Origin of the sequence: Chitinophaga sancti (assembly GCF_034087045.1) — a bacterium.
GTDB lineage: Bacteria > Bacteroidota > Bacteroidia > Chitinophagales > Chitinophagaceae > Chitinophaga > Chitinophaga sancti_B.
In genome coordinates this window covers 7,891,013-7,948,683 of the sequence record NZ_CP139247.1, presented here as the reverse complement: position 1 = coordinate 7,948,683, position 57,671 = coordinate 7,891,013, and the positions used below count along the sequence as shown (strand labels likewise).

The window sequence follows — 57,671 nt, the reverse complement described above, 5'->3', positions numbered from 1 at the left end:
GTATATTTCATATTAGCAGGTTTTAACTGGAAGTTACAGAAATTATAAGTTTATATATGATGTTTCTCAACTTGAGAAGGATGTTACCATGCGCTATCCTTTTATACTTATTACCTGGATGTAAAAATGAATCTGGTTCACAGACGCTCACTGCAGATACTTCGCTGGCGGCGAGTCCTGGCGCAAAACAGGAGTTAATTTTACTCAATCAACATTATGGGGATGATTCATTACAGACGATCGACATTTACCTGCCTGCAGGCAGGTCGCCCAAGCGTACCCACCTGATGGTGTTTGTGCATGGGGGTGGATGGATAGGAGGGGATAAGAGTGATTTCTCTGCTGCCTGTGAGGGGTTGGTCAGGAATACAACATTCTCGCCGGCGTTTGCTTATGTGAATGTTAATTACCGGTTGGTAAAGGATGGGAAGAATAAATTTCCAACAGCGGAAGAAGACCTGGTAGCAGCCATGAATTATATGTATGCACATGCCGATTCATTTCTGGTATCACCATTGTCAGCGCTGATCGGGGCAAGTGCAGGTGGACAGCTGACTACACTGATTGCTTATAAACACAATGAGAAGAAGCATATAAAGTGTGTGGCGAGTAACTGGGGACCTTATGATTTAGCGCGGATGTATAAAGAGGGATCGTCTGGAGTACCTGAGTTGATGGCGGTTGTGCTGGGTGTCACACCTTCGGAGAACCCGGAAATGTATGCAGCGAGTAGTCCTGTTACATATGTATCTTCAGATAGTCCGCCTACTTTTCTGGCGCATGGTAAGCAGGATTCTTTAGTGAGGATTAACCAGGGGAATGAGTTGGATAGTGCGTTGTCGGAGAATAAAGTGCCGCATGAATTTTATACGTTTGACGGCTATCATGGCTATTCTTCAGACCAGGTGGCGAATGATGCGGCGGACAAGATGTTTAATTTCATCGCCAAGTATACAAAGTAATAAAGAGGGGATACCATAAATCGTATAAATGGGAACGTAGCTTTATCAGGAATCAGAATGGAAAGCGTGTATCTTATTTGGATACACGCTTTTGCTTTTATTGCATGATTATCCTGACAGGTTTCGTATGGATATTCATCGCGGTATCCATTGTCTGGTATTCGGCTTCCAGCGTATGGGAGTCTACCCATTTAATCTGGCCGGGGCCCCAGTGTTGAAGGTCTGTTTCTCCCAGTAGTTGCATATTACCATTCTCATAACTGTAGAGTTCAAATCCATTATTGTTGAATCCTGCTTCCAGATCGAAAGAAGGGCAGAGTACAAATTGCTTATCAGGGGAGAGGTAAGGAATGCCCCACAGGTGTGTTTGCTTACCATTAGCAGGATTTACGAGCAGGTAATCGCTGGATTCGTAATAGCTGCCAAAGGTAAGGTGTTGTTGCAGGTCTTCTTTGTAGCCGGCATAGTAGTATACGGCATAATCCTCATCGTTTTTCGGATTCCTGGAATTAGCGAGTACAGACGTTTTTCCGTTCTTCATTGTGAAGAGGAGGGAATCGCCTTGTCTATGTACTTTAGCGGCTTCCCGGGCCAGCTGAGGCCCTTCGGCGCTATCATAATCCAGATCGGTAGCAGGACTGAATGACGATTTTGCTAAACTGTACACCAGGAATTGTTTGTTTCCAATTCGGAATGAATCGATAGGTCGTTCATTGGTGGGTGCCGGAACAGCAACGGTCGTTTCGGCACTAGGCGTGCTGTTTGATGCAGCGCTCGGGTGGCAGGCAGTCCACAGGACTACGGCGGTTAATAAAGATAGGTACTGTTTCATATGATGAAACAAATATAAACGAAAATTGTGCCATAGATGGATGTGGTAATACATAAAAAATCCCGGGCTTTGCGGCCCGGGATCTTTTATATAAAGTATGTAAGACTTACTCAGCTACAACTTCGAATTCCAGTTCAGCTTCATTGCCTTTACCGAAGTCCAGTTTCGCTTTGTATGTACCTAATTCTTTTACATCATCCAGGATGTGGATGCGGCGACGGTCGATTTCGTAACCTTTCTGTTCTTTAATCGCACGAGCGATCTGAACACCGGTAACGCTACCGAAGATCTTACCGGATGTACCGGTTTTAGCACCAATTTTCACTGGACCAGCCTTCAGCACTTCAACCACCTTAGCGATTTCGGCGAGCATTTTCTCTTCTTTCGCTTTCTGCACTTTCAGGCGCTCCTGTAGTTGCTTCAGGTTAGATGGAGATGCTTCTACCGCAAATTTCTGTGGGATCAGGAAGTTTCTAGCGTAACCGTTTTTTACGGCAGCGACTTCATTCTTCTGACCCAGATTATCTACGTCTTGTATTAAGATTACTTGCATGTTAATTAGTTTTAAGGACCTTTTACTTACGATAAGTAATTTGTCGGTTTACTTTAAAAGGTCAGTAACGTAAGGTAACAACGCCATCTGACGAGCCTTTTTAATTGCCTGAGCTACCTTGCGCTGGAACTTCAGGGAGTTACCAGAGATACGACGAGGGAGCATTTTACCCTGGTCGTTCAGGAATTTCTTCAGGAATTCAGCGTCTTTGTAATCCACATACCGGATGCCTAATTTCTTGAAACGGCAATATTTCTTTTGACGTTTCTCGGTTTTTACGGCCGTTAAGTACTTAATTTCTTGTTTTACTGCCATAATTTTAAGCTTCAGCGGTTTTAGAATCAGCGTTTACGCCATGTCTCTTGCGATTGTTGTACTGAACAGCGTATTTGTCCAGTGCAGTAATCATGTGACGGAGCACATTTTCATCGCGGTTCAGCTGAATTTTCAGCTTCTCATTGAGGTCGGATGGCGCACTGTATTCCAGTACCAGGTACATGCCCGTGGTCTTCTTCTGGATAGGGTACGCCAGTGATTTTAATCCCCAGGGATTTTCGTGCGTTAATTCACCACCATTATCTTTGATAATGTCAGCGAATTTTTTCTGAGCAGCTTTGTAGTCTTCCTCAGACAGCACAGGGGTAAAAATCACCATCAATTCGTAATTCATAATTTCCCTGTTTTTAATTTGATTAGAAAAAAATTGGATCGCAAAGATAGGTGATATTTATGAAATAATGCAAAAAACCACTTCTGCCGTAGGCGGAAGTGGTTTTTTGCGGTGGTGGTAGCGGCAGGAAGGCCCGCCGCTACCACTTTTTATAAAGTTAATTATTTGGTAATCAATATTTTACTTGTTTTTACACCATCCAGGCTCTGTACCCTTAATATATATATACCATTAGGTAAAGCGTTCACATCAATGGTCTTGGTATTGCGGCCTTTGTTTACAAACTGTTGTGATTTGAAACGGCTGCGTCCCTGCATATCTATGAGTTCAAATTGAGCGGGTCCTGGTTTTTCCATATCCACCCATACCTGGAGGTTATGACCGATGATGCACCAGATGAGCTTTTTGATCAGGTCCAGCAAAGATACGTATACCCTGTCATTTTCGCTGTAGCGAACGCTGCCATCTTTGCTTACAATCTTCAGCCTGTACCAGGAGAATCCCAGCCATGGCTGATAGTCATAGATGCGGTAGCTGGTTGCGAAATCTTTGTTGCCCTGTGCTGCGAGGGTATCTACTGCTACGTAGTTACGCAGGTTGAGGGTTTTCTCTACTACATAATGGTCTGTGTTGATTTCGTAGGGGGTAGACCAGGTCACTTTTACATTGCCTGAATCTACTATGGCATTGAAGTTCTCAACAGTAGCAGGGTTACCCAGGATGTGCAGGTTGTAATTAGTCTGCACCGGATAGTGGTCGCTGGTTGTGCTGCTATAGCTACTGATGAGCTGAGCGACTTCCTTGTGCACTTTAGCAGAACCCGGGAGGTAAGCAATCGCCATTTCATCGGAAGCGATCACATTGTCTATAACAGTTGTATAAGCGGTGGTAGACTGATCGCCAGCCAGGCTCAATGGCAATGTGAGCGGTTTATAATGCGCGGTATCGTTCATGAAATCGATGTAAGAGGTCGTGGTATCCGGCGCAAGTTCTGTGGTGATGGTTTTATTCAATGCATCGTTGAAGTCACCGAGGATGATGAAGTTGCTGGTTGGATACTGTGCATCCAGGGAATCTTTTAGTTCCAGGTTACCATCTTTACGACGCTGCCATGACTGGATCTTTTCTGCAGTGGTGCCTGTATTCGCCTTGCTGTGAATGAGGACGAAGTTGATGAGGGCACTATCTCCATCCAGGTTTGCAGTGGCCTCCAGCAGGAATGGGAAACGACCGGAAGACCAGTTGTAATAGGCATTTGCGCTACCACCTTTTCTCAATACACCATAGTTGCGAATAGAGCGGATCACGCTTGTTTTATAGAGGAATGTGAGCTTCTGTGCAGAAGTATAATCCACATCGGTGATGCTGTCTGCATAAGAGCCAAAGTCAGAAATGATGTAGCTATAACCAGGCATCTGGTTCACGACAGCTCTGAAACGGGCAGTATCTACTACTTCTGCCAGTGCATAAATATCGGCATCCAGTTTTTTAAGTATTACAGTGGCATTTGCCTGTTGCAGACTATCATTTGCGGGGTTTTGTGCCGGACTACCAAACCATTCCATGTTCCAGTTCACCACTTTCAGGGAGCGTAAAGAGGTGCCGGAAAGTGCGATAGGCGTGGTGTTCAGACCTGCACTGGTGAATGTGAGAGCGCCTGTGTATGCCTGATCAGCCGCTGTAGGTAAGAATCTTACCCATACAGTTACGGTTCCAGACAGGGAGTCAACAGGGTAATTCAGGGAAGTGGTGTATGTGCCAGCACTATCTTTTGACAGCTGGAAACCTGCACTGGTAGCGAGTGTGAGTGCACCGGTAAAATCGCTGGCATTGAAAGTAAAGTATTGTGAAGATGATTGCTGACCTGATTTTACATAGTCGAAATCCATACTGGAGGTAGACTTGTCTACTGATGGTAATGGTGCCTGAGGGCTATTGTAGAGATGGAAATCATCCAATGTCCAGCGGGCTGCATTCAGGGTAGGAGAAGAGGTATATTTAAATGCGATATACACACTGGATTGTTTAAAACCAGCGAGGTTGATGCTATCAGAAGTTTTCCATGCATCTGACGAGATTGCAGGGAATCTTCCATTGACCACCGTCCATGTGGCAGTATTTGGATGGCTGCTGCCATCGTAGTTGGTAGAAATGAGCAGTTGTAAAGATGGACCTACAAAAGCAGTACGGCTGGCGAAGGAAAGGAGTGGATAATCAAAACCTGTAAGATCAAAAGCAGGAGAGATCAACCAGTCTTCATTTTCGACCGGGCCTCCGCTGTAGCCATTGATCTGTGCACCATTCAGGGTTTGACCAAAGGTGGTGCAATCCCAAACCTGTGCACCGGTTACGCTGTAGGCAGTGAAGCCACCTACTATACCTGTACCGGTTGTACAGTTGTTGAAATCAAAATCCAGTTGTTGTGCACCTGTGGAAAAAGCCCATACGGTGCTATCAGGAATACCAGTGAAAGCATTGCCACTATTATCTGTTACGGCGCCGCTATCGATGGTGATGTAATAAGATTTGTTGCCAGCAAGAGATGTGATCACACTGAGCAGCTGATTTCTGATTACAATAGCTGTGCTGGTGATGTCAAATACCTGCTGGGTACCGTTTGTAGCATTGTGTAAGGTGAGGTGACCGGTACCTGCAACGACATTTTCAGAGAAAATAATGCTGGGAGTAACGGTAGGCGGCACATTTGTTTCGTGGTTCAGTGGCGTTAAAGAGTCGATCACAGGAGGTGTGGTATCGGCACCACCACTACCGGCAATAATATTGTCGATGGCAAATGAGGGGCGGGAGCCACTGCCGCTGATCTGGCGGTTTACCCAGCGAAGCTGTACCAGTGGCTGGTTTTCGCAGGCAGCAGGGAGTACCAGTGTTTTTGTAGCGGGGTCTTGTGGCGTGGTGACACCGCTGGTGGTCTGAAGGGTCGTACCATTTTGGTATTCTGTACCAGTGATGTTGGTAAAGTTGCCGCTGCTACCAATTCTATATTGTAAGATGACTTCGTTAATACGGGTATTGCTGCTGCCATCGTAAGGATTGCGTAGCGTCATAACGTCGTATTGTAATGCGATGTTCACCTGGCCGGTGGTATTGAGGGCCAGGGCAAGGCAGTTGTCCACGCTGCCACTATTGAGGAAACCCAGTTTACCATTATAATTATATACACTGTTGGCAGTGCTGGAGGCGGTGCCGGTAGTCAGCGCTTTGTCTGATGCAGGAGTGGCGGTGTTAAAGCTGGAAGAAGGGGAGCCGGAGAGTGTCCAGCCCTGCCAACCAACAGGGTAAGTGGTGGATGTAGACGCCAATGCATCAAAGTTTTGCTGGTAAGGCAATGCCTGGGGGGAGGGTTGGGTTTGCGCAAATGAGTGCAAAACACCAAAGACAGTAAAGATCAGGAGTAGCGTTTTTTTCATGTAATAAATAGATGGTTGTTAGGGGTGGGTAAATATGTTAATGGAATACGCTTCAGGGTCGTGATATGCTACATGTTGAATGTACAACATTTGTGTTATATTTTACATGATTTAATTGTTAACCGGATGGCGCTGTGGCAGTAAGGAAGCGTTTTTTAAATTGCCTGACGGCAGGTGACGATTCTTTGGTTCCGGAGGGTAAAAAGGTTGCTTTTTCCTGACGGTATGGTTTATTATACTGCCCCGTTCCGTCACTTTGGCAGCATTTTCCCACTGGCATACGCTTTGAAAGATTCCAGAAAAACACAGATACCCATGCAGAAAGGAGCAATACGTGTTCAGACAGAGAACATCTTCCCCATTATCAAAAAATTCCTCTATTCAGATCATGAGATCTTTATCCGCGAACTCGTAAGTAACGCGGTTGATGCAACCCAAAAATTAAAAACGCTGGCAAGTGTAGGAGAGTTCAAAGGTGAACTGGGCGAGTTGGCCATTAGCGTGAAACTTGACAAAGAGAAAAAAACGTTGACCATCTCCGACAATGGGATCGGGATGACAGCTGAAGAAGTAGATAAATACATCAACCAGGTAGCATTTTCCGGTGCGGAAGAGTTCCTGAATAAATATAAAGGTCAGAATGAAGGTACCAACATCATTGGTCATTTTGGTCTGGGTTTCTATTCTTCTTTCATGGTGAGCAATGTGGTGGAAATCATCACCCAATCTCACAAAGATGCACCAGCTGTACGTTGGGAGTGCGATGGCAGTCCTGAATATACCCTGGAAGAAACCACCCGCGAAGCTGGCAGAGGTACAGATATCATCATGCACATCAATGAGGAAAGTGAAGAATTCCTGGATGAGCATCGTATCAAATCCATCCTCGAAAAGTTCTGTAAGTTCCTGCCTGTTCCGGTTAAATTTGAAGATAACCAGATCAACAATACGCATCCTGCGTGGACGAAGAAGCCAAGTGAGCTGACTACAGAAGATTATCAGAACTTTTACAAAGAGCTGTATCCTTTCTCTGAGCCGCCACTGTTCTGGATCCACCTGAATGTAGATTATCCATTCAACCTGACAGGTATTCTCTACTTCCCTAAGATCAATAAGAGTTACGAAATCCAGAAAGATAAGATCAGCCTGTACTCTAACCAGGTATTTGTAACGGACGAAGTAAAGGACATCGTGCCTGAGTTCCTGATGCTGCTGCATGGTGTGATCGATAGTCCGGATATTCCGCTGAACGTGAGCCGTAGCTACCTGCAGGGTGATCCGAATGTGAAAAAGATCAGCTCCTACATCACGAAGAAAGTAGGGGATAAGCTGGAAGAAATGTTTAAAAACGATCGTAAAGGGTTTGAAGAGAAATGGGAATCCATCGGTCTGTTTGCTAAATATGGTATGATGACGGACGATAAGTTCCTGGAAAAAGGTAACAAGTTCCTCATTCTCGAAGATGCAGATGGTAGTAAATTCTATACGCTGGATGAATACAAGCAGGAGACAGCAGCTATTCAAACCAACAAGGAAGAAAAGCAGGTGATCCTGTACGCTACCAACCCTGTACAGCAGGATAGTTATATCACTGCTGCGAAAGCAAAGGGATATAAGATCGTGAAACTGGATAGTCTGGTAGATGCTGCTTTCCTGAACCAGATGGAGACCCGCTGGGAAAAGGTACAGTTTACCCGTGTGGATGCAGACATTGCAGATAACCTGATTGACAAGGATGAAAATAATTCACATGTACTGACACAGGATCAGGAAACACGTTTGAAATCACTGTTTGAAAAGATCCCGCAGCAGCATGTAAAAGTGGAACTGAAAGGTCTGAGTACAGAAGCACAGCCAGTGATCGTAACACGCCCTGAGTTCATGCGTCGTATGAAAGATATGGCAGCAGTAGGTGGTAGCGGTATGTCCTGGTATGCAGGTATGCCTGACGAAATCAACATGACGGTAAATGCAAACCATCCGATTTACCAGCAGATCCTGAAAGAAGGCAATGACCAGTTGCAGGAAAAGCAAATCCGCAACCTGGCTGATCTGGCTTTACTGTCACAGAATCTGTTGACAGGTGCCGACCTGACAGCCTTTGTGACCAGAAGTGTAGAATTGATGGGTGAAAAAACAAATTAAGCGATATAATAAATCATTGGCGATGCCGTTTTGATAGCATTGCACAAGCCCTTATCCCGTCCCGCTTTACCGTGGGACGGGATTTTTAATGAAAGGGAAATATGTGAAAAGAAAAGTAATTATGGAATTAGGCCATGCACTATGGCGTCATTTCCCCATACTTAGCCTTCGTAAAGAGAAAACAGAAAGCCCTATCATAGGAGATCTTATCAAATCTCCGTCAGCAGGGGATCAAAGCGAATGTTTTGATCCCCTGCAATTTGTGGTGATCATTACTCGCTTTGAGTAGTAAAAGTCAGTGAGAGCGGATATCGATTACTTTCATTTGTAGGTTCATCTTGCCATTCCACTCGTTCTCATCAATAGTAAATACCATATCAAAGGGCTGGCGGCTGCTGACGATAGAGAATTTGTCAGACATATAGAACCCGATACCTGTCACAGCCATAGGGTGTCTCCCCTGTTTAACCGAAAATTTTATGTGCTCATCCTTTATCAGGCGGGAGTAGCCGCTGTCTACCACGTTTCGCACGAGGAAGATAGGGCGTTGATTGTCCGGACCCAGGGGTTCAAACTGTTTGAGAATATTGAAAAAAGCGGGAGTGATATCTTTCAGGCTGATTTCGGTATCGATGGTGATTTCCGGAATCAGCAGTTCAGGATTGATGGTAGTGGCGACCACCTCTTCAAATCTTTCCTGGAAAGCGGGCACGTTTTCAGGTTTGAGGGTCATGCCGGCGGCGTAGAAGTGTCCACCATAGTTTTCCAGCAGATCTTTACACTTGTGAATGGCTTCGTATACGTTGAACCCAATCACAGAGCGGGCAGAGCCGGCTACTTTATCATTACTGAGGGTAAGGATAATGGTCGGTCTGTAATAATATTTATCGATCAGCCGGGATGCCACAATACCTACCACACCTTTGTGCCAGTCAGGCTTATAGAGTACGGTGGACTTTTTATTATGTAGCGTAGTATCGTTCTGAATCAGTTCTACGGCTTCTTTGGTAATGTTGCCATCAATTTCCTTGCGGTCAAAGTTGTCAGCGTGCAACACTTTTGCAATTTCCATGGCCTTTTCCATATCATTCTCAATGAACAGGTTCACTGCTTTGCGGGCATCGTCCATTCTACCGGCGGCGTTTACGCGGGGAGCGATAACGAAGACGAGGTTGGAGATGGTGAGTTGTTCTTTGAGGCCACTGAGCTGGATAAGTGCCTGGATACCGGGTAGGGGAGATTCATTGACTTTTTTCAGTCCATGAAAGGCCAGCACACGGTTTTCGCCGGTCATGGGTACGATATCGGCGGCGATGCTGGTAGCCACGAGGTCCAGGTAGCGGTGTGCGGCAGATTCCGGCAAACCTATCTTTTGGGCGAAGGCGGTGATGAGTTTATAGCCAATACCACAGCCACTTAGTTCCTTGTAAGGGTAAGGGCAGTCATATTGTTTGGGGTTGAGGATAGCCACAGCCGGGGGCAGGATAGCATCTGGCAGGTGGTGATCACATATAATAAAGTCAATACCATGTTCAGCGGCCCAGGTAATTTGTTCGGTGGCCTTGATACCGCAGTCCAGCGTGATGACGAGGCTAAAATCGTTGTCCCTGGCGTATTCGATACCCTGGGTAGAGATGCCGTAGCCTTCGCGGTAGCGGTGCGGAATGTAAAATTCTATATTATTATATAAGGTGTGTAGAAAATCAAATACAGTTGCTACGGCGGTGGTACCATCCACGTCGTAATCTCCGAACACGAGAATTTTTTCATGTCTGAAGATGGCCTGTTCAATTCTGGATACAGCTTTATCCATATCCTTCATGATCCATGGATCATGAAGATCTGCCAGTGTAGGGCGGAAGAACAACCTTGATTCATCATAGGTATGCATGCCGCGCTGCACCAACAACCTGCATAACAGGGGATGTATGCGCAGGGAGGCCTGCAGCAAAGCTTCCTGTTTTGGTTGATACGATCGGACTGTCCAGCGTTTTTGCATCTATAATCTAAAGAAGGATGAGCGATTCTTGTTTGAACGGAAGATAGGGTATAAATTTCAAATAGTATGGCCTGTTCTCAATAAGAACAGACCAACAGGTAATTATATTGCCCCTATATTATATTATTAGAAGTTACGGTCGGTGGTATACCTGACCATTGATTCGAGTCCTTGTCTGATATTGCTATCAGGGAAGCTATGGAGGATCGCCATGGCTTCGTCGCGGTATTCGAACATCTTCTGTTGTGTATACTCGATACCACCGGAAGCTTTCACCAATGTAATGACTTCTTCCACGCGGGCTTTATCGGTATTATGATTTTTTACGATGTTGATGATTTGTCTTCTTACGTCTGGTGTAGCGTGTTCCAATGTATAGATAAGGGGGAGGGTCATTTTTTTCTCTCTTATATCTATGCCGGTTGGTTTACCGATTTTTTCGCTGCCATAGTCGAAGAGGTCATCTTTGATCTGAAAGGCGACGCCTACTTTTTCGCCGAAGAGGCGCATCTTCTCCGTAGTATCTTCATCATTAGAGGTGCTCCAGGCGCCGGCGGAACAGGCGGCGGCGAGGAGGGAGGCAGTTTTACGGCGGATGATTTCGAAGTAGATATCTTCTTTAATATTGAGTTTACGTGTTTTCTCGATCTGTAGCAGTTCGCCTTCGCTCATTTCCTTTACGGCCTGGGAGAGGATCTGGAGTGCTCTGAAGTCATTATTGTTCAAAGAGAGGAGGAGTCCTTTGGAAAGGAGGTAGTCTCCCACGAGCACAGCGATCTTATTTTTCCACAAAGCGTTGATGGAGAAGAATCCACGGCGTTCATTGGCATCATCCACAACATCATCATGTACGAGGGTCGCGGTGTGCAGCAATTCCACGAGTGCGGCAGCGCGGTATGTACTTTCCTGGATATCATTACTGAACAGGCGTGCCGAGAGCAAAACGAACATGGGGCGCATTTGCTTCCCTTTTCGTTTAACGATATAATGCATGATCCTGTCCAACAGTGCGACATTACTCTTTACTGCATCAGAAAATTTGCTCTCGAAATCCCTTAATTCCTTACTGATCAGGTTTTTAATCTCGTCCATGGTTGATTGAAAAAGATTGCTAATCTATGCTTAAAATATCAAATTTTAACAATTTGGCCCCTAATTTGTATATAAGGGAGTAACAAAACTTTAACATTACTTTGTTTAAGTTATAACAAATATGCTTATTCGTTATATACTCCAAACAAAGTATGGCACAACATTAGTTTGGCCTAAGTGTTAATAGTTAACCAGTTATCAATAGAAATAATATTGCAACAAAAATTTGAATATTCATTTGAGAATTTTACCTTTGCTGGGTAAAAAAACGGGTTATTAGTAAATTTTTAACAGTTTTTAAATAGAAAACAATTATGGCAAGCAAAAAGTACTTATTACTGGCTGGCGCTATGAGTCTCCTAGCGGCGTCTTCCAGTTATGCACAAGTTACCCCTGTTTTTGACGCCCTGGATTCAACCAAAGTTCCAGCATCAAGACAGGCACAACAAAACAATTTCGCGAATCACCAGTATGATTTCCCTGCGAAACCACGCGATATGTGGGAATTAGGTTTCCACGGTGGTCTGCACGTTATCAACGGTACCATTCCTGCTAAACCAGGTTTTGGTGGTGGTATCTCCCTGAGAAAATCTCTGGGTCATACATTCTCCATCAGAGGTGAGTATACTGGTTCCTTCGACAAAGGTCAGGATTACAGACTGCGTCCAGTAGCTGGTGCAGGTGGTGGCGCTGCTACTATCTGGTCTAAAACTGCTGCTTTAAACGGTGGTATGATCGTTCCTAACTATAAAACTGCAACTCACCAGCTGTCTTTTGATCTGATCGCTTCTCTGAGCAACATCCTGTTCTACAAGGCACAGCCAAAAATGAACTGGTATGTATTCGGTGGTTATTCACTGGGTCTGATCGACGTTGACGTTGATGCAGTAGATGCTAGCGGTAACGGTTATAACTATTCTGGTATCAACTTTAGCGGTAAACGTAAAGATATCAAGGATCAGCTGAACAACCTGTACGATGGTGATTATGAATCAAACGCTCCATCTCAGGGTAACAGAGGTAATATCGGTCGTAAAGACAACAACCAGCTGTGGCGTCATGGTGCCGATTTCGGTACTGGCATAGCCTGGAGAGTGTCTAAACGTTTCAATATCGGTCTGGAAGAGAAATACACTATGTATTTCGATGATTATCTGGACGGTTATTCTTCTCCATACTCTAACCATAAGGATGCATTCAGCTACACTAGCGTACGTCTGAACTTCAACCTGGGTAACAGCTCTAAGAGAGTTGAACCATTATGGTGGGTTAATCCGCTCAACTATGCTTACAATGAGCTGAGCGCACCTCGTCACATGAAACTGCCTACTCCAGTTCTGCCTGATGCAGATGGTGATGGCGTAACTGATCAGTTCGACCGCGAACCAAACACACCAGCTGGTGCTCCAGTTGATGTTCATGGTGTAGCAAAAGATACTGATGGTGATGGTGTTCCTGACTACAAAGACAAACAGCTGATCACTCCAACTTATTGCCAGCCAGTTGATGCTGATGGTGTTGGTAAGTGCCCAGATCCTGAGTGCTGCAAGACTCCTCCTCCAGCAGCTTGTGGTAGCCTGGTTCTGCCTAGCGTAGCATTCAAAGGTGCTTCTACTAAGGTAGGTTCTGACAACGAAGCTATCCTGGCTTCTGTTGCTAGCACACTGAAATCTAACCCAACTTGTAACATCCTGGTAACAGGTCACGCAGGTGCTAAGGGTAAGAAAGGTGGTGTTGACCTGAGCAGCCGTCGTGTTGATTCAGTGATCGACTACCTGGCTGACAAGCAAGGTATCGACCGTGGTCGCTTCATCAAACAAAACACTCCTGGTGAGTCTGGTACTGTAGATCTGTCTCCAGCTAACTAATTCTCACTGAGAAAAAATATAAAGGCCCTGTCTCAACAGAGACGGGGTTTTTTTATGCCCGCCGTAAAGGATGGGTCATGGAATAGCCTTTAACATTTCTCAGCACCATTTTTGGTTCAAAGAGTGCCACTGACAGGGTTCTTCAATAATCCCCAAATCCCCACCGGTTACCTTTGCTACCCCCGGAAGCAGCATTGTTAACTCTTACAAAAAATTTTCTATATTCCTGAATTCACACTAACTTTGATGGCTTTTTTGAGTAGCAGAACTGTTTGAGTGCACACTCCTAAAGGGAGGTAGTTACGACATCAAAAGAAATACTACTCTTATTCATTTAATTACTTATTTCGTGAGAAAAGACATTAACAGGGTTAGCCTGGCCGGTTTAGTAGTAGCATTAGGTATTATTTACGGTGACATTGGAACCTCTCCGTTATACGTTTTCAAGGCTATTATAGGTACGAACTATATTAGCGATCTCCTGGTCATTGGCGGTATTTCCTGTATTTTCTGGACCCTGACTTTACAAACAACCATTAAGTATGTGATTCTGACCCTTCGGGCAGACAACAAAGGAGAAGGCGGTATCTTCTCATTATACGCGCTCGTAAGGCGCCATGCAAAATGGGCCGTTATCTTTGGTATGATTGGCGGCGCCGCACTACTGGCAGACGGTATCATTACCCCACCTATTACTGTAACGACCGCGATTGAAGGTCTACGCACACTGGAAGTATTTAAAGATCTTAGTCAGTGGACAATTGTAAAGATTGTACTGACAATTATTACTTTACTCTTCGTAGTTCAGCAATTTGGTACAAACTCTATTGGTAAGCTGTTTGGCCCTATCATGGTGATTTGGTTCTCCATGCTGGGTATTCTGGGACTTTCACACCTGGCAGATGATTTCTCTGTACTGAAAGCTTTCAGCCCACACTATGCGATACAGTTATTAACTACCTATCCCCGTGGTTTCCTGATCCTGGGTGCAGTCTTCCTGTGTACGACAGGTGCTGAAGCCCTGTATTCTGACCTGGGGCACTGTGGTAAAGGCAATATCCGCGTATCCTGGACTTTTGTGAAAACCTGTCTGCTCCTGAACTATCTGGGACAGGGTGCATGGTTGCTCACACACAAAGGCACGATGCTGCCTAAGGATCAGAACCCGTTCTTTACGATTATGCCAGAGTGGTTTGTGATACCTGGTATCCTGATCGCAACAATGGCGTCAATTATCGCGAGCCAGGCATTGATCTCCGGTTCATTTACATTGATTTCAGAAGCGATGCGACTGAATCTTTGGCCGAAGCTAAAGATCAATTATCCTACTGAAATGCGTGGTCAGTTGTACATTCCAGGTATCAACACCATGATGTGGATAGGTTGTGTGGCTATCGTATTAATCTTCCAGGAATCGGGGGCGATGGAAGCGGCGTATGGTCTCTCTATTACGATTTGTATGTTGATGACTTCGTGTTTGTTCGCCTTCTATTTATACACGCGAAGGGTGCGTGTCAGTTTGATTCTACTTTACCTGATTATATATTTTACGATAGAGTTCTCTTTCCTGTTCGCCAACCTGGTGAAATTTATGCACGGTGGTTATGTGACCGTGATTGTGGCAGGGGTGTTGTTCCTGATTATGCTGGTGTGGTTTAAATCACGCAAGATCAAAAATCGTTACGTTGAATTTGTACGACTGGAAGATCATCTGGCTGTGATTCAGGAGCTGAGCAACGATACGACTATACCCAAGTATGCTACGCACCTGGTGTATATGAGTAGTGCTGATAATCCGAAGGAGATCGAACATAAGATCATCTATTCTATTCTGAATAAGAAACCAAAGCGTGCGGATATCTATTGGTTTGTGCATGTGGATGTAGTAGATGAACCCTATCTGAGTGAATACTCTGTACAGACGATTATCCCGAACGAGGTGATTCGTGTGGAATTCCGCCTAGGGTTTAAGGTGGAGCAACGTATTAACCTGATGTTCAGAATGGTGGTGGAAGATATGGTGAGGAATAAGGAGGTGAATATCACCAGCCGTTATGAATCACTGAGCAAGAATAATGTGGTGGGTGACTTCCAGTTTATAGTAATGGAGAAGTTCCTGTCACATGATAATGACCTGCCATTGTATGAGCGAATGATCATGCGTATGTATTTCTGGTTGAAACGCGTGAGCCTTTCTGAGGAGCGGGGTTTTGGACTGGATTCAAGTTATGTAACGATTGAGAAATACCCGCTGGTAGTAGCACCGGTGACGAATTTGCAATTGAAGCGAATTATACATTAAAAATAAGAGGGCCGCTCATGTGAGCGGCCCTTATTATTTAGTCTTTATGGGTATTTTTTTAGTCTATATAGAATCCAAATTTGCCCATTCTTTCATCGCGCATGGCTTCCATGATCTCCGTTTGTGTGTTCATCACATAGGGACCATGCCAGGCGACGGGTTCATTCAGTGGCAGGCCATCGCAATACAGGATAAGTGCGTCTTTGCCGGCACTGATTTCAATTTCATCTCCGTCATTATTGAAGAGCACCATACTTCTGTTGCCGGTTGTGCGACCATTGATGGTGACTTCTCCGTGGAGGACATAGAAAAGGATGTTTCTTTCCTTCGAAACGTTGATTTTAGTACTGCCACCTTCACTGATGTCAATCAGGAATGCGTTAATGTCTGTAATCGACTGTAAAGCCCCTTTATGACCATTCCACTGACCACCTGCGATTGCTACCTTCACTTTATCATTTGTGATGACCGGGATATCGTCTTTTTGTAAGCCCCTGTACTTAGCTGGGATCATTTTGTCTTTTGCAGGCAGGTTGATCCATAATTGTAACAACTCTAAATCTCCACCTGTTTCCTTGAAAGTATCTTCTACGTATTCGTTGTGAATGAGACCGCGGGCGGCGGTCATCCATTGTACGCCACCTTCGTCGATGCGGCTGTGGAAGCCGTGGGAGTCTTTGTGGACCACGTGGCCTTTTACGATCCAGGTAACGGTTTCAAAGCCGCGATGTGGGTGTGGTCCGAATGGCATGCCTGCATTGAAAGGAGGCAGGGTCATGGGTCCATGGTGATGGAGGAGGAGGAATGGATCGATGGTGTTGCCGTCGGGGAGCGGCAGGGGGCTGTAGAAATGATATGATGAGAGGGAACCACTGATGGGGTGGTTTGTGTTGATTTTGTTAATTGATCTTTGCATACGGCAAAGGTACGAAGGAGGGAGAGAGTGGGGGATGGACGGAATTCAGAATCTGTTGTATAAAAAATAGAGGTTTGTTGGAGTCAGTAAAGAGGAGTCGGTTAGAAAAAAATTGAGGTTGTGAAAGCCAATAAAAAAGTAGCCTGTTAGAAAAAATAGAAGTTGTTGTGCAAAAAATAGAATTCTATTTGTAATAAAAAAGTCCCCCGGAGAACCAGAGGACTTTCTTTAACACAACTAAAAAAACAATCAAACGTTCGAATGTAATCAATCGGGTTTTTTCCCATCTAAAAAAGTATTGATCGTATTGATTTCTGCCTGATTATTCTGACTATCAGAAATTGTATAGTTAGAATAGAAATTCTCGGCAGAACCAGCACCATTATCGAGATTAATATTTCGACGAATGTATGCAGGAACGTTTTCAATTTCTGAATTATTATCGATGCCTTTCACGTTAAAACTGAGGCTACGCAATTTTGCTACGCGCTCTGCCTGTTTACGCTTTTGCTCTTCTAATTGCTCTTCAAATGCATGCAGCTGTTGCATATCATTTGTCATCTCTGTGCCTGGCTCTTCTTCACGGAATACGATCTTCATCTCTGGCGTTTCTGCCGGAGGTGGAGTAGTAGTCGGCTCAATAAAAATGTGCCTGGCAGGATATCCGCCAGCCGCCTGATTATTGGGCTGTATTACGTTTACATTGTTGTAGCCTGGTGTAGGAGCTGTTGTTCCTACTGGCTCAATGTTGAGTGCAAAACTGCTTCTACTTTCTGCCGGAGGTTCTGGAGTTACAAACGTTGTAGCCGGCTGCGTCACCACAGGCTCTACCAACCGTGGCGCCATATGGTCGGTTGGTTCGATGAACATAGAGTTGTTGCTGGAGCTAACGGGAGTGTTCATCTTTTTTTCATCACCTTCACGACCCAGTTCCATTACGATTCTAGGTTGATTATGAGATGGATCCTGTGGGGCCTGTTTTACCTGCTGAATCGGTTTTTGTTCGAAACCTGTAGCGATAACAGTTACACCCAGTTTACGATCCAGATCCTGGTCGTAACCAACACCGAGGATCACATCGCAATCCTCACCTGCCTGGCTTTGTACATAAGCCTGGATAGTATCCATTTCATCCAGTGTGTGTTCAAATTCACCTTCTGCAGAAGAGATGTTGAGCAGGATCCATTTTGCACCACGGATGTCGTTATCATTCAGCAGCGGTGAAGTCAGTGCTTCTTCGATTGCTTTCTGCGCGCGGTTTTCACCTTCTGCAGTTGCAGCACCGAGTATAGCCACACCACCATTGCGCATTACGGTACAAACGTCCGCAAAGTCCACGTTGATCTGACCAGTGCTGTTGATCACATCAGTGATACATTTAGCAGCGGTAGCCAGTACGTTATCTGCTTTTTCGAAAGCAGCTTTGAACTTCAGGTCGCCGAACTTCTGGCGCAGTTTATCATTAGAAATTATCAGCAGTGTATCGACGTATTCTTTCAGACGGTTTACACCATCATCTGCCTGTTGCATCCTTTTCTTCCCTTCGTAAGAGAAGGGAGTAGTAACGATGCCCACAGTGAGGATACCCAGTTCTTTACAGATCTTTGCGATGATAGGAGCGCCACCTGTACCGGTACCACCACCCATACCCGCCGTGATGAATGCCATTTTGGTATTCACCTCTAAGATCTTTTTGATTTCTTCAAAGGATTCTTCAGTGGCCTGTTCACCGATGCGGGGGTTGGCACCAGCACCCAGACCCTGAGTCAGGTGCGGACCTAACTGAATTTTATTGGGAACAGGACTATTGGAGATAGCCTGTGCATCTGTATTACAGATGATAAAATTCACACCCTCAATGCGCTGGTTGAACATGTGGTTCACCGCGTTGCTTCCGCCACCACCAATGCCTATCACTTTGATGATGGAAGACTTTTCTTTGGGAAGATCAAAATGTATCATGACTCTATCTCTTTTATGGGTTAGTAAGTATAATTAATAATGCCCACAAATTCTTCTATAGTTAGTAATTATTGGTAGTGGTAGAACCCACTACCATTATCCGAATATTAATTATCTGATTTCAAATCGTTTATGGCTGCAACAATTACGCCATTCTCGGAAAATACCCTGTTAAAGTTTTGCATCCTCTTCTTCAGTGAACATATCGATGATCTTCGTTTTCATTCTGTCAAGGAATGTTTTCAGCGAGGCATTTCTTTCTCTCGCTTTTCTTGCCTGAATTTCATCAACTGACGGGGCATCATCTTCCCAGCTGCTATCCGGTTCTGTAGCGGCTTTTGAAGCCTGCTCCTTTGCGACATAACTGGTATTGATCTTAACGTAATTTTCTTCTATCGCTCTGCGGTCATTCTCGTAATCGTTGTAACCTTTGAGAATAAGACCTATGCATGTTGCATACATTGGTTTGGTCAGCTCGTCGATATGACCAGAGGCCAGGTGCTCGTTCGGATACCCGATTCGTGCACTTACACCGGTAGTATATTCTGTGAGCTGGATCAGATGTTTCAGCTGGGAGCCACCACCTGTGAGGATGATACCGCCATTGAGCATCTTGTTGTCCATACCAATCTGCTTGAGATGATAAATGACGAAGTCCATGATTTCACTCATACGTGCCTGTATGATGTGTGCCAGGTTCTTCACTGAAATCTCTTTCGGGCTTTGTCCGCGCAGTCCGGGGATGGTGATGTAAGCATTGCTTTTTGCTTCATCAGCCAGTGCGTAACCGAATTGCACTTTCATTTGTTCTGCCTGCGTTTTCAGTACACCGAGACCGTTCTTGATATCGTTGGTGATATTCTCACCACCGTAAGGAATTACGGCTGTGTGCTTCAGGATACCTTCGTAGAACACTGCCAGGTCTGTAGTACCACCACCGATATCAACGATGGCTACGCCTGCTTCGAAGTCCATATCACACATTACGGCAGCGGCAGAAGCCAGGGGCTGAAGCACGAGGTCGTGGATCTTCAATCCGGATTTCTCCACACTACGGTTGATATTGCGAATCGCATTCTTATCACCAGTGATAATATGGAAGTTCGCACCCACCTTCACACCGCTCATCCCGATCGGGTAAGTAATGTTCTGGAGGCTATCAACAATATATTGTTGTGGGATCACGTCAATGATCTGGTCACTGGCGGGGATCACCGTTTTATACTGGTCATTTATCAGTTGATCAATATCTTTCTGGGATATTTCCGCTTCGGTATCGCTACGCACGATATCGCCACGGGTCTGCAGGCTCTTGATGTGATGACCTGCAATGCCAACATACACTTCATTGATCTCCAGGTTTGGATTAGAAGCATAGCAGTTCTCCAGGGCCTGACGTATCGCCTTTATCGTCTGATCAATATTCAGCACCATTCCGTGCTGAACACCAAAAGACGGGGCTTTACCGAACCCCAGGATTTCCAGTTTCCCGAATTCGTTTTTTCGACCTGCAATGGCAGCAATCTTTGTAGTTCCAATATCAAGACCTACAATGATAGGAGCTTCCTGATTCATGGCGTTTCTATAGTTTTTTGTTGTGTTACTAATTTCTACCCGGCTTATACACTGCCTTTGGTTCCTTTTTTCCAGACGACTTGTCTTTTGAATTTCTTGGTTTTGACGCCGTCGTTCTGGCTGGTACCACTCTGATTGAAGCCTCAAGCTTTGTTGCTTCTGGTTGCACTGAATCATTTCCGTGCACCATTATCCTTGCCAGTGTATCGCCGGTGCTGGCTAATTTCGCGCTGTCTTCAGCGGCCAGCTTTTTCGATAATTCCTCCCCGCTTCTCCGTGTGCAAACTACTTCGTTTTCATATGCAACATTGATCTTTGCGTAATTGTTCCATCCTACTTTACTCAACCCCTCTTTATAGAACGCCAGCAGTTTGTTAAATTTTTTTGTTACATCGGTTCCGTCTCCAAACAGTATCACGTGATCGCCCAGTGTTGGTATGATTTCAAACTCACGCTGGGGAGTGATCACCACCTGTTCTACCTGTGCAGTCCAGAAAGGGTCGCTTTGTATGAAGTTGCCTATTTCCATGATGCCTGCGGTCAATGCGCTGTCTGCCTTTTGCACTTTTGCAGCGTCTGACGGATAATCTGTGAACACCGGTACTCTTGCTGTATAGCGGGCCGATACCGGTATTCTTTCTCCATCTTTGTCGAGGTAGTAAGTATTTCCTGCTAAGGTAAAAATCCTTGCTACGGGCTCTCGCTGAGCGACTTTGATGTTGAGCTTTCGTTGGTTGTCCACAAAGATGTTCGCAGTTTTTACCCAGGGATCACGGGATACTATCTTCTCCAATGCTGCGATGTTTATCTCTTTTATGGGCTTGCCTACAGGATTTAAATTCCTGTCGCCAGCTACCAACACTTTTATATCTTTCTCTTCTATAAAAAAGTTGTTCTCGTCACCCACCAGTTTTACAACGATCCCCCTGCATTTACCATCTTCCTTGTCCTGCACTGCCGCAACAAGCAGGATCACGAATCCAGTCAATACCGCTGTCCAGAGCAGTACACTACCTATTCGTTTTAATGCCCGGCGGGTCTTGGTTTGCATTTGGGTTTAAATTTTTTTTGTCTACTCTTTCACTTTCTCTCCGTTCAATATTTCTCTGATCGGATCTCTGAATTGGTCAATGTCTCCGGCACCAGCTGTGATGAGCAATGGTACACTATTCGATTTTACCCAGGCCATTACGTCTTCTTTCTGTATCACCTGAACTGGTACTGTAATCTTTTCCGCCAGGATCTCACTGTGCACCCCTTCGATGGGCAACTCTCTGGCCGGATAGATAGGTAGCAGCAGCACTTCATCTGCCAGGGACAGGCTCTCAGCAAATCCTTCGGCCAGGTCACGTGTACGGGTATACAAGTGTGGCTGGAAGATGACTGTACAGCGCTTGTCGGGGAATAAGCTGCGGGCACTGCTAATGAGGGCGCGCAATTCTTCCGGATGATGTGCGTAGTCGTCTATGTATACCTGGTAATCGTTCTTTACCAGATATTCAAAGCGACGTTTGATGCCTTTGAAATCAGCAATCGCTGCTTTGATCTTTGCGGCATCTATGCCTAACAGGTGCGCCACTGTAATGGCTGCCACTGAATTTTCAATATTGTGTGTGCCACCGATAGGCAATTGTACATCGTGAATGTGCCAGTCCTGCTCTACTACATCAAACAGGTAACCACCGTCAACTGTTCTGATATTGGTCGCATAAATATTTGCCTGTGTATCTTTCAGGTGATACCAACGTTTATTATCACCCTTTAGTTCAGTTGCACGAGGTAATCCCAGTTTTGCGATCAGCGTACCATTGGGCTTGATGTTCGCGGTATACTGTACGAATGCATCCTGCATGTCTGCTTCTGTACCATAGATATCCAGGTGATCTGCATCCATAGCGGTGAGGATCGCGATATCCGGGTGTAGTTTCAGGAATGAACGGTCATACTCATCTGCTTCGATCACGGCTACCTGTTTATCACTGCTCCAGAAGTTACGGTCGTAGTTGGCGCTGATACCACCGAGAAAGGCGTTGCAACCATAGCCACTATGACGCAGTATGTGAGCGGTAAGGGTAGAGATGGTTGTTTTGCCATGTGTACCACCTACGGTGATGGCGAACAACTCTTTGGTGATCTCCTGCAAAACGTCGCTCCTTTTTACTACTTCGTATTCGTTCTTACGATACCAGATCAATTCTGAATGTGAACCTGGGATAGCGGGAGTGTATACAACCAGCTGTGCATCTTTGTCCAGCAGGGTAACATCATCCGAGTAATGAATCTGCATACCTTCTTCAGCCAGCTGACGGGTCAGCGGTGTTTCGGTACGGTCGTAGCCACTCACATGCACACCTTTTTCATTAAAAAAGCGGGCAATGGCGCTCATACCGATGCCTCCGATTCCAATGAAGTAAACGCGTTGTATGTTGTTCAGATCCATTTTTACTTATCCTTTTATTTAATCAGTGCTAAAACCTGTTTAGCAATGACCATATCAGCATTTGAATTTCCCAGTTTTGCTATATTTTCTTCCAGTTGTCGCAATAACGCATTGTTTTGTAACAGACTGAATAAAGTATTTCCTAATTGAGCGGCTGCATCATCATTTTTAATGAGGATGGCGGCCTTTTTATCTACCAGGCTTTTTGCATTGAAGGTCTGATGGTCTTCGGCCGCAAACGGGTAGGGCACAAAGATGACAGGTTTCTTCACTACACAGAGTTCGGCGATGGCCAGTGCACCTGCACGTGATACCACTACATCCGCAGCCTTGTAGGCGAAGTCCATTACGTTGATAAACTCATACACCTTTACATGAGAGGCATATGGTGCTGCAACGGCTTTCGCTGTTTCAAAGTAAGGCTTACCTGTTTGCCAGATCAGTTGAATATCCTTTTCTACAAAAGTGGCGAGTATTGGCGCCAATGCCTCGTTGATGGCTTTTGCTCCCAGGCTACCACCCACAGCGAACACTGTTTGTTTACCTGTAAGGAGGCCAAAATGAGCGAGTGCATCTTCTTTTGATACGGCAGACTGTGTAATGTTGCCTCTGACAGGATTGCCAGTCATTACAATTTTATCCGCCGGGAAGAATTTCTCCATTCCTTCGTAAGCGACACAGATCTTAGCAGCTTTCTTACCCAGTATCATATTGGATTTTCCTGCAAAGGAATTTTGTTCCTGTATGAGGGTAGGAATACCTTTCTTCTGTGCTTTGCGCATGACAGGGAAGCTGGCGTAACCACCTACACCTACCACAGCATCTGGTTTAAAACTGTCAATGATCTTACGGGCCTTTGACAGGCTTTTCAGAATCTTGAACGGCAACAACAGGTTCTTGAGCATATTGCTACGGTTGAATCCTGCTATTTCCAATCCTTCGATGCGGTAGCCAGCCTGCGGCACTTTCTCCATCTCCATCTTTCCTTTGGCACCTACAAAGAGAATATCAGTTTCAGGTTCTATTTTTTTCAACGCATTGGCAATAGCGATCGCCGGGAAAATATGTCCTCCGGTACCACCACCTGCTATGATAATTCTGCGTTGCATGTTCATGTTAGTTTTTAAAATTCTTCTATTTCGGCTTGCTGGGCTACTACCTTTGCAATCCTTTCCTGTTCTATTCTTTTACCTTCCAGTTCTTCCACATTTCTTGACACACTCAGTATGATTCCTATAGCCAGACTTGTAAAGATCACAGAGGAGCCACCCATACTTACCAGCGGAAGTGTTACCCCTGTTACGGGAAAGAGCCCTACATTCACTGCCATATTTGTCAGTGCCTGTATGACTAATGTGATGCTGAGACCAACTGCCAGGAAAGCGCCGAATGCATAGGGACATTTTCTAAACAGGCTGATGCTTCTTAATAGTAGCAACATGTAGGCCATCAATATCAAAAAGGCGCCAAAGATACCATACTCCTCAATAATTGTAGCGTATATGTAGTCGCTATAAGCATGTGGGAGGAAGTTTCGCTGGGTACTGTTTCCAGGACCTTTGCCTAGCACACCACCACCTGCAATTGCAATGTTTGCCTGTTGTACCTGGTATGGTAAATCAGATTTATCATCATCACCTGAAGTGAAATGTTCAATTCTCTTTTTCCATGTTTCGGTACGCATCTTTTTTCCAGTCACTGCTGCCACTGCAAACATCAGTACAATCGCCACCAGACCTGCACCTACCATGGCAGCCAGATACCTGATAGGTACCCGGCCAATAAAGCAGAGGATCATACAGCTGGCGCCCAGCAACAATGCGGTCGACATGTTTGCAGGCATGATCAGTACACAGATGATACCCACCGGAATAATGATAGGCAGAAAGCCTCTCTTAAAATCGGTGATGTTACCCTGCCTTTTAGAAAGCTGTCTGCTCACATACATGAATATGGCCAGCTTAGCTACGTCAGAAGTCTGAAATGTCAGGTTAATAACGGGCAGTCTAATCCAGCGGCTGGCATCATTAATATGACTACCAAATGCCAGCGTATAGATCAGTAAAGGGATAGAGATCAGGAAACCTATCTGTGCCACACGGGAGTAAATAGTATAATTTACCCTGTGTGCAAAGTAGATGATCAGCAATCCCATTACTAATACACTCAGTTGTTTAAAGAGATAATACTCCGTATGACCGCCCTGAAGGCGATAGGCAAGCGAACCTGTGGCGCTGTAAACCGCCAGCAGACTCACTAGTGAGAGGAAGATCACGATCGTCCAAATCACTTTGTCACCCTTTGTCCTATGAAGTATACCGTCCATTTAACTTTTTTGGTTTCCGGAATATCCCGGATTTATTATAGTTCCCTCACGGCTTCTTTGAACTGCTTGCCTCTGTCCTCGTAATTCTTGAACAGATCGAAGCTCGCACAAGCCGGAGAAAGCAACACTACATCACCTTTTTCTGCATGTTGAAAGGCTGCTTCCACAGCTTCCTTCATACTGCGTGTATCAACCATTACCGGTGTATCTTTTGATAACGCATCCTGAATCGGTGCATTGTCTATACCCAGGCAGATAATTGCTTTTACTTTTTCTTTTACCAGGTCCCTGATAGCGCTATAATCATTTCCTTTATCCACACCTCCCATAATCAGCACTACCGGGGTTTCCATGCTTTCCAATGCAAACCACAGTGAGTTTACATTGGTGGCTTTACTATCATTGATGAAATCCACTCCACGCACAGTGGCAACGTACTCCATACGGTGCTCCAGACTCTTGAACGAAGTCAGGCTCTCCCGAATTTTTTCTTTCCTTATCTCCATGGTCCTACCAGCAATACCCGCTGCCATGGAATTGTACAAGTTGTGCTTGCCCTTAAGCGCGAGATCATACATTGATACGATAACTGGTTCATCATTAACCTGAATGTTTACCTGATCGTTTACCATAAATCCTCCTTGCTTTAACGGTTCCATGATAGTAAAGGGTATTGATGTTGAATAAATAGTTTGCTTCTTCAAATAATTGTCAATCTCCTGATCGTCTTTGCAATACACAAAGAAATCTTCCGGTCCCTGATTCATCGTTATGCGGAATTTTGACGCCACATAGTTCTCCATTTTGTAGTCATATCTATCCAGATGATCTGGTGTAATATTCAGCAGAATGGCCACATTGGGCTTGAACTCCACAATATCGTCGAGTTGAAAACTACTTACTTCGACGATGTAATAATCAACGGGTGCGGTAGCAACTACACGGGCATAACTCAGACCAATATTACCTACCATAGCGGCGTTGAAACCAGCTGTCTCAAAGATGTGGAAGGTGAGCGCTGTAGTAGTGCTCTTTCCATTGCTACCAGTGATGGCGATAATTTTGGCGTCTTTGCTAAACCTGTAAGCCAGCTCGATTTCAGAGATCACTGGTACTCCTTTCGCACGGATCTTTTTCATCAGTTCCGTTTTTTCAGGAATGCCAGGGCTTTTAACAATTTCATCGGCACCTAAAATCACATCCCAGGAATGCTGTCCTTCCTCGAAAGGAATAGCATTTACAGCGAGTTCCTGTTTATAAATATCCTTGATGGTTCCACCATCTGACACGAATACATCATACCCCTGTTGCTTGCCTAACAGGGCTGCACCAATTCCGCTTTCACCGGCTCCGAGTATGATGAGTTTCTTTGTCATTTTGCTTATCTGATTTTTAATGTTGCAATACTAACTACTGCACACATAATTGTTATGATCCAGAACCTTACTGCTATTTTACTTTCGTGGTAACCTAGCTTCTGGTAATGGTGGTGAAGTGGAGACATCAGAAATATGCGCTTGCCTTCACCATATTTTTTCTTGGTATACTTAAAGTAGGAGACCTGTAATACTACGCTCAGGTTTTCTACCAGGAATACACCACAGAAAATTGGTATCAATAATTCTTTTCTTACTATGATAGCCAGGGAAGCGATGATACCACCCAAAGCCAAACTACCTGTATCGCCCATGAACACCTGTGCCGGATAAGCATTGTACCAGAGGAAACCTACACAGGCACCTACAAAGGCGGCAATGAATATGGACAGTTCACCCAGGTTAGGGATGTACATGATATTCAGGTATTCGGCGAACTGGATGTTACCGGATACATAGGCGAATATGCCGAGACAAACGCCTATAACCGCCGATACACCCGTGGCCAATCCATCCAATCCATCTGTGAGATTTGCACCATTGGACACTGCCGTTATGATGATAATCACGATGAGGATATAGAGGATGTAAGTATATTTCTCTGCGCCAGGGATCCAGGAGATCAGTTTGGCGTAGTTGAATTCATGGTTTTTTACAAATGGGATAGAAGTGATGGGTGTCTTCACATCAGCAAAGCGATGTCCTTCTTTCGTCACTCTTTCCGATTTGGCCACAACTCTTTCGTAGGGGGCGAGTTTCTTCGCGCCAATGATTTCGCGGGAGATCACTACGTTTTCGTTGAAGTACAAAGTGCTGCCGATGATGATACCTAAACCAACCTGGCCCAGGATCTTGAACTTACCAGCCAGTCCTTCTTTGTTCTTTTTGAATACCTTGATATAGTCGTCCAGGAAACCGATCAGACCCAGCCAAACAGTGCAGAGCAGCATGAGCCAGATGTAAACGGTTTTTACCTGTGCAAACAGCAGGGTAGGAATAACAATAGCCGCCAGGATGATGAGGCCACCCATGGTAGGGGTACCTTTCTTACTGTTTTCACCTGCCAGGCCGAGGTCACGGATGGTTTCCCCTATCTGTTTTTTCTGGAGGAATCTTACGATACGTTTACCTAACAAGAGAGAGATTACCAGGGATAACAGTAACGCCATTGTCACACGGAACGTGATGAATTGAAACATCCCGCTACCGCTGAAATTTAACGTTTTCAAATAATTGAATAAGTAATAAAGCATACTGTTAGTTAGTCGTTGTTAGTTAGTTGTTCGTAAGTTGTTTGTTAGTTGTTATTTCTCCATCAACCGCATCATTTCATCCAGCACCTGTTTGTCGTCGAACGGATGTTTCACGCCTTGTATTTCCTGGTATTTCTCATGGCCTTTACCTGCTATGAGAATAATGTCTTCAGGATTTGCGAGGCTGATAGCTGTTTTGATCGCTTCTTTACGGTCGGTGATAGACAGTACTTTCTTTTTAAGATGTACGGGTACACCGGCTTCCATTTGTCTGATAATTTCGTTCGGATCTTCTGAACGGGGATTATCGGAGGTAAGGATCACTTTATCACTGCGTTCTACTGCTACTTCGGCCATGACAGGGCGTTTTGCTGTGTCACGATCGCCGCCGCAACCTACTACGGTAATGACTTGTTCGTTGCCTTTGCGCAGGTTTTTGATAGTCGCCAGCACATTGAGCAATGCATCGGGGGTATGTGCATAATCCACGATACCGATGATGCGCTGATTGGGAGAGACGATGTAATCGAAACGTCCTTCAGCACCTGACAGATCACTGAGTGCCTGTAATACGCGGGCTTTGTCCTGACCGAGCAGGGTAGCGGCTCCGTATACAGCCAGCAGGTTATATGCATTGAACTCACCGATGAGGCGGAAGTGTACTTCTGTCTCATTGATCAACATGATCAGGCCGGTGAGGTTATTCTCCAATATTTTTCCCTTAAAGTCTGCGACAGTGCGCAGGCTATAAGTTTGTTTTTTCGCTTTGGTGTTCTGCAGCATCACATTACCTCTTTTATCGTCGAGGTTAGTGAGGGCAAATGCGGTAGCAGGCAAACCATCGAACCAGGATTTTTTTACCCTGATGTATTCGTCGAAGGTTTTGTGATAGTCCAGGTGATCGTGGGTGATATTGCTGAAGATGCCTCCGGCAAATTTCAGCCCTGCTATTCTTTGTTGGTGAATAGCATGAGAGCTTACTTCCATGAACACGTAGTCACAACCATCAGTGACCATATCCGCCAGGAGAGCATTCAGGTGAATGGGATCCGGGGTGGTATGGGTAGCAGGAACGATCCTGTCACCGATCTGGTTCTGCACGGTGGAGAGCATTCCGCAATGGTAGCCGAGAGCACTGAATAGTTTGAACAGGAGGGTAGCGATGGTCGTTTTACCATTGGTACCGGTTACGCCTACGAGTTGCACCTTGTGAGAAGGGTTGTCGTAGAAGTTGCCTGCTATAACACCAGCGGCGGTAGCGCTGCTGTTAACCTGAACATAGACTACATTGTCGGCAGTTTGTGCAGGCAGTTCTTCACAGATCACGACAGCGGCACCCTGTTGTACAGCTTTGTCAATGAATAGGTGACCATCAGCATGTACACCTCTGATTGCAATGAAAGCATCTCCAGGCCTGATGGCTCTGGAGTCGATGTTCAGTGCATTCACGGCGGTATCGGTTGACCCTTTTACAGCCACGATGTTTACATTATATAATATGTCACGCAGTGTTTTCATTAACTCAGTTCTATGACTATCGTTTGATTTTTTTCTAATTGTGTACCACCTGGAATGGATTGGTTGGTGACTTTACCAGCACCTCTTACCACCACACGTAAACCGGCATTCTCGAGGAGGTATAAAGCATCCTTTAATCCCATTCCTGTTACATTGGGTACGCTACCTTTTGCCTGCGTTACCTGTGCAAAGTTTACCTTCTTGTCAGTCACCTTTGCGCTTACCCAATTGTTGTTATTCACATCGCCTTCAACGGGTAGATCCAGTGCGGTAGTGATTTCTTTCCAATCACGGGCTTTACTGTTTTTGAATGCCAGCAATGTATCCAGCATCAGGTTAGCACGCATAGGTTGTTGTTTTTCAACAGCGATCGCATACAATTTGTCTGCAACTTCGCGAAAAACGGGTCCTGCTACAGAGGCGCCGTAGAACTTAGCTGCATGTGGTTTGTTTTTGATGACCACAACGCAGGTGAACTGCGGGTCTTTGGCAGGAAAATATCCTGCGAAAGAGGACTGGTATATTTTATCGGCATAACCCCGGTTAGCATTCGCTACCAGGGCGGTACCGGTTTTACCGGCAAAGCTGTAATATGGAGACCACAGTGATCTGGCCGTTCCATTCATTACGACTCCTTCCAACATTGCTTTTACCTGTGCCAGTGTATTGGAAGAGCAGATGCTATCCATTACGGCTTCAGGTTCGAAGGTCTTAACTGATTTACCATATTCATTAATGGAGTTCACCAGGTAAGGCTTCATCATTTTACCGTTGTTAGCCACAGCGTTGTAGAGCATGCAGGTTTGCAACGGGCTTATTAACACTTCGTAACCGAAAGCCATCCATGGAAGGCTGGTAGCGCTCCATGTTCTGCTGGCGGTAGTTTTGATGACCGGTTGGTCTTCACCTACGAGGTCTATACCGGTTGGCTTGTCGAGCTTGAGTTTTCTCAGGTGCCAGACGAAGTCGTTTGGTTTTTTATTATAGAACTGATAAGCCAGTTTTGCCATTCCCACATTAGAGCTCAGTTCGAACGCGTGTTTGATAGTTACGTTTGTCTGGCCAGGGTGTGGTTCGGAGTCAAATACGGTTCTGCGTCCAATCTGCCACTTACCTTCCTGCAGGTTCACCATGTTGTTCATGGTGGCGTATTTGTCGTCGAGTACGGAGATGACGGTAGCCAGTTTGAACGTAGAGCCGGGCTCTGTTGCTCTGAGGGCATAGTTCATATCCTCGAAATAGCTGCCATCTGGTTGTCTGCCCAGGTTGGCAATCGCTTTGATCTTGCCGGTTTTCACTTCCATCAGAATGCAGGTACCGTTATCTGCTTCGTTGGCGACCATCATGTTCATGAGGGCGGTTTCAACGATATCCTGCATGTTTACGTCGATGGTAGTGATGACATCGTGTCCGTTTTCGGGTTCAATATCATAACCTTCGACGGGGACGAAAGTACCGCCAGCGATGCGGCGCATCAGTCTTTTACCGGTGGTGCCGCTTAAATAGTTATCGTAGGTCCTTTCGAGACCTACGTTCTGTGCATTTTGCCTGCTCAAACCGATGGTTCTGTTAGCCAGTAGTTTGAAAGGGTTAATGCGTTTATTTTTTGTTTCCGCGATCAGGCCTCCTTTATTTTTCCCTAATCTGAACATGGGAAATTGTCGGAGGAGCTGATACTGGGTAAACGAGATATCTCTTTTCAGGAGAAAGTACCTGTCTTTGTTTTTATAGCCTTCGCGGAGGATATTTTTATACTCCAGCGGGGTGCGGTCCTGAAAAGTCTTTGAAAGACAAATGGACAATGAGTCAACATTGTCCTTGAAGATCTTTCCATTTTTATCGGTGAGCCCATCTGCTGCGAAATCGACTCTTACATCGAAGTAGGGGATGGATGTTGATAGCATCCTGCCTTCTTCGGAGTAGATGGTACCCCGGTCTGCGTCGAGGGTTACGTAGCGGGTGTGCAGGCTGTCTGCCATGCTTCGCCAGTAATTTCCTTCAACGTTCTGGAGAAAGAACACCTTTATAATTATAGCCACACCAAACAGCACCATGCCGATAAAGCACAGATACACTCTCCACAATATGTCTTTCTTTACTTCCACAGTCTGATATGATTATTACTGTTTCTTCAGTACGATTTTTTGGGGTGGTGAACTTAGCGGCTTGAGGCCCCAGGGTTCCACTGATTTGCTGACTTCACTCATTTTGCTACGGAACATCAATTCACTTTTCACATTGAGGTATTCCCATTTCAGCTCTTTGATCTCACGTCCCAGTTTGTTGATCTGGCGGATTTTTTTTTCAGCCAGGTGACTATTTGCGATATAGATCAGTGCGAGTGCGGAAAGGAACAGTATAAAGGGCATATTTTGCGTGATGGCTGCGTAATTGATACGCAGGCGCCACTCTCTTTTCTGTTCCGGTTCATCCGGTAATTCTGCGACTGGTATATGTTCTTCCTGTTCCAAACAGCTCGGTTTTATTAGTCAACGTGAATGATATGGTATCACATCCTTCGCACATGATCAACGTGATTGGGGGATTGACGCTTTTTCTAGTTTTCTAGTTGTACCCTTCTAAATGCTCGTCAGTCCGGATCTGTTATAATTTTTCGGCGACCCTTAGTTTTGCGCTGCGGGACCGGGAATTACGTTTTAGTTCTTCGGGGCCAGCGGTGACTGGTTTTTTTGTATCTAACCGGTACAATTTGGGGGGTGTGGTAAAAGAAAATGGATCGTCCTGCACCTCAAATTGTCCTGTTTTCATAAAGTTCTTCACCAGTCTGTCTTCCAGTGAATGGAAAGTTATGATAGCCAGTTTACCGCCCGGTTTTAATATTTCCGTTGCTTGTGTGAGCAAATCTTTCAGGGCGCCCAGTTCGTCGTTCACGGCGATCCTGAGTGCCTGGAATACCTGTGCGAGGTATTTCTGCGGATTGCCTTTTACGATTGGCTGGATAACGGATTTGAACTCGTTAATGGTCCTCATTGGGCGGGCTTTTCGCTCTGTGACTATCGTTTTAGCCAGTGTGCGTGCGTTGGTTACTTCTCCGTAGTTCTGGAACAGGAGGTGTAATTCCTGTTCTGAGTAGGATTGTAGCAGCGCTGCTGCTGTGAGGGTTGTTCTTTTGTCCATGCGCATATCCAGATCTCCGTCGAACCGGATACTAAATCCTCTTTCTGCTGTATCAAACTGCCATGATGAAACGCCCAGATCTGCGAGGAGGCCGTCAACCGGAGGTACTTTGTACAGTTTAAGGAACCTTTGCAGGTGTCTGAAGTTTTGTTGTACGAAAGTGACCCTTGGGTCTTCTATCCGGTTATTATAGGCATCTTCGTCCTGATCAAACACGATGAGCCTTCCGTTTTCGTTCAGTTGTTCCAGAATAGCGCTGGAATGACCGCCGCCTCCAAAAGTGGCATCTACGTAAGTCCCTTCGGGATTGATTTGCAGATGACTGACCACTTCATTCAGCAGAACGGGTAGGTGATATTGTGACGCTTCTCCCATAATAGCTGTTAAATCGAAATATTGTTATCTCCACCTCCCATGACCTGCATTGCAAGGTCACTGAAGGCTCCTGGTGAGAAATTTTCAAAGAACTCCTGGTATTTTGTTTTATCCCAGATTTCAATCTTGTTGCTGGCTGCTGAAAGCACGATCTCTTTATCGAGCGATGCATAAGCCATCAGGTTTTTTGGCACCAATAATCTGCCTGCACTATCCAGTTCACAAATGGTGGCTCCGTTTAGAAAGTAGCGGCGGAATTCCCTTACTTTCGGATCGAAATCGTTCAGCTTACTGATCTTTTCGAAAATTGGTTGCCATTCGTTCATGGGATACAAGGACAGGCATTTTTCAAACCCTCGGTTGATGACAAACTGTTCCCCGGCGCCTTCTGCCAGCTGCTTTTTAAAGCCAGCGGGGAGGAGAAAGCGTCCTTTTGCGTCAAGCGTTGCTTCATATTCTCCCAGAAAACCTGTCATACTTGGGGGCGAAAGTCCTTGAATTCCATTTTCTAACACAAAATAACACTTTTTCCCACTCTCTAACGAAAAAATGAATTATAAATTTTTTCCACAGTATTTATCTGCATATAATAATGGGGTTTTGAATGGTTTATTGATGAGCTTGTGTTTATTCTGTGGGAATGTATGTTGATAATATGTGAGAATTATGTGGATACGTGTTAGTAAGTGTGTTAATTCGCTGATTAGTAATGTTTATTAATATTGTTGACATTTTCTGCTTTAGTCGAACAAGCGTCGAACTAGCATCGAAGAAGCGTCGAACAACACTCGAACAGCACTCGAAGAACACTCGAACAGCGTTCGAACAACACTCGAACAGACCTTATACCCGTAAAAATATCTTTTTGGTGGGAAAATGTGTTTTTGCAAAATTTTAACAGCTGTATTTGCTACCCTATCTTACATTTACATTTAATTCTTAACTTTGCCCTCTTTATGCGGAAAATGCAGAAATTTTCTTTTTTTATCAGTCTCTTAGTAATTGTTTTCGCATCGTCCTGTAATATGGAGCTGCGCAAGATCGAAAAAAGCAAGGATTACGAAGCCAAACTGGCTTATGCGAACAAAATGTACGAGAAAAAGAAGTACATGACCGCGCAGTCCCTGTATGAATCCCTGTTCCAGGTTTACAAAGGAACGGAGAAGTATGAGCCGATTTATTACAACTATTGCTATTGCTCTTATAAACTAAAGGATTATGTTCAGGCAGGGTTTTATTTTAAAAACTACCTCGACAACTTCCCTAACAGCCCAAGAGCGGTAGAAATGGATTATATGCAGGCTTATTGCTACTATAAGCAATCTCCAAAAATCCCTCTGGACCAGGCGAATACCATCAAAGCCATTTCTGCCATGCAGACCTTTATCAACAACTATCCAACCTCCGACAAGGTGGCTGAAGGTAACCTGGTGATCGAGCTGTGCCGTCAGAAACTGGAAAGGAAAGAATATAATAACGCAGAATTGTATTACAACCTGGGTTATTATAAAGCTGCCGCTATCAGCTTCAAAAGTCTGATGCGCAACTACCCTGACTCCGACAAGAGCGATGGATATAAGTACATGGCTATCAAAGCTTATTTCAAGTATGCCGAACACAGCATCTGGGATAAGCAGAAAGAACGCTATGAAGACGTGGTAGCTGAGTACCTGGACTTCGCTGACCATTATTCTTCCAGCCGTCTGAAGCCAGATGCCGAAAAATGGTATACCTTAGCACAAAGCAATATCAAGGATATAGATAATCTGAACGCACCGGTTAGTAAGAAACAGGAAAGGAAGAAAGCGAAAGCAACCAAAAATGCGAAGGAAACAAACAATACCCTTAACAATATTAATAATCAATAATTAATTCTCTGGAGAATGAGCAAAATAAAAAGAGGTCTTACCAGCAGTCTTAATCCAATGGTAGAAACTAAAAATACTACCGAGATCAAAGGCAAAACTGGCAACCTGTATGAATCCATTGCAGTAATTGCTAAACGCGCCAATCAGATCAACATATCTGTAAAGGAAGAGCTGCACTCTAAACTGGAAGAATTTGCCAGTCATACAGACAACCTGGAGGAAGTGCATGAGAATAAAGAACAGATCGAAATCTCCCGTTTCTATGAGAGGATGGCAAACCCTGCTATCCAGGCTACCATGGAATTCCTGGAAGATAAGATCTACTTCAGAAGAAATGATGATGACCTGTACAGCTAATCGCGTGTACTGAAAAATATCTACCTTCATGGCGGCAGAAATCTATTTCTGTCGCCTTTTTTTATAATTGGTATACGCTACATGTTGCAAGGAAAGAAAATACTACTGGGTGTGTCCGCAAGTATAGCCGCTTACAAAGCTGCTACCATCGTGCGGTTGCTGGTAAAGGAAGGAGCTGAAGTAAAGGTGGTGATGACACCATCTGCCTGTGATTTCATCACCCCGCTCACATTGGCGACCTTATCGAAAAATGAGGTGCCTGTGACCATCAGTGATAACTCAAGCTGGAACAACCACGTCATGCTGGGCCGATGGGCCGACGTGATGCTCATAGCCCCCGCTTCGGCCAATACCCTGGCCAAGATGGCTACAGGGCTCTGTGATAACCTCCTGATGGCCACCTACCTCTCGGCCACCTGTCCTGTACTTTTTGCCCCTGCCATGGACGAAGATATGTGGCACCACCCTGCCACCCGTGCAAATGTGGAAAAATTGCTTTCTTACGGTCACCAGCAACTGCCGGTAGAAAAGGGAGAGCTGGCCAGTGGCCTCTTTGGCGAAGGAAGAATGGCGGAACCGGAACATATTATCGCCTTCCTCCAACAATACTTTAGCGCCCATCAACCCCTGAAAGGAAAAAAAGCACTGGTAACTGCAGGGCCTACACAAGAACCATTGGACCCTGTTCGTTATATCAGTAATCATTCCAGTGGTAAAATGGGTATCGCCATTGCCGATGCACTGGCAGCTGCAGGAGCAGATGTGACTTTGGTGCTGGGACCTACCCACCTGTCAGCCAGACATCCGGGTGTGCATGCACTCAGGGTCGTTACGGCAGCGGATATGTTCAATAGTAGTGCAAACCATTTTGCCAACAGTAATATCGTCGTAATGGCCGCCGCTGTAGCAGACTATCGTCCTAAACAGGTAGCCGACCTTAAGATCAAGAAAGGCGCCGGCGACGAAATGACCCTGGAACTGGAAAAGACCACCGACATTCTGCGCACCCTGGGTGGGCAGCGACCTGCCGGTCAGGTACTTGTAGGCTTCTCGCTGGAAACCAACAACGAAAAGGAATATGCACTGAAAAAACTGCATGAGAAAAACCTGGACCTCGTCGTGATGAATTCCCTCAATGATGCTGGCGCCGGTTTTAATCATGATACTAATAAAGTAACACTGTTTGACAGGCAGGGCTCCACAACGGAATTACCGCTCAAATCCAAGCAGGAAGTAGCGGAAGATATTGTGAAGGCCATTACTGCCATGATCGGACTGCAATGATAGTCTCTATAATCGTATGATAACATGCAACATACTCCACAGTTGAAACTCCTCACCTGCTTTTTATTATTCCTGCTCTTTGGTTCCGGTCTCATGGCCCAGGAACTGAGAGTGAATGTCACTGTTAACGCCAACCAGATCACGGGTACTGACAAGAAAGTATTCACCACCCTGCAGAAAAGCCTGATGGAATTCCTGAATGGCCGTCGCTGGGGGGATGATGTCTATACACCATCTGAACGCATAGAATGCAATTTTCTGCTGAATGTAACAGGCGACCTGGGAAGCAATAGTTACAAAGCGACATTGACTGTGCAGGCCACCCGCCCTGTGTATAACGCAGGATATGTGAGCAGCCTGCTAAACATGCAGGACAACAACATCGTGTTTCGCTATGTTGAGTTTCAGCCATTAGAATTCAGTGACAACAGGGTATCCGGCAATGATCCGGTTGCCAGCAACCTTACTGCTGTCATGGCTTATTATGCGTATATCATTCTGGGGCTGGATGCGGATAGCTTCTCTCCCCGTGGTGGAGACGACTTTTTCAAGAAAGCACTGAATATTGTGAACAACGCACCTGACGGTAAGGATGTATCCGGCTGGAAACCATTTGAGGGCAACCGCAACCGCTATTGGCTGCAGGACAACCTGCTGAATGTGAAGTTTGCCCGTTTTCACGATGTGATGTACCAATATCACCGCCAGGGTCTGGATATAATGTATGATGATATGAACAAGGGCAGGGGAGCGATCCTGAACTGTCTCAATATGATGTACGCCATCTACCAGGATATACCTAACTCTATGCTGATGGCGGTATTTTTTACTTCTAAATCTGATGAACTGCAAAAGATATTTTCAAAGGCGCCACCACAGGAAAAATCACGTGCGGTACAGTTATTGTCCCAAATGGATGTAACGAATGCTGTGAAATATCAGCAGATGAAATAGCTTTGTGCTAATAACGGAATAGTATTTATGCAATATAGAATCGTATTTGTTTTCTTTCTTTTGGTATTAATGGCATGCGGACAGGCTGGCAAAGTGCCGGAAGGTGTAATGCAAAAAGAGGAGATGAGGGATGTACTGCTGGACATGACGATGGCAGATGCATTCAGTACTAATAATGAAGATCCACGAACTCCGATGCCTGATTCTGTACGCAGGTACCGGGTAAAGCTATATTATAAACAGATCCTGGACCTGCACCACCTGACACAGGCACAGTTTCAGAAGAGCTATGATTGGTACGAAAGTCGTCCTGACAGACTGAAGGAAGTGTATGATATGATGATGGAGGCAGCAACTGCCAATAGGGAGGACCTGGACCAGGAGATGCGTATAAAGTCGTACCTGGAAAATCCATTTGCCGAATTACCGTTTGGCCAATATGTTCTAACTTCAAAAAAGAACGGTTTGCCGACTCCTTTTCTCAAGCAATTGAACTTGCCTACAGCGCATCCACCGTTGCCTCCGGCTCCAAAACCGGCACCTCCCAGGCCAAAGCCAAACGGACCAGTGCCAATGGGATCTGGTGTGATGCCGGGCAAACCACTGCCTGGAAGCGTTAAGTCGTTACCAAGGGAAGGGTTACCAGGGCACCATAAACCTGATTTCAAGCCGAAGCAGTAACATTGTTCCGGCCCCCAAAAATTTTCAAAACACCAAAACATGAACAAAGTTGTAGCAAATGCTGATGAAGCACTGCATGACATCCACGATGGAACTACGCTGATGCTGGGAGGTTTCGGGTTGTGCGGCATCCCCGAAAACTGTATTACAGCACTGGTACGTAAAGGTATCCAGGATCTCACTTGTATTTCTAATAATGCAGGTGTAGACGACTTCGGATTGGGCTTGCTCTTAAAAACAAGACAAATCAAAAAGATGATGGCCTCTTATGTAGGCGAAAATGCGGAGTTTGAAAGACAGCTGTTGTCCGGGGAGCTGGAAGTAGAACTGATTCCACAGGGTACACTCGCAACCCGTATTCAGATGGCAGGAATGGGCATTCCTGCTTTTTTTACGCCTGCCGGTTACGGTACTGAAGTAGCGATAGGCAAAGAGTCGCGCGAATTCAATGGCAAACAATACCTGATGGAAATGGCGCTGCATGCGGATTTCGCAATGGTAAAGGCCTGGAAAGGCGATACCATGGGCAACCTGGTATTCAGAAAGACAACTAGAAATTTCAGCACTTCTATGGCGAAAGCAGGCAACATTACAATTGCGGAAGTAGAGCACCTGGTACAACCCGGAGAACTGGATCCGGACCAGATACATGTACCGGGTATATATGTACACCGCATCTTCCAGGGCACTGGTTACGAAAAACGTATCGAACGCAAAACTGTTAAGATTTAAATTGTAATGTATGTCTTTAGATAAATATAGCATCGCTAAAAGAATAGCGCAGGAACTGCGCGATGGCATGTATGTAAACCTCGGTATCGGCATTCCTACACTGGTTGCTAATTTTATTCCTGATGGCGTTGCTATCATGCTGCAATCAGAGAATGGTTTGTTAGGTATGGGCCCTTACCCTGAAGAGGCTGATATGGATGCAGACCTGATCAATGCGGGCAAAGAAACTGTGACTGTATTACCCGGTGGTTGTTTCTTTGACAGTGCAGAGAGCTTTGGTATGATCAGAGCTGGTAAAGTGGATCTGACTGTATTAGGTGCTATGGAAGTATCTGATACGGGAGATATAGCCAACTGGAAAATACCGGGTAAGATGGTGAAAGGAATGGGGGGAGCAATGGATCTTGTCGCCTCAGCAAGAAATATCATTGTAGCCATGATGCATACAAATCCGAAAGGAGAAAGTAAGTTATTACCACAGTGTACACTACCATTAACAGGCGTATCCTGTGTGAAAAAGATAGTGACAGAACTGGCAGTATTAGATGTAACACCTGAAGGATTTCGATTACTTGAACGAGCGCCCGGGGTGAGCGTAGATGAGATCAAAGCTAAGACAGCAGGGCGTTTGATCGTGAATGGTGAAATACCTGAAATGAAATTATAACTAAGGGGCTTGTACTACAAGCCCCTTAGTTATAGATAATCATTCTATTTCAAATTTGCAATACCCACAACTTGCTATTGTATAATAAATTAAAAATAGCATCTTTGCCCTGTCAACTCTGATAGAGGAGAGAGTCCATCATCAGGAGCGTAAACTAAGATCAATTAAAGAGCATTTCGACGGGACCATTTTGCCGGAATAAAATTTCCGGGATACCAAAATAAATTAAATTGGAGATGCTACATGCATCGGATTGTCAGTGAATAATAACTTCACGCTAATATTTATTGTGCCAACGAGGCTTAAAGTATGCTGATATACAGGATCAGGAACTATATTATACCTATTAAATAGGTTTAATGTATTGTGCCTGAAAGGTCTTTGAACCTTCCTGGTTATCTAACTGTCTATTATGACTGAAACTGTGGCAATTTTAACAGTCGATACCGGCAGATGGTAGTTTACAAAAGATATGAGGAAGAGTACGGTTATAATCAGGGTATCCCGGTACCTGACAGGTTTTACCTGAGCCTGTTGAACTGTGTTTCCATCGATGATTATAAGACGACTTTAGATCATTATCCACAGCATTTTGCTCCGGATGGTTTGAATAGTGAAATGAATTACAAAGTCAGTTTGCCTACAACTGTGCAGATCAAAGCAGACTATTCTTTGCAGGATCGTTTTTACCTGAATGCAGATTTGCAGCTGGCGATGACATGCAAAGGACAGTACAACAGTAATTTTTAACTGACAACACGTTATGAAGGAAGGAAATTCGGTTTTTATCTTCCTCCTAGCTATAATGGATTAACAAAGTGCAATGCAGGAACAAGTTTCCAGGCAGAATCATGTCTGTAGGTTCCGGCAGTGTACTGACTGCTTTATTGGGTCGTTCCAAACAGGCAGATGTATTTGCAGTGCCCCGTTTGGGGCAATTAAAAAAAGAAATCTAAATAGACTGGCGTCCATTCCGGGATGAAATCCGGGAAGAGCCCCTGTCCTATGTATAAAGCGGTTGTCCTGGCATGAGCTGGGATGACCGCTACCTTTTTTAGGGAGGTTCCGGATCAGGTTCAGTTTGCTATATGTAGGAGATAATAGTCGCCAAAATAGGTGCCTAAATGCCCCGGCTGCTAATGCCTGCATCACATGAATATTTCGTACCTTTCTATTCCTTTCTAACATAAAAAAGCGTTCGAAGTGCAACAGGTGTATACATGTTATAATGGAAAGTTTATTTCGGCGTCTGAACCCATTTTTACGGCAGACAACCGGTCTTTCCGGTATGGAGACGGTTGTTTTGAGACCATGCGTGCAGTAAGGGGAGAGGTGCAGCTTTCTGAACTGCATTTTGAGCGATTGATGGCCAGTTTGCATCTGCTACATTTCGATGCCCCTCACAATTTCACCCGAACTTATTTTACCCGGCTCATAGCAGAACTTTGTAGCCGGAATAATCATAATCGCCTGGCCAGGGTAAGGCTCACTATTTTCAGATCGGATGGAGGTCTTTATGATCCTGTGAATAACCATCCTAATTTTATTATTCAAAGCTGGGAACTGGACCGGCAGGTGATGGAACTGAATGATAAAGGACTGGTGATAGATGTGTTTTCAGAAGCACGGAAGAGTTGTGATAAATATGCTACTATCAAGTCGAATAACTGTTTGCCTTATATCATGGCAGCGATGTATGGAAAACAACATCGGTTGAATGAAACGATCCTGTTAAATTCACACGGCAGAGTGGCTGATACGACGATCGCTAACCTGTTCATTGTGGATGATAAAAAACTGATCACCCCTCCATTGAGTGAGGGTTGTGTATGTGGTGTGATGCGTAAGCACATAATAGATATGGACCTCCCATTTAAAGTGATAGAAAAGCCCCTGACAATAGCTGACCTGGAGAATGCAGATGAGATATTCCTCACCAATGCCATCACGGGTGTACGGTGGGTAGGTCAGTTCCGCGATAATAATTATGGAAATGCTACTGCAGTGATACTACATGAGTTGCTGCATGAAGGCGTATTATAGAATATCCCCCCAATTGTTAATATGGTAATTCGCTGAAGATGCGCAGCAGTGGCGTATTTTTTGTAATACTTTATTTGAGTATTACGTCTTAATATTGTCTACGGAATGTTTCATTGAGAATTGCAAAAAACTAACCTCTATTATGCCCTCCACCGTTACTTTGTGTTGGTTACGCCGTGATTTGCGATTGCTGGATCATGCTGCGTTATACCATGCCTTAAAATCAGAACATCCTGTCGTACCTGTATTTGTATTTGACACTGTCATTCTGAATAATCTTGAAGATAAACATGACCGTAGGGTTACTTTTATCCGTGATACCCTGGAAGAGATGCAGGAACAACTAGCAAAACTGGGTAGCAGCCTGGATGTATTTTATGGTACTCCTGAGGAAGCCTTTGAGCATTACACGACTCATTATGATGTGCAGACGGTGTATGCCAATATCGATTATGAACCTTATGCGCGTGAGCGGGATAAGGCCATCGGAAAGCTTTTGAAAGGAAAGGGAATTGAATTTAAATTGTACAAAGATCAGGTGATCTTTGACAGGGATGAAGTGCTGAAAGATAACGGGGAACCGTATACTATTTACACGCCTTACAGTAAAAAATGGAGAGCGAAGCTGAATGATTTTTATCTGAAAGCGTATCCTGTGGAAAAGTACTTCGACAATTTCTACAAACAAAAAAGCATGCGTATCCCTTCTTTGCGAACGATGGGTTTACTGGCCGGTGAGCGGGATTTTCCTGGTGTAAAAGTAAAGGATAGCCTGATTGAAAATTATGATAAAACCAGGGATATACCAGGTATACATGGCACTACACATTTCGGATTACACCTGCGTTTTGGTACAGTCAGTGTAAGAGAACTGGCAGAGCGTGCGAATCATTTAAATCAAACTTTTTTAGGAGAGTTGATATGGAGAGATTTCTTCTCCATGATATTGTGGCATTATCCACAGGTCGTACATCAGGCATTCAGAAAAGAATATGATAAGATCAAATGGAGAAATAATGAAGCGGAGTTTAAAAAATGGTGTGATGGTGAAACCGGCTATCCTATTGTGGATGCAGGTATGCGTGAATTGAATACGACTGGTTTTATGCACAACAGGGTGCGTATGATCACGGCGAGTTTTTTATCAAAACATTTGCTGATAGATTGGAGATGGGGAGAAGCTTATTTTGCAGCGAAATTACTGGATTATGATCTGGCAGCTAATAATGGCAACTGGCAATGGGCGGCAGGATGTGGATGTGATGCAGCACCTTATTTCAGGGTGTTTAATCCTTCATTGCAAACAGAGCGATTTGATCCCGATTTGAAATATGTACGTAAGTGGGTGCCTGAGCTGGATGAGTTAACATATCCTACACCTATGGTCATTCATGAAGAGGCGAGAAAAAGAGCATTGGAAGTATATAAAAAAGCAGTCGCGAAAAGTTAACGCGACTGCTTCTTCAATATTATAAAGCGGCTGCCATGAGTCGGTCTACGGCGGCTCTGCCGGCTTCGCCCAGGTCGAGGGAGAAGTCATTTACATAAAGTTCTATATGTTGGCGCATTACACTTTCTTCCATTTCCTGTGCGTGAGATGTCACGAAAGGAGAAAGGATAGGATAGTGTTTGAATGATTCCTGCAGGCTATCATGAATCAGCTGGTCTACCTGTTGCTTCAGTTCAGCAGGCAGTGACTTGCGGATCACGATACCTCCTAATGGAATCGGGCTGCCGGTGGTGCTTTCCCAGTATTCACCCAGGTCAATGATTTTGACCAGTCCTCTTTGTTGATAAGTGAATCTATTTTCGTGAATGATCACACCTGCATCTACACGACCATCTAATACGGCGTTTTCAATGTCGGAGAAAACCAGGATTTCCTTGTTTTGAGCTTCGGGAAATGCAGTGGAGAAGAGTAGGTTAGCCGTGGTATTAATACCTGGAATAGCAATTTTGCAATCTTTGATATTTTCTTTATCGATCGGTTTTTTCGCGATCAGGAGCGGGCCACAACCTCTACCCAGGGCAGAGCCACTGTTGAGCAGCTCGTATTGATGTAGTACTTTAGGAAGGACCCCATAGCTTAGTTTAGTAATATCCAGTTTTCCTTCCAGCGCCCATTTGTTCAGTGTTTCCACATCTTCGAGGCGGGTGTTGAATTGTAAGCCTTTCGTGTCGATCTTGTTATTCACCATGGCATCAAAGATGAAAGTATCGTTGGGACATGGGGAAAATCCGAGTGTTAATTCCATAATGCTTTGCTTTAGGAGGCAGAAAGCGCTGTTAATCTAGTGTATCTGTCTCAGATGTTCAATATATGTGATCAATGTTTCGTTGAGTTGTTGGATGGCCAAAGGGATTTTCCATTTGGACTTATCGCGTACTTCCACGTAGTTGGAAATGCTGCGGAGCTGGAAGAAAGGGATTTTTTCCAACAGGCAGGCGTAATGAAAGGCAGCGCCTTCCATGCTCTCCACGGCGGGGTTATATTTGTCTACCAGTTTTTGGCGGGTACGTTCGCTACCACTTACGGTATTGATGGTTACGCCACTTACCTGTTCGAGTAGGGGTAAATGTGGTACGCCTTCGAACAGATTCACCAGTTGTTTGTTAGTAAACGGTGGTTGATCAGGTTGCCATAGGTTGGTTTCAAACAGGTCTTTGAAGGCCTGGTCGTCTTCCACACCGAGGTCGCCGAATTGCTCTCTTTTTATGATCACGGTTTTGCCCATTTCCCAGCTATGATCAAAACAGCCGGCAATACCTGCCTGTATAACGAGGTCGGGACGGGTACCGGACAGGTGACGGCCCAGGTGGTAGGCAGTATGCATCATGCCGATGCCGTGAACGAGTGTCGTGATTTGGGTAGCAGGGTGATGATGACCTGACAGGTAGTCGGAGAATGGCTTGATCTCGAATGGTGTGGCAGCAATGACCAGAATTTTCATGGTGCAAATATCGGAATAAAATGAATAGCGACCTACCGGCCTTATGTGCCCACTGATTGGCTTGTCCTTCAATTGTTGTACTTTTGCGGAAAATCGCAGCTAATCACATGATCTATTTAACGCGTGTGGAGAACTTCAATGCGGCGCACAAATTATCAAATCCCGCCTGGAGTAAGGAAAAAAATAAAGAAGTGTTTGGAAAGTGTGCTAACGAGAATTGGCATGGTCATAATTATGAATTGCACGTTACGGTAAAAGGCAATCCTGATCCTGAAACAGGGTTTGTTTTTAATGCCAAAACACTGAGTAATTTAATCGAAGAATATGTGGTGGAAAAAGTAGACCACCGCAACCTCAATATGGATGTAGATTTCATGGCTGGTAAGTTCACCTCTGCGGAGAACCTGGCTATCGGGATCTGGGAGCAGCTGACTCCGCACCTGCCGGAAGGCGTGCAGCTCCACTGCATCAAGTTGTACGAAACACCCCGTATCTATGTAGAATATTACGGAGGGTAGTCATTAATTGATCTTAAGTTTAAATAAGCAATGGCTTACAAGAAGGTTGAATCTTACGATGAGAAGGTAACTGCCGATCTTATCGGGCATTACAAAAATAGTATTTCCCTGTTGGGGGAGGATGTGGAAAGAGAAGGATTGCAAAAGACACCGGAAAGGGTAGCAAAAGCAATGCAATACCTGACTACAGGTTATCAGCAGGATGCCAGAGAGATATTGAATAGCGCCAAATTCACAGAGTCATATAGTGAGATGGTCATTGTGAAAGATATCGAATTGTATTCCCTGTGTGAACACCATATGTTGCCTTTCTTTGGTAAGGCGCACATCGCTTATATCCCTAACGGGTATATTACCGGTCTGAGCAAACTGGCCAGGGTGGTAGATGTGTATGCCAGAAGACTACAGGTACAGGAGCGCATGACACACCAGATCCTGGATGCTATTCAGGATACGTTGCAACCTATGGGGGTGGCTGTGGTAATAGAGGCACAGCACCTGTGTATGATGATGAGAGGGGTGCAGAAGCAGAATTCGGTGACGACCACTTCCGCCTTTTCCGGGCAGTTTGAAGATGGCAGAACAAGAAGCGAGTTCATGCGGCTGCTTGGTCAGAGTATTTAAAAGTTAATAGGAACCCTCTCCCGGCGAGAGGGTTTTTTATTCGATGCAAATTTTGATATATCACAAAGACTATGAATATTTGCAATCCTAATCACTGAGATATGTATTTAATGATAATACATATGTCTGGTTGGCAACCGTAAATCAATGTAAATGAAACAAGCTTACGTATTTCCCGGTCAGGGCGCTCAGTTCCCGGGTATGGGTAAAAACCTGTATGACACCAATCCAACTGCAAAAGATTTATTTGAGAAGGCGAACGAGATCCTCGGCTTTCGTATATCAGATGTAATGTTTACAGGTACTGACGAGGACCTGAAGCAAACCCGTGTTACACAACTGGCTGTATTCCTGCACAGTGTGATTGCATTTCTGTGTAGAGCAGAAGGTGCGAAGCCTGATATGGTGGCTGGTCACTCGCTGGGTGAGTTTTCATCGCTGGTAGCGAATGGTGCACTTACTTTTGAAGATGCGCTGAAACTGGTTTACATCAGGGCCACTGCTATGCAGAAGGCGTGTGAACAGAATCCTTCTACAATGGCGGCGGTATTGGGTCTGGAAGATGCGAAGGTGGAAGAAATTTGTAAAGCGGTGAGTGATGAAACCGGTGAGGTGGTAGTAGCGGCTAACTATAATTGTCCTGGTCAGCTGGTGATTTCCGGTTCACTGAAGGGGATTGAAGTGGCTTGTGAAAGAATGAAGGCAGCAGGTGCAAAGCGTGCACTGGTATTGCCTGTAGGTGGAGCTTTTCATAGTCCGCTGATGGCGCCGGCTAAGGAAGAGCTGAAGGCAGCGATAGAGAAGACGACATTTAATACGCCTAATTGTCCTGTGTACCAGAATGTGGTAGCGAAGGCAGTGAGTAATCCGGCAGAGATCAAGCAGAATTTGATTGATCAGTTGACAGGAGCAGTAAAGTGGACGCAGTCAGTGCAGGCGATGGTGGCGGATGGAGCGACTAATTTTACAGAGGCAGGGCCTGGGAAGGTGCTGCAGGGGTTGATCCAGAAGATTCATAAAGAGGCTGTAGTAAATGGAATTAATTAATAGTAATCCAATTTCTTAAAAATTCTATACAAACACAAAGAGCTTTTGCCGTAGGCAAAAGCTCTTTGTGTTTTGGACGAGGCGAGGGCCAGCGGCTGGTTTATAAAGAGAGTTTCATTTCGTGTTGGGTAAGGATTTGAGACATGCCGATAGTTTCCAGGAATTTTATAAAAGTTTCGTTTTTTTCATCCACATTAATAAGACTAAAAGGGTTTCCTAATGCCTCTGCAGCCTGTTGCATTAAGGCCGTTCCGATCCCTTTTCGCCGCATATCCTTTCGCACTCCTATCTGTCTTATCCGCCTGCTGGCAAGATATACACTGATATACCCTACTATTTCATTTTCAAAAATTGCTACCCACGTAGTAGTATGTTGTTGCTCCCTCCTTACACTCGCTATACTATTCGACCAGCTGGGTACCTGATCAGCAAAAGGAGCGAGTAAGACCTCCGAAGGCAAAACGCTTTTTTGAATAATAATCCCTTTAGTTTCTTTCTTTTTTAGCGGAATTTCTCCTTTAAAACACAAGAAATTCCTTTGCTGCTCAAATCCCGCATTTTCATAAGCTTTAATCGCTTTCTTATTACTGCCTATCACTTCCAGCAAGATCTCCTTCACCCCCTGCTCCTGGTATTTTGGTATAAAATATTCATATAATTCCTGTACCAAATGCTGCCCACGGGCCAGCGGGATCACACCTGTGCCTCCATTGTACAACACTTCCGGACGGCTTTCATCCCTCCCATGCAATATAAACCCATACAAATCATCCCCCTGAAAAGCACCTGCCGAGCAATCCAGCTGTATACTTTCTCCTGCCATTTTCTGCTGCAACAACGAAACCGTCAGTTGCATAGGAATGACATAATCACTAAAGGCTTCATTAAACACCTGGCAAAGTTGCCTGGTAGCAATACCGCGCAGGTGGTGGAATCTATAAAGCATAATCAAAGATGATTAGAAACTGATGCTGGCATTCCACCACTCAGGATCGAAGCTGGCATCGTATTTTTTATAAAAATTAATAGCCGGTTCATTCCATTCCAGTACCTGCCAAACCATGCCGTTGTAATTTTGCGCCCTTGCTTCTTCCAACAGCTTGTCAAACAGCATTTTACCAATCCCCTTGCCCCTATAGCTTTCTGTTACCAGCAGGTCTTCCAGGTACATACGACAACCTTTCCAGGTAGAATAGCGGATGTAGTAGAGGGCAAACCCGATGATCAGATTTCCGTCTACAGCTGCAAAAGCTTTCCAGACAGGGCTTTTGCCAAATCCGGCATCAGTGAACTGTTCTAGTGTTACGGTCACTTCATGTGCTGCTTTCTCGTATTCCGCCAGTTCCCTGATCAGTTCCAATAAGCGTGGGCAATCCTCTATTCGTACGTTCCTGATGGTAATGGGTGTCATATATATTTTTACTGTTGTATAAAATTTCGGTATTTTGTTGAAGGTAATAAAAACTCAATAATATTGAAGGAAGTCGTACTCAATCTGGCTGGTTATCACCTTTGGGCTAATCAGCGCCTGGTGCTGGTACTGAAAAAGCTAACGGAAGCGCAGCTGGATCAGGAAGTTGTGAGTAGTTTTCCCAGCATACGCCAGACGGTGTATCATGTGTGGGATGCGGAAAGTGTGTGGAAGCAACGCATAGAATTAGTGGAGCAGACGCAGAAGCCGGCACCTAAGTTTCAGGGTACATTCGAGGCGGCTTGTGAGGAGTGGCTTACTGTATCCCGGCAATTGCTGGAAATGGTGCAGCAGATCAACCCCGTAAAATTACCCCATACGGTAGCTTATTACAATAGCCAGAAACAATATGGTAAATTAACCGTTATAGAAATACTGATGCACGTTTTCAATCATGCTACTTATCACCGGGGCCAGTTGGTCACACTATTACGACAGGTCGGTGTGACGAAGATTCCGGGTACTGATTATAGCGAATACGCGAAGAAATAGCTATATCAGTTCAATATTGGCAGCGCATCCACGTGGCTGTCTTTTTAGTAAAAGTTATTTCTGGTGCCGGAAGTAGCAGGAAAATGTAGCATCTTTGCAGCTAATAGATGAAAAACAACAGGTTTCACGGTCTTGCCAGCTGCAATAAAAAGAGGGCCGTCAACCACGCAGACAATTAATTTTCAATGAGTGCACAATCATTTTATGCAAATGTTCCTCAGCACCTGGTAGCAGTAGACTGTATAATCTTTGGATTTGAAAATGGAAGGCTGAAATTACTGATCATGCAGCGAAAAGTAGATCCCATGCAGGGAGACTGGTCACTGATGGGAGGTTTTCTTCAGAATGATGAAAGTGTAGATGATGCTGCTGCCCGCGTATTGAAACAAACCACGGGATTGGAAAATATTTACATGGATCAATTAGGGTGTTATGGAGATGTAGGGCGCGATTCAGGTGCAAGAGTGATCTCGATGGCTTACTATGCGTTGATTCGCATTACAGAGCAGGAGCATGTTCCTTCACAGACCTATAGTGCGCACTGGCTGGAACTGCATCAAATTCCTAACCTGATCTTTGACCACAGGCAAATGATCGCCGATGCCATGAAAAAACTGCGTGACAATGCGCACTTTCATCCCATCGGTTTTGAACTGCTGCCGGAGAAATTTACTTTGTCACAGCTACGCAGCTTGTATGAAGAGATCTTTCAGCATGAGCTGGACAAACGCAACTTCAGGAAGAAAATCCTCTCCATGAATATATTGGAAAAACTGGAAGAAAAGGACAAAACCACCTCCAAGAAAGGTGCACACCTATACCGGTTTGATAAACTGAAATACGAAGAACTAAAAACGAGAGGACTGGTATTTGAAATCTAAACCAGCAGAATATGAAAAAGGAAACGAACGATGTGCCAAAGCCAGCAAAGTTTTGTTATGGGCACATTGGGGGTAAACTGGGAGAATTGCTGGCAGCCGCCTTTATAGAAAAAGGATGGATTGCAAAGGATGGTGCTGACAATAAACATTTTTACATTACCCCAACAGGTGTGCAGGCTTTGACAAAAATGGGCATAGACCTGTCCCTTATAAAATCGTGATAGCTTTTTAGCTACAAGGCATTTGATCTCCGGGAACTATAAAGGGAAACTATTATACAGTGTAGTAGTGGCTGTCGGACTCCTTGTCCGCTGTGAAGTGTCTTTTGGCCAGATACAGCAACTAAAAAATGCCTTGCCTGTCACCAAAGACAGTGTCGTTTATTCCCGCATATTAATCGCACTTGCACAGAAATACCAGAATCGCCAGCTGGATACCTGCTTTCAATACCTGACCATGGCCAGAGGCGTAACCAAGCGCATTGGCTTTAAGTGGGGAGAAGCTGAAGTATACAGGGGATTGGGAGGATATTATTCCTATCGTGACAATAGTTATCTCTCTTTTCGTTTTTACCTGGATGCATTAAAACTTTACAAAGAACTGAAAGATAGCACTGGTATGACCCTCGTAAATATTAAACTTGGGGTGTACCAGCATTATCAGGGCCAGCATAAAGAAGCCGAAGATTATATCAAACAGGCGCTGAACATGGCCATGCGCATGCGTAATGATAGTGTGATGTCTGCAGTAATGGCGAATTACTTTTTCATTTATCACAAGGATACACCACATATGGCACTGGCCAGTCAATACCTGGCCAATGCTTATCAGCTGGCTATGAAAGGTGATCATACCCGTATGATCATTTATACTGGCTTGCTTCAGGCTGATGAAATTTATGATAAAGGAGATACTGCATTAGCCGTGTCTAAAGTACAGGACCTGGTGCGGGCAGCATTGAAAAAAGGATTTCTTTATCATGCGCTCTATGGTTATGCACAGTTAGCAGATTACAGTATTCAACGACATAGTGCAGACTCCATGATCTATCAGAAAGAAGTGATCAGGCTGGGGCTGGAAGGGGGTTACAGGGAAATAGTATTGCCGGTGGTAGCAAAGTTTTATCGCTATTATGAACTGCGGCATCAGACAGCAGCAGCAAATTATTATGCGGATCTGATGGCTGATATTACAGAGCTATATGAACAAAGCCGCTCGCAGGGTGAACAGGATTACATGGATTATTACCTGCAGGAAAAACAACTTCGACAACTACAATTGCAACACGATTTTCAGCAGCAACAACTGGATAGAAAATCGCTGGAAGCAAGGAGTCGGTATCTCGTTATTGTTTGTTTGATCGTATTGTTAGTGCTGCTGGTTTTGTTGCTGCTGGATATCAACCGCTCTCATCGCAGCTCCCGCAGGAATGCAGATCGTCTGCGGGAAATGAATAAACAGATCAGTGAAAAAAATGCACTGTTACGTACCCATGATGATTTCAAGAATAAACTGATCTCTCTCATTGCACATGATTTTCGTTCTCCATTGATTCAGATTATTGAAATTACTGCTTATCTGCAACAAGGCGCTTTCTCCCTACAGGAAGCTGCTGCGTTGTTCAGGCGATTGGAAAATAATGCAGACAATACCTTGCAGATCTTTGAGAATATTCTTCGCTGGATCCGGACACAGCTCAGTGGTTTTGTGTATCAGCCATTGCCCTGTACACCAGCTGATCTGATCCAACAAGCGATGGGTGCTATGAAAGAAGAAATGCTGGAAAAGCAGTTGCAGGTGGTAGTACAGGTACCTGCCGATATACAGGTACTGGCAGATAAAGAGATGTTGCAGTTTGTACATCGAAACTTGTTGCACAATGCGATTAAATTTAGTCCGGCAAGAGGTACAATTGCCGTTACTGCTACTACCCGTAACGGTTGGGTGACAGTAAGCATCGCCGATGAGGGGAAAGGAATTGCAGCAGAAATGCTGGATCGGATATTTGAATACCGCCCTGAAAAGAAAGGAACGCAACCATCCAGGGGAGGTGCTGGATTAGCACTGATCATCTGCAAGGATTTTATGGATAAAATGGGTGGAACGATCGAAGCAGAAAACCGCTCGGATAAAGGAAGTACATTTTCATATACATTACCGTGTTAAAAAAATTAATCGTCATATTGCTCCTTATCACGCAGGTGGTATGTGCTCAAAAGAGCGCCGTACAGCAACTGCACCAGCGACTGGTGAAGGAGGAGGATAGCACGGTATACACAGATGTATTGAATGAACTGAGTATGAAGTGGCACCTGAGCAATGCAGATAGTTGTTTCTGGTATGCCGTGCTGGCAAGGGATCTGGCGAACAGATTGAACTATCGGAAAGGTGTGGCGGATGCGTTAAATAATCTCAGTATTGCATATGCACTCAAGGCCAACATAAAGCAGGCCATTGAATACGAAAGCAAAGCACTGGTGTATTACAGGCAGCTGGATGATAACAGCAACGTTTGCCAGGTGCTTATGAACATGAGTGTATTCCATAGCCTGGCAGGCATGAATGAAACAGGAGAGCAATACCTGTATCAGGCCATGGATATAGGAAGAAAGCTGGTATATGATTCTATTTATAGCCTGGTGCTCATCAATTATGCAACGCGGTTCGACAATGATTCCTCGCGCAGAGATTCAGTGCAATGGGCAATCCGGCAGGCGAAAAACATTGCCGGCCATTATGCCGGATGTGCCAGGGATCTGTATTTAATACATGCATTCGAAGCGGATAATTTATTCAGGAAAGGCGAACAGGCAAAAGCAGTGGCATGGATCAATTCACTGGCCACACAAGCGCAGAAAGATGGATTGATCTATGTCGCGATCGACATTTTGCAGCACATTGAACATTATTACAATGCAGGGTATCAGCTGGATGTCATTCCTTACAAAGAAAAGATCTATGCATTGGGCAAAATAGCCGGTTATACTGACCTTATGTTACCACAGGTGATCAGCATTTACCGCTATTATGCTAAGGTGCACAATGCCCCTAAAATGGCAGAATACGGGCATGAACTCTGGACCCTTACTGACAGACAGGAGGTGATGAAAGATAGCCGGCATGTGAATTACCTGGATTATTTTCTGAAAGAACAGGAGCTCAATGAATGGCATCTCAGTAATAAAGTGCAAACGGAAAAGCTGGCAAGGGCCAATACACAAAGGTTAGCGAGACGAAAACTGATTGCTTTTCTGCTGGGGGTATTAATGATATTGGGTGGGTTTACATTTACCCGTTATCGCAGCTATCGGTACCTGCGGCAACAGGAGGAACTACTGGCAAATATGAATGCGGAAATCTCCGACAAGAACAGGCAGTTGCAGGTACAGGATGATTTTAAAAACAAGCTCATCTCTGTAGTAGCACATGATTTCAGGGAGCCCCTACAGAATATTATCAGGGTGGCTGCTTTATTTAAAAATGGAGATGCAGACCCTTTGTTGCGACAGCAACTGATACGGGATACGGAGAACAGCAGCAGAAAGACGCTGGAAATTTTTGATAATATCCTCCGATGGATCAAGTCGCAATTATCCGGTTTTGTGTATGCTCCGGCGCCTTGTGATCTAAGTGATATGTTTACCGGGGTATTGACAGATATTCCCGAAGGATTGCAGGTAGCAGGAGATTGTGAGATGTTGCACTTTGTACACAGAAGTTTATTGCAGGGTGCTGCTACGCTTGGAAGGGATATAAAAGTAGTGGCTATGCAGGAGGCAGACAGGGTGAAGGTGATGGTGATCAGTGCCCCCACAGTACTGACGGCACAGCAGGCTACGGGTTTGTTTGCCTACGAAGATGCGGTGTATAGTGTACAGGGCGAAGGGGAGGAGCTGGCCATGCGGTTTATAATCTGTAAAGATTTTATTGATAAGATGGGTGGGCAGATTTGTGCAAATGTAGCAGGTGAGCAACTGCAATTGATTTATGCACTGCCCTCATTTAGTTAAAAATGACGCTTTAAAAAAATAACCGCCGTTGACTGTTAATACCTATGGCATCAGCAATCAACGGCGGGAAAAATGGCCAGCGGCCGGCTTTTAAAATCGAAATTTATTATTTAGTATCGTACGCCCACTTCAGATAGGTTGCACCCCAGGTGAATCCACCACCAAATGCAGCTAATACGAGGTTATCTCCTTTCTTCAGTTGTTTCTCATAGTCCCAGAGACATAGTGGCAACGTACCTGCGGTAGTATTACCATAACGCTGAATATTCATCATCACTTTTTCTTCTGGCAAACCCATGCGGTGAGCAGTAGCATCGATGATGCGCTTATTGGCCTGGTGCGGTACCAGCCATGCAATATCATTGGAGGTCAGGTTATTACGATCCATGATTTCAGCAGCAGCGTCTGCCATGTTGGCTACAGCATATTTGAATACCATTTTACCTTCCTGGTACACATAGTGTTCGCGGTTAGTAACGGTTTCGATAGAAGCAGGCTTAGCAGAACCACCTGCTTTCATGTGCAGGTATTCACGGCCATGGCCATCGCTTTTCAGCACGCTGTCTATCAGGCCATAACCTTCTTCGTTAGCTTCCAGCAGCACACCAGCGCCGCCATCACCAAAGATGATGCAGGTAGTACGGTCAGTATAGTCAATGATGGAACTCATTTTGTCAGCACCGATCACCATTACTTTCTTATAACGTCCACTTTCTATGAAACGGGCACCTGTATCCAGTGCATAGAGGAAACCGGAGCAGGCTGCAGCGATGTCGAACCCGAAGGCATTCTTTGCACCGATCTTGTCGGCTACGATATTCGCTGTGGCAGGGAATACCATGTCGGGAGTGACAGTAGCAACAATAATGAGGTCAATATCAGCAGGTGTGATCCCCCTTTTACGGCATATTTCCAGCGCTACAGGTACGCATAACTCAGAAGTTCCTTTCCCCTCGCCTTTCAGAATTCTTCTTTCTGTAATTCCTGTACGGGTGATGATCCATTCATCAGTAGTATCAACCAGCTTCTCCAGCTCTTTGTTAGAGAGAACGTAATCCGGTACATACCCACCTACCGCAGTAATAGCGGCCGTTATTTTGTTCATATTAATAAAATAGATGTTTTAACAGGCCGTAAAAATACATAAGAATTTGGAAATGTAACTTATAAGCTAAAATACCCGTCTCCCATCTTCCCAAAAATCCTTAGGTTTGCCAACAAATTAGAATCCTGAATAATCCTGTATGATTGCTTACCTAAACGGAAAACTGTCCTATAAATCCCCTGCCATGGTACATTTAGATGTTCAGGGGGTAGGATATGAAGTTCAGATCAGTTTAAATACGTACTCCCGCATACAGGGTCTGGACGGTTGTAAATTGCTGACATATCTCCATATAAAAGAGGATGCCCACACATTATATGGCTTTTTCGACGATGCGGAGCGCCAGATATTCCTGTTGCTGATAAGCGTGTCAGGCATTGGTGCCAACACCGCCCGGATGATGTTATCTTCCTTACAACCAGAAGATATTCAACGTGCTATCGCTATGGAAAATGCGAAGATGTTGGAGAGCATTAAAGGAATCGGCGCTAAAACAGCTCAAAGGGTCATCCTTGAGTTAAAAGATAAGATCAAAAAACAAAAAGACATTGGCCATCAAATATCTGTTACTGTAAACAATACAATGCAGGAAGATGCGTTAAATGCATTAGTCACGTTGGGAATAGCCCGTAATGTAGCAGAACAGGCTATAAACAAGGTACTGAAAGCAGAACCACAATTGCAGGATTTAGAAGGACTGATCAAAAAGTCGTTAAAAAGTCTGTAAGCGTAGCACCTATTAAAGCTGGATTTTTATTTTTAGTTATAGCTGCCGGCAGCCAGGTAAAGTTGGCCCGTCTGCGCTATGAAATCAGTACTGAGCAGGACCACTATTGCAAATTCTGGAAGGAAAAGACTGTACGGTACTGAAAGCAAAACCACTATGTCAGATCTGAAATGACCATAGTAACCCTTCATTTTCAATAAGATGGGTTATTAGGGGAGTTACAGGTCTGTATACTTTTACCCTGACCTCTATTAAAACCTATTTCTCTTGTCAAGGAAGACAAATTATGGTGCTATAGCAGTAATAGGAGTCGCTTCCTTTTTTATTGTTAATACTGCAGCAAGGAATCGTTCGGGTTATAGCAGCGATATTTATAAACAACACTGGCAACCAAAAGATACTATTGGTAAGGATACTACGGTGAAAGATACTGTCAAACGGGATACCCTTAAATTCCCCATCAAAGACAGATTCGGCACCCGTATTACTGATCCTGTACGCAATGAAATGGATCTCAAAGATCCTAAGAATATCTCACAGTCAGTTGATTATGACCCTGTTACCAAAGAATATACGATATCAGAAAAGATAGGTGACCACTATTACCGCAACCCCACTCTCATCAGCTTCGAAGAATTCAACAGGTTACAGGCGCAGAAAAGTGAGCAGGATTACTGGCAGAAAAGAGCCAGCACGCTGGGCTCACTGAATCAGAAGAATTCAGGACCCGAATTGTATAAAGGCAGTAAACTGTTTGACAGGATCTTTGGAGGTAGTAAAGTGGATATCCGCCCTCAGGGTAGCCTCGAACTGACCTTCGGTTACCAGGGGCAGAATATCAAAAACCCGGTACTCACCGAACAAGCCAGGAAAACCGGCGGTTTCGATTTTGATATGAACATCAATATGAACCTGACGGGGAAGATCGGCGATAAACTGAAAATTACTACTAACTATAACACGCAATCCACCTTTGATTTTGAAAACCAGATCAAACTGGAATATACCGGCTACGACGATGAGATCATCAAGAAGATAGAAGCCGGTAACGTGAGCTTTCCACTCCGCAGCACCCTCATTTCAGGGGTGCAATCACTGTTTGGTATTAAAACCCAGTTGCAGTTTGGCCGACTCACCGTCACCTCCGTACTCTCTAATCAGAAATCCCAGAAGCAAAACCTCCTCATCAAAGGTGGTACACAGGTACAGGATTTTACGATCAGGGCAGACGAGTATGAAGATAACCGGCACTTCCTGCTCAGCCAGTTCTTCCGCGATACATTTAACTACAGCATGAGCAACCTGCCGGTGATCAAATCACTGTCGTATATCAACCGTATTGAAGTATGGGTAACCAATAAAACGGGTGCCACTACCAATACCCGCGACATCGTCGGTTTGATGGACTTAGCTGAATATGCTCCTTATAATCAGACGGTTACAGTAACTCCCGGGGCGCATCTGCCAGCGAATGGAACGAACAACCTCTACTCCAATGTGATCTCTGATGCCGCCAGCCGGTATACAGGAACGGTGGTAAGCCGGTTACAATCCATGGGATTACTGGGGGTGCAGGAATATGAAAAGACCTTTGCCCGTAAACTGGATTCCTCAGAATATACCCTGAACCGACAACTGGGTTTCATCTCCCTTAACCAACAGTTACAAGCCGATGAAGTACTGGCAGTCGCTTATCAATATACTTACAATGGCCGTGTATACCAGGTGGGTGAGTTCTCTCAGGATGTGCCGCCAGATCAGAATAACAGTGCGAACCAGAAGATCCTCTTCCTCAAACTCCTGAAAGCAACCTCCGCCAGACCCAATCTTCCTATCTGGGACCTGATGATGAAAAACATCTACTCTACAGGTGCTTACCAGATCAATAAGGCTGATTTTAGTCTGGATATTTATTATAAAGATCCAGGTACTGAAACACGTACACCCAGCGATAAACGCTACCTGCCGGATGCGACAGGGCAGTGGGCTGGTGCGCCATTGATCTCTGTACTGAACCTGGATAGATTGAATAACCAGAATGACCCGCAACCGGATGGCGTGTTTGACTATGTGGAAGGATATACCATCAACTCCAATACAGGACGTGTGATGTTCCCACAACTGGAACCTTTTGCACAGGGTATCCAGAAAGCCTTTGGGGGGAGTGCGGCATTGGAGAAACAATATATGTTCAAGGTGTTGTATGACTCCATCAAGGTTGTTGCACAGCAGTTCCCGCAATTGAACCGCTATCTCCTGAAGGGTACTTATAAATCCAGTAACTCTTCCGAAATTCAGTTAGGTGGTTACAACATTCCGCAGGGTTCGGTAACTGTAACTGCGGGTGGACAGTTGCTCCGTGAAAACGTTGACTATATCATTGATTATAACCTGGGTCGTATCAAGATCGTGAACTCAGGTGTGCTGGCTTCCGGGCAGGCGATCAATGTACAGTTTGAAAACAATGCTTCTTTTGGAACACAGGTGCGTAACTACTTTGGTACCCGTTTCGACTATGTGGTGAATGAC

At 44.8% G+C, this 57,671-nt stretch carries 51 protein-coding genes (2 of these 51 running past the window's edge); 24 read left to right on the top strand and 27 right to left on the bottom strand.

Annotated elements, in window-relative coordinates; translation table 11 throughout:
- A protein-coding gene (locus tag SIO70_RS31840; RefSeq protein ID WP_320577756.1) for a hypothetical protein crosses the window boundary here: on the bottom strand, positions 1–11 show its start. The gene continues 361 nt to the left of window position 1, outside the view; 11 of the gene's 372 nt are visible here — the first part of the coding sequence; it begins with the start codon at positions 9–11; its stop codon lies beyond the left edge, outside the window.
- A 69-nt stretch (positions 12–80) separates the two neighbouring features.
- Here SIO70_RS31840 and SIO70_RS31835 point away from each other — a divergent pair, with 69 nt between their 5' ends.
- A complete protein-coding gene (locus SIO70_RS31835; RefSeq protein ID WP_320577755.1) occupies positions 81–962 on the top strand; it encodes an alpha/beta hydrolase in 882 nt (293 codons plus the stop codon).
- A gap of 97 nt (positions 963–1,059) precedes the next feature.
- Here the strand turns inward: SIO70_RS31835 and SIO70_RS31830 are convergent, their stop codons facing one another.
- From SIO70_RS31830 to SIO70_RS31810, 5 genes are all read right to left on the bottom strand, one after another.
- Positions 1,060–1,794: a hypothetical protein gene (locus SIO70_RS31830; protein ID WP_320577754.1), complete on the bottom strand. Its 735-nt coding sequence runs from the start codon at positions 1,792–1,794 to the stop codon at positions 1,060–1,062.
- A 106-nt stretch (positions 1,795–1,900) separates the two neighbouring features.
- Positions 1,901–2,347, bottom strand: coding sequence for a 50S ribosomal protein L9 (gene rplI, locus SIO70_RS31825; protein WP_083725679.1), 447 nt, complete (start codon positions 2,345–2,347; stop codon positions 1,901–1,903).
- A 48-nt stretch (positions 2,348–2,395) separates the two neighbouring features.
- Positions 2,396–2,662: a 30S ribosomal protein S18 gene (rpsR, locus tag SIO70_RS31820; RefSeq protein ID WP_083725677.1), complete on the bottom strand. Its 267-nt coding sequence runs from the start codon at positions 2,660–2,662 to the stop codon at positions 2,396–2,398.
- 4 nt (positions 2,663–2,666) lie between these two features.
- Entirely contained in the window at positions 2,667–3,017 is a 351-nt protein-coding gene (gene rpsF / locus SIO70_RS31815; RefSeq protein ID WP_320577752.1) for a 30S ribosomal protein S6, read from the bottom strand.
- A 161-nt stretch (positions 3,018–3,178) separates the two neighbouring features.
- Positions 3,179–6,445, bottom strand: a complete 3,267-nt coding sequence (locus SIO70_RS31810) for an Ig-like domain-containing protein (protein WP_320577750.1) — start codon at positions 6,443–6,445, stop codon at positions 3,179–3,181.
- Positions 6,446–6,760: 315 nt separating this feature from the next.
- Here SIO70_RS31810 and htpG point away from each other — a divergent pair, with 315 nt between their 5' ends.
- Positions 6,761–8,590, top strand: coding sequence for a molecular chaperone HtpG (gene htpG, locus SIO70_RS31805; RefSeq protein ID WP_320577748.1), 1,830 nt, complete (start codon positions 6,761–6,763; stop codon positions 8,588–8,590).
- A gap of 295 nt (positions 8,591–8,885) precedes the next feature.
- On the opposite strand, the gene recJ is transcribed toward htpG, so the two are convergent.
- Together recJ and SIO70_RS31795 are read right to left on the bottom strand one after the other, a co-directional pair.
- Positions 8,886–10,589, bottom strand: a complete 1,704-nt coding sequence (gene recJ / locus SIO70_RS31800; RefSeq protein WP_320577746.1) for a single-stranded-DNA-specific exonuclease RecJ — start codon at positions 10,587–10,589, stop codon at positions 8,886–8,888.
- A gap of 126 nt (positions 10,590–10,715) precedes the next feature.
- Positions 10,716–11,681 carry a polyprenyl synthetase family protein gene (locus SIO70_RS31795; RefSeq protein WP_320577745.1) on the bottom strand — a complete coding sequence of 322 codons (966 nt, stop codon included), beginning with the start codon at positions 11,679–11,681 and terminating at the stop codon, positions 10,716–10,718.
- 314 nt (positions 11,682–11,995) lie between these two features.
- On the opposite strand from SIO70_RS31795, the gene SIO70_RS31790 reads away from it, so the two are divergent.
- Positions 11,996–13,549: an OmpA family protein gene (locus tag SIO70_RS31790; RefSeq protein ID WP_320577743.1), complete on the top strand. Its 1,554-nt coding sequence runs from the start codon at positions 11,996–11,998 to the stop codon at positions 13,547–13,549.
- Between the two features lie 349 nt (positions 13,550–13,898).
- Positions 13,899–15,851 (top strand): KUP/HAK/KT family potassium transporter, encoded by a 1,953-nt coding sequence (locus tag SIO70_RS31785; protein ID WP_183290065.1) that lies wholly within the window; start codon positions 13,899–13,901, stop codon positions 15,849–15,851.
- A 58-nt stretch (positions 15,852–15,909) separates the two neighbouring features.
- Here the strand turns inward: SIO70_RS31785 and SIO70_RS31780 are convergent, their stop codons facing one another.
- The 14 genes from SIO70_RS31780 to mraZ all read right to left on the bottom strand — a co-directional run bounded on the left by SIO70_RS31780 (position 15,910) and on the right by mraZ (position 33,206).
- Positions 15,910–16,767 carry a pirin family protein gene (locus tag SIO70_RS31780; protein WP_320577740.1) on the bottom strand — a complete coding sequence of 286 codons (858 nt, stop codon included), beginning with the start codon at positions 16,765–16,767 and terminating at the stop codon, positions 15,910–15,912.
- A 267-nt stretch (positions 16,768–17,034) separates the two neighbouring features.
- Positions 17,035–18,729, bottom strand: coding sequence for a cell division protein FtsZ (ftsZ, locus tag SIO70_RS31775; protein ID WP_320577738.1), 1,695 nt, complete (start codon positions 18,727–18,729; stop codon positions 17,035–17,037).
- A 171-nt stretch (positions 18,730–18,900) separates the two neighbouring features.
- Complete coding sequence (gene ftsA, locus SIO70_RS31770) at positions 18,901–20,304, bottom strand: cell division protein FtsA (protein ID WP_320577736.1); 1,404 nt, start codon at positions 20,302–20,304, stop codon at positions 18,901–18,903.
- 28 nt (positions 20,305–20,332) lie between these two features.
- Positions 20,333–21,355 (bottom strand): hypothetical protein, encoded by a 1,023-nt coding sequence (locus SIO70_RS31765; RefSeq protein ID WP_320577734.1) that lies wholly within the window; start codon positions 21,353–21,355, stop codon positions 20,333–20,335.
- 21 nt (positions 21,356–21,376) lie between these two features.
- Complete coding sequence (murC, locus tag SIO70_RS31760) at positions 21,377–22,744, bottom strand: UDP-N-acetylmuramate--L-alanine ligase (RefSeq protein WP_320577731.1); 1,368 nt, start codon at positions 22,742–22,744, stop codon at positions 21,377–21,379.
- A 14-nt stretch (positions 22,745–22,758) separates the two neighbouring features.
- Positions 22,759–23,853 (bottom strand): undecaprenyldiphospho-muramoylpentapeptide beta-N-acetylglucosaminyltransferase, encoded by a 1,095-nt coding sequence (murG, locus tag SIO70_RS31755; protein ID WP_320577730.1) that lies wholly within the window; start codon positions 23,851–23,853, stop codon positions 22,759–22,761.
- Positions 23,854–23,867: 14 nt separating this feature from the next.
- Positions 23,868–25,070 carry an FtsW/RodA/SpoVE family cell cycle protein gene (locus SIO70_RS31750; RefSeq protein WP_320577727.1) on the bottom strand — a complete coding sequence of 401 codons (1,203 nt, stop codon included), beginning with the start codon at positions 25,068–25,070 and terminating at the stop codon, positions 23,868–23,870.
- Between the two features lie 35 nt (positions 25,071–25,105).
- Positions 25,106–26,446 carry a UDP-N-acetylmuramoyl-L-alanine--D-glutamate ligase gene (gene murD / locus SIO70_RS31745; RefSeq protein ID WP_320577725.1) on the bottom strand — a complete coding sequence of 447 codons (1,341 nt, stop codon included), beginning with the start codon at positions 26,444–26,446 and terminating at the stop codon, positions 25,106–25,108.
- Between the two features lie 5 nt (positions 26,447–26,451).
- Positions 26,452–27,645: a phospho-N-acetylmuramoyl-pentapeptide-transferase gene (gene mraY, locus SIO70_RS31740; protein WP_320577723.1), complete on the bottom strand. Its 1,194-nt coding sequence runs from the start codon at positions 27,643–27,645 to the stop codon at positions 26,452–26,454.
- A 105-nt stretch (positions 27,646–27,750) separates the two neighbouring features.
- The gene (locus tag SIO70_RS31735) at positions 27,751–29,217 is read right to left on the bottom strand and encodes a UDP-N-acetylmuramoyl-L-alanyl-D-glutamate--2,6-diaminopimelate ligase (RefSeq protein ID WP_320577721.1); all 1,467 of its coding nucleotides are present in this window, start codon (positions 29,215–29,217) and stop codon (positions 27,751–27,753) included.
- Positions 29,217–31,322 carry a penicillin-binding protein gene (locus tag SIO70_RS31730; RefSeq protein ID WP_320577720.1) on the bottom strand — a complete coding sequence of 702 codons (2,106 nt, stop codon included), beginning with the start codon at positions 31,320–31,322 and terminating at the stop codon, positions 29,217–29,219. Before SIO70_RS31730 ends, SIO70_RS31735 begins: the two co-directional genes overlap by 1 nt.
- A gap of 15 nt (positions 31,323–31,337) precedes the next feature.
- Positions 31,338–31,688, bottom strand: coding sequence for an FtsL-like putative cell division protein (locus SIO70_RS31725; protein ID WP_083725644.1), 351 nt, complete (start codon positions 31,686–31,688; stop codon positions 31,338–31,340).
- A 133-nt stretch (positions 31,689–31,821) separates the two neighbouring features.
- Positions 31,822–32,730, bottom strand: a complete 909-nt coding sequence (rsmH, locus tag SIO70_RS31720) for a 16S rRNA (cytosine(1402)-N(4))-methyltransferase RsmH (protein ID WP_320577717.1) — start codon at positions 32,728–32,730, stop codon at positions 31,822–31,824.
- 8 nt (positions 32,731–32,738) lie between these two features.
- Complete coding sequence (gene mraZ, locus SIO70_RS31715) at positions 32,739–33,206, bottom strand: division/cell wall cluster transcriptional repressor MraZ (RefSeq protein ID WP_083725640.1); 468 nt, start codon at positions 33,204–33,206, stop codon at positions 32,739–32,741.
- A gap of 549 nt (positions 33,207–33,755) precedes the next feature.
- On the opposite strand from mraZ, the gene SIO70_RS31710 reads away from it, so the two are divergent.
- The 10 genes from SIO70_RS31710 to SIO70_RS31665 all read left to right on the top strand — a co-directional run bounded on the left by SIO70_RS31710 (position 33,756) and on the right by SIO70_RS31665 (position 42,766).
- Positions 33,756–34,598, top strand: coding sequence for an outer membrane protein assembly factor BamD (locus SIO70_RS31710; protein ID WP_320577714.1), 843 nt, complete (start codon positions 33,756–33,758; stop codon positions 34,596–34,598).
- A gap of 15 nt (positions 34,599–34,613) precedes the next feature.
- Positions 34,614–34,955: a DNA-directed RNA polymerase subunit omega gene (locus tag SIO70_RS31705; RefSeq protein WP_072359134.1), complete on the top strand. Its 342-nt coding sequence runs from the start codon at positions 34,614–34,616 to the stop codon at positions 34,953–34,955.
- A gap of 81 nt (positions 34,956–35,036) precedes the next feature.
- Positions 35,037–36,239: a bifunctional phosphopantothenoylcysteine decarboxylase/phosphopantothenate--cysteine ligase CoaBC gene (gene coaBC / locus SIO70_RS31700; RefSeq protein WP_320577710.1), complete on the top strand. Its 1,203-nt coding sequence runs from the start codon at positions 35,037–35,039 to the stop codon at positions 36,237–36,239.
- Between the two features lie 24 nt (positions 36,240–36,263).
- Positions 36,264–37,193, top strand: coding sequence for a DUF4835 family protein (locus tag SIO70_RS31695; protein ID WP_320577708.1), 930 nt, complete (start codon positions 36,264–36,266; stop codon positions 37,191–37,193).
- Between the two features lie 27 nt (positions 37,194–37,220).
- Complete coding sequence (locus SIO70_RS31690) at positions 37,221–37,874, top strand: DUF4296 domain-containing protein (protein ID WP_320577706.1); 654 nt, start codon at positions 37,221–37,223, stop codon at positions 37,872–37,874.
- Between the two features lie 39 nt (positions 37,875–37,913).
- On the top strand, positions 37,914–38,606 hold the full coding sequence (locus SIO70_RS31685; RefSeq protein WP_320577704.1) for a CoA transferase subunit A: 693 nt from the start codon (positions 37,914–37,916) through the stop codon (positions 38,604–38,606).
- A 10-nt stretch (positions 38,607–38,616) separates the two neighbouring features.
- Positions 38,617–39,273, top strand: a complete 657-nt coding sequence (locus SIO70_RS31680) for a 3-oxoacid CoA-transferase subunit B (protein ID WP_320577701.1) — start codon at positions 38,617–38,619, stop codon at positions 39,271–39,273.
- Positions 39,274–39,726: 453 nt separating this feature from the next.
- The gene (locus SIO70_RS31675; RefSeq protein WP_320577699.1) at positions 39,727–40,023 is read left to right on the top strand and encodes a hypothetical protein; all 297 of its coding nucleotides are present in this window, start codon (positions 39,727–39,729) and stop codon (positions 40,021–40,023) included.
- 453 nt (positions 40,024–40,476) lie between these two features.
- On the top strand, positions 40,477–41,316 hold the full coding sequence (locus SIO70_RS31670; protein ID WP_320577697.1) for an aminotransferase class IV: 840 nt from the start codon (positions 40,477–40,479) through the stop codon (positions 41,314–41,316).
- A 142-nt stretch (positions 41,317–41,458) separates the two neighbouring features.
- Positions 41,459–42,766, top strand: coding sequence for a deoxyribodipyrimidine photo-lyase (locus SIO70_RS31665; protein ID WP_320577696.1), 1,308 nt, complete (start codon positions 41,459–41,461; stop codon positions 42,764–42,766).
- Between the two features lie 19 nt (positions 42,767–42,785).
- On the opposite strand, the gene SIO70_RS31660 is transcribed toward SIO70_RS31665, so the two are convergent.
- Both SIO70_RS31660 and mqnB read right to left on the bottom strand, forming a co-directional pair.
- The gene (locus tag SIO70_RS31660; RefSeq protein WP_320577694.1) at positions 42,786–43,571 is read right to left on the bottom strand and encodes a 1,4-dihydroxy-6-naphthoate synthase; all 786 of its coding nucleotides are present in this window, start codon (positions 43,569–43,571) and stop codon (positions 42,786–42,788) included.
- A 36-nt stretch (positions 43,572–43,607) separates the two neighbouring features.
- Positions 43,608–44,339: a futalosine hydrolase gene (mqnB, locus tag SIO70_RS31655; RefSeq protein WP_320577692.1), complete on the bottom strand. Its 732-nt coding sequence runs from the start codon at positions 44,337–44,339 to the stop codon at positions 43,608–43,610.
- A 35-nt stretch (positions 44,340–44,374) separates the two neighbouring features.
- Here mqnB and SIO70_RS31650 point away from each other — a divergent pair, with 35 nt between their 5' ends.
- The 3 genes from SIO70_RS31650 to fabD all read left to right on the top strand — a co-directional run bounded on the left by SIO70_RS31650 (position 44,375) and on the right by fabD (position 46,456).
- On the top strand, positions 44,375–44,785 hold the full coding sequence (locus SIO70_RS31650; RefSeq protein WP_320577690.1) for a 6-pyruvoyl trahydropterin synthase family protein: 411 nt from the start codon (positions 44,375–44,377) through the stop codon (positions 44,783–44,785).
- A 30-nt stretch (positions 44,786–44,815) separates the two neighbouring features.
- Complete coding sequence (gene folE, locus SIO70_RS31645) at positions 44,816–45,409, top strand: GTP cyclohydrolase I FolE (protein WP_320577688.1); 594 nt, start codon at positions 44,816–44,818, stop codon at positions 45,407–45,409.
- Between the two features lie 153 nt (positions 45,410–45,562).
- Positions 45,563–46,456, top strand: a complete 894-nt coding sequence (gene fabD / locus SIO70_RS31640) for an ACP S-malonyltransferase (protein ID WP_320577687.1) — start codon at positions 45,563–45,565, stop codon at positions 46,454–46,456.
- Between the two features lie 100 nt (positions 46,457–46,556).
- On the opposite strand, the gene SIO70_RS31635 is transcribed toward fabD, so the two are convergent.
- Positions 46,557–47,402, bottom strand: coding sequence for a GNAT family N-acetyltransferase (locus tag SIO70_RS31635; RefSeq protein WP_320577686.1), 846 nt, complete (start codon positions 47,400–47,402; stop codon positions 46,557–46,559).
- Between the two features lie 12 nt (positions 47,403–47,414).
- Complete coding sequence (locus tag SIO70_RS31630; protein WP_320577684.1) at positions 47,415–47,867, bottom strand: GNAT family N-acetyltransferase; 453 nt, start codon at positions 47,865–47,867, stop codon at positions 47,415–47,417.
- 63 nt (positions 47,868–47,930) lie between these two features.
- Between SIO70_RS31630 and SIO70_RS31625 the strand changes: the two genes are divergently transcribed.
- From SIO70_RS31625 to SIO70_RS31605, 5 genes are all read left to right on the top strand, one after another.
- Entirely contained in the window at positions 47,931–48,419 is a 489-nt protein-coding gene (locus SIO70_RS31625) for a DinB family protein (protein ID WP_320577682.1), read from the top strand.
- Between the two features lie 185 nt (positions 48,420–48,604).
- Complete coding sequence (locus SIO70_RS31620; RefSeq protein WP_320577680.1) at positions 48,605–49,300, top strand: NUDIX hydrolase; 696 nt, start codon at positions 48,605–48,607, stop codon at positions 49,298–49,300.
- 11 nt (positions 49,301–49,311) lie between these two features.
- Positions 49,312–49,521 carry a hypothetical protein gene (locus SIO70_RS31615; RefSeq protein WP_320577679.1) on the top strand — a complete coding sequence of 70 codons (210 nt, stop codon included), beginning with the start codon at positions 49,312–49,314 and terminating at the stop codon, positions 49,519–49,521.
- Positions 49,522–49,588: 67 nt separating this feature from the next.
- On the top strand, positions 49,589–51,466 hold the full coding sequence (locus SIO70_RS31610) for a tetratricopeptide repeat-containing sensor histidine kinase (protein WP_320577677.1): 1,878 nt from the start codon (positions 49,589–49,591) through the stop codon (positions 51,464–51,466).
- Positions 51,460–53,310: a hypothetical protein gene (locus SIO70_RS31605; RefSeq protein ID WP_320577675.1), complete on the top strand. Its 1,851-nt coding sequence runs from the start codon at positions 51,460–51,462 to the stop codon at positions 53,308–53,310. The genes SIO70_RS31610 and SIO70_RS31605 overlap by 7 nt, the downstream gene beginning before the upstream one ends.
- Positions 53,311–53,416: 106 nt before the next feature.
- Here the strand turns inward: SIO70_RS31605 and SIO70_RS31600 are convergent, their stop codons facing one another.
- Positions 53,417–54,415, bottom strand: coding sequence for a beta-ketoacyl-ACP synthase III (locus tag SIO70_RS31600; protein WP_083725600.1), 999 nt, complete (start codon positions 54,413–54,415; stop codon positions 53,417–53,419).
- Positions 54,416–54,599: 184 nt separating this feature from the next.
- On the opposite strand from SIO70_RS31600, the gene ruvA reads away from it, so the two are divergent.
- The gene (ruvA, locus tag SIO70_RS31595) at positions 54,600–55,142 is read left to right on the top strand and encodes a Holliday junction branch migration protein RuvA (RefSeq protein WP_320577672.1); all 543 of its coding nucleotides are present in this window, start codon (positions 54,600–54,602) and stop codon (positions 55,140–55,142) included.
- A 267-nt stretch (positions 55,143–55,409) separates the two neighbouring features.
- Positions 55,410–57,671, top strand: the 5' end (the start) of a protein-coding gene (gene sprA, locus SIO70_RS31590) for a cell surface protein SprA (RefSeq protein WP_320577670.1). Its footprint extends 4,971 nt past the window's final position; only the first 2,262 of its 7,233 coding nucleotides appear in the window; it begins with the start codon at positions 55,410–55,412; its stop codon lies beyond the right edge, outside the window.

What these genes read in the sequence shown, in the direction of transcription:
- SIO70_RS31835 (WP_320577755.1), top strand. Translation starts at nt 81, where the DNA reads ATGTTACCATGCGCTATCCTTTTATACTTATTACCTGGATGTAAAAAT.
- SIO70_RS31705 (WP_072359134.1), top strand. Translation starts at nt 34,614, where the DNA reads ATGAGCAAAATAAAAAGAGGTCTTACCAGCAGTCTTAATCCAATGGTA.
- ftsZ (WP_320577738.1), bottom strand. Translation starts at nt 18,729, where the DNA reads ATGATACATTTTGATCTTCCCAAAGAAAAGTCTTCCATCATCAAAGTG.
- SIO70_RS31790 (WP_320577743.1), top strand. Translation starts at nt 11,996, where the DNA reads ATGGCAAGCAAAAAGTACTTATTACTGGCTGGCGCTATGAGTCTCCTA.
- SIO70_RS31635 (WP_320577686.1), bottom strand. Translation starts at nt 47,402, where the DNA reads ATGCTTTATAGATTCCACCACCTGCGCGGTATTGCTACCAGGCAACTT.
- SIO70_RS31690 (WP_320577706.1), top strand. Translation starts at nt 37,221, where the DNA reads ATGCAATATAGAATCGTATTTGTTTTCTTTCTTTTGGTATTAATGGCA.
- SIO70_RS31600 (WP_083725600.1), bottom strand. Translation starts at nt 54,415, where the DNA reads ATGAACAAAATAACGGCCGCTATTACTGCGGTAGGTGGGTATGTACCG.
- SIO70_RS31680 (WP_320577701.1), top strand. Translation starts at nt 38,617, where the DNA reads ATGTCTTTAGATAAATATAGCATCGCTAAAAGAATAGCGCAGGAACTG.
- mraY (WP_320577723.1), bottom strand. Translation starts at nt 27,645, where the DNA reads ATGTTTCAATTCATCACGTTCCGTGTGACAATGGCGTTACTGTTATCC.
- SIO70_RS31695 (WP_320577708.1), top strand. Translation starts at nt 36,264, where the DNA reads ATGCAACATACTCCACAGTTGAAACTCCTCACCTGCTTTTTATTATTC.
- recJ (WP_320577746.1), bottom strand. Translation starts at nt 10,589, where the DNA reads ATGCAAAAACGCTGGACAGTCCGATCGTATCAACCAAAACAGGAAGCT.
- SIO70_RS31735 (WP_320577721.1), bottom strand. Translation starts at nt 29,217, where the DNA reads ATGAAAACACTGCGTGACATATTATATAATGTAAACATCGTGGCTGTA.
- SIO70_RS31830 (WP_320577754.1), bottom strand. Translation starts at nt 1,794, where the DNA reads ATGAAACAGTACCTATCTTTATTAACCGCCGTAGTCCTGTGGACTGCC.
- SIO70_RS31795 (WP_320577745.1), bottom strand. Translation starts at nt 11,681, where the DNA reads ATGGACGAGATTAAAAACCTGATCAGTAAGGAATTAAGGGATTTCGAG.
- folE (WP_320577688.1), top strand. Translation starts at nt 44,816, where the DNA reads ATGGCTTACAAGAAGGTTGAATCTTACGATGAGAAGGTAACTGCCGAT.
- SIO70_RS31620 (WP_320577680.1), top strand. Translation starts at nt 48,605, where the DNA reads ATGAGTGCACAATCATTTTATGCAAATGTTCCTCAGCACCTGGTAGCA.
- ruvA (WP_320577672.1), top strand. Translation starts at nt 54,600, where the DNA reads ATGGTACATTTAGATGTTCAGGGGGTAGGATATGAAGTTCAGATCAGT.
- SIO70_RS31750 (WP_320577727.1), bottom strand. Translation starts at nt 25,070, where the DNA reads ATGGACGGTATACTTCATAGGACAAAGGGTGACAAAGTGATTTGGACG.
- rpsF (WP_320577752.1), bottom strand. Translation starts at nt 3,017, where the DNA reads ATGAATTACGAATTGATGGTGATTTTTACCCCTGTGCTGTCTGAGGAA.
- SIO70_RS31675 (WP_320577699.1), top strand. Translation starts at nt 39,727, where the DNA reads ATGGTAGTTTACAAAAGATATGAGGAAGAGTACGGTTATAATCAGGGT.
- SIO70_RS31810 (WP_320577750.1), bottom strand. Translation starts at nt 6,445, where the DNA reads ATGAAAAAAACGCTACTCCTGATCTTTACTGTCTTTGGTGTTTTGCAC.
- ftsA (WP_320577736.1), bottom strand. Translation starts at nt 20,304, where the DNA reads ATGAATCAGGAAGCTCCTATCATTGTAGGTCTTGATATTGGAACTACA.
- rsmH (WP_320577717.1), bottom strand. Translation starts at nt 32,730, where the DNA reads ATGGGAGAAGCGTCACAATATCACCTACCCGTTCTGCTGAATGAAGTG.
- SIO70_RS31615 (WP_320577679.1), top strand. Translation starts at nt 49,312, where the DNA reads ATGAAAAAGGAAACGAACGATGTGCCAAAGCCAGCAAAGTTTTGTTAT.
- murD (WP_320577725.1), bottom strand. Translation starts at nt 26,446, where the DNA reads ATGACAAAGAAACTCATCATACTCGGAGCCGGTGAAAGCGGAATTGGT.
- coaBC (WP_320577710.1), top strand. Translation starts at nt 35,037, where the DNA reads ATGTTGCAAGGAAAGAAAATACTACTGGGTGTGTCCGCAAGTATAGCC.
- SIO70_RS31780 (WP_320577740.1), bottom strand. Translation starts at nt 16,767, where the DNA reads ATGCAAAGATCAATTAACAAAATCAACACAAACCACCCCATCAGTGGT.
- rpsR (WP_083725677.1), bottom strand. Translation starts at nt 2,662, where the DNA reads ATGGCAGTAAAACAAGAAATTAAGTACTTAACGGCCGTAAAAACCGAG.
- SIO70_RS31665 (WP_320577696.1), top strand. Translation starts at nt 41,459, where the DNA reads ATGCCCTCCACCGTTACTTTGTGTTGGTTACGCCGTGATTTGCGATTG.
- SIO70_RS31685 (WP_320577704.1), top strand. Translation starts at nt 37,914, where the DNA reads ATGAACAAAGTTGTAGCAAATGCTGATGAAGCACTGCATGACATCCAC.
- mraZ (WP_083725640.1), bottom strand. Translation starts at nt 33,206, where the DNA reads ATGACAGGTTTTCTGGGAGAATATGAAGCAACGCTTGACGCAAAAGGA.
- rplI (WP_083725679.1), bottom strand. Translation starts at nt 2,347, where the DNA reads ATGCAAGTAATCTTAATACAAGACGTAGATAATCTGGGTCAGAAGAAT.
- htpG (WP_320577748.1), top strand. Translation starts at nt 6,761, where the DNA reads ATGCAGAAAGGAGCAATACGTGTTCAGACAGAGAACATCTTCCCCATT.
- SIO70_RS31765 (WP_320577734.1), bottom strand. Translation starts at nt 21,355, where the DNA reads ATGCAAACCAAGACCCGCCGGGCATTAAAACGAATAGGTAGTGTACTG.
- SIO70_RS31660 (WP_320577694.1), bottom strand. Translation starts at nt 43,571, where the DNA reads ATGGAATTAACACTCGGATTTTCCCCATGTCCCAACGATACTTTCATC.
- murC (WP_320577731.1), bottom strand. Translation starts at nt 22,744, where the DNA reads ATGGATCTGAACAACATACAACGCGTTTACTTCATTGGAATCGGAGGC.
- SIO70_RS31650 (WP_320577690.1), top strand. Translation starts at nt 44,375, where the DNA reads ATGATCTATTTAACGCGTGTGGAGAACTTCAATGCGGCGCACAAATTA.
- murG (WP_320577730.1), bottom strand. Translation starts at nt 23,853, where the DNA reads ATGCAACGCAGAATTATCATAGCAGGTGGTGGTACCGGAGGACATATT.
- SIO70_RS31710 (WP_320577714.1), top strand. Translation starts at nt 33,756, where the DNA reads ATGGAGCTGCGCAAGATCGAAAAAAGCAAGGATTACGAAGCCAAACTG.
- fabD (WP_320577687.1), top strand. Translation starts at nt 45,563, where the DNA reads ATGAAACAAGCTTACGTATTTCCCGGTCAGGGCGCTCAGTTCCCGGGT.
- SIO70_RS31630 (WP_320577684.1), bottom strand. Translation starts at nt 47,867, where the DNA reads ATGACACCCATTACCATCAGGAACGTACGAATAGAGGATTGCCCACGC.